Below are 55,916 nucleotides of genomic sequence, written 5' to 3'. Positions count from 1 at the left end.
CGCGATGAACGATTGGACGGCGCGTGACTAACCCGGGAAGTTGATCTTCAGCGCCGCCCCGGAACCAGGTAGAATGGCAGGATGGCGCGCGGCCTATACTCTAAATCAGTCGGTCAGCGAGACAGAAGCTCTCGAACGGTGCTTAAATGATCAACAAGCTCGGCAAGATTATCCTCTTTCGAGAGCCCGAAAAACGCTATCTTTTGCAAGATCCAATTTTTTACATTTTGAGAAAACAGGAGCCATACCCCACTTCTCTGTAAACCTTGCTTTATCCGCGTGCATAAGGGATTCGTGGCGACTGGTTGATGCAGCATAGGGAACAGGCAGGTGCCAGAAGAGTACAGATGTGTCAGCCAGGATTTGGAGCTTTTTCTTCCTGCACTGAAGAAAAAAGTCAAACCACTCAAAAGCGAAACCGTACCGGGTGTCAAAGTGCACTTCCTTAAAGACAGCTCTTCTGGCAAGCATTGTGGGAAGGCATTCATCAACTCCGACTGTAAAAGTTTCGCTAAGATCTAATAGAACCGGCGTTTTGACTACAACTTTCTCTGGTGAACACGAGGGGGAGAGAGAGTAGTTATTTCCGACGGCGCGTGTATAAATCGTCGCCCCGGACTCGAGGACATCAGCCGGAGTATCAACGTTTTGCCGATCTGAAGCGATTTTGGAGTGATCAGGGTAACTTGCCTCCAACCAGGCACCGGAGACGATATCTGCGTTTGCACGATTAATTAAGTTGAAAAGCCTAATTACGGAAGGGGTACACACATGGTCATCATCCAAAAACAATAGAAAATCACTTTTGCTGTTTTCAACAAGCCATCGACGTGACGCCGATGGGCCAAGGTTTTCACCGATATGCGTTACTTCCGCTCTGTGATCTCGTGAAATCTGATCGTACTCTGACTTAATCCAAGCCGGAGCGCTGGCCGGAGTGCTATCAGCTACCAGAATGCGCGGCTTGAAATCGTCGAGTAGCGCGAGGGAGTCCAGACACCTATGGAGGCACTCAGGGCGGGAATTAGTTGGGATCAGAATATCCAAAGATTTCCTACGTCGATTCAATATATTAAGCATTCCAGCCAATCTTATCCAAAAAGGTACCCCGCCGGTCACTGTGCATTCCTCATCACCGCTTGGCAATGTCATTCAAACTCGGGCATTCTTCGCGCCATCAGCAACATTCTGCATCTCAGGCGATTTTTTATCTGAACGACTTAGGCACAACCGTCCATCGACGGAATTTAGCAATCACTTAGGGCCCAGGCATGTTCAATTCTGACTTAGTTTTAGATCTGTCTTCTCATTCTCCGGACATCGGACGCCTGACAGTTTCGCAGCCGGAACTAGAGTTAGTCAGGATTCATCAATGCCCATAATTTTAGCGATCTCGATCATACAATTGCTGTTCTAGACACGTTCACAACGACAGCATAATCGTCTCGAAACTGACTTTAAGCGGCACTACCAGGGCTTGATGTACCTGCGGTTCCCGACCATGAACAGCCAGTTTTGTAAGGAGGATGTCACAGCGCATTGTATTAGTTGTGCTCCGCGGAAATCAGAACTGATCTCCTAATCAATTTCCCCTAACTACCAATCGGCCCTTGAAAAAATCCCGGGCAGTTCGCACCACCCGGGATCAATTTTTCAAAGCTGAACGCCGGTACTTATTCGCCCGATGCTTCCGCCACGTCCAGAGTCACGCCAGGGCCCATGGTCGAGCTCAGTGCGATTTTCTTCATGTAGGTGCCTTTGGCGCCCGACGGTTTCGCCTTGGCCACAGCCGAGACAAAGGCGCGGACGTTTTCGACCAGCTTGGCTTCGTCGAACGACGCTTTGCCAACACCGGCGTGTACAACACCGCCTTTTTCCGCCTTGAACTGAACTTCACCACCTTTGGCTGCTTCCACGGCCGCTTTCACGTCCATGGTAACGGTGCCAACCTTGGGGTTCGGCATCAGGTTGCGGGGGCCCAGAACCTTGCCCAGACGACCGACGATCGGCATCATGTCCGGGGTTGCAATGCAGCGATCGAATTCAATGGTGCCGCCCTGAATGGTTTCCATCAGGTCCTCTGCACCAATGATATCCGCGCCAGCTTCTTTCGCTTCGTCCGCCTTGGGGCCACGAGCGAAAACAGCAACGCGCATCGCTTTACCGGTGCCGTTCGGCAGACCGATAACGCCACGAACCATCTGGTCCGCGTGGCGCGTATCAACGCCCAGGTTCAGTGCGATTTCGATGGTCTCGTCGAATTTCGAGGTTGCATTGGCTTTGACCAGGGCAACTGCTTCTTCGACCGACAGGTTTTCCTTGCCAGCGACGGCTTCGCGCGCAGCGCGGGTGCGTTTACCAAGTTTTGCCATCTTACTTCACCTCGATGCCCATAGAGCGGGCCGAGCCCAGGATGATCTGCATTGCGCCTTCGACGTCGTTGGCGTTCAGATCTTTCATTTTGGCTTCGGCGATTTCGCGAACCTGCTTGCTGGTCACGGTGGCCACGGTCTCACGACCGGGATTTTCCGCGCCACGGGGACGGTTCCGCTTGCCAACCGGCTTCAGGCCAGCGGCTTTTTTCAGGTAATAAGACGCGGGCGGCGTCTTGATGTCCATGGTGAAGGACTTGTCCTGATAATAGGTGATCACGGTCGGGCAAGGCGCGCCTTGCTCCATGTCTGCAGTCTTGGCGTTGAACGCCTTGCAGAATTCCATGATGTTGATGCCGCGCTGACCCAGCGCCGGACCAACTGGCGGCGACGGGTTCGCCTGACCTGCAGGAACCTGCAGCTTCATTGTACCAGCAAGCTTCTTGGCCATTTGGTTTTCCTTTCAACGTAGGTGAAACGCGTTCCACCCGGTTTATGTTGCGTGGTCCGATCCGGGATCGCGATCCCTGCAATCTCCCACGAGAGAATCTCGCCCGAAGACGATAGTGCGGCATCTATAGCGGAACGGAAGGGTTGGCAAGTGGGCCGCACCCCAATTCGGAATCATAGAATCGGCCCCACGCGTACAAAGCAAGGCGTTGGCTTCGAGGGGCACTTCGCAAGCGATCCTTTCGGTCATTCCAGAAAGGCTCCGGACGCTCAGCATCCCACGATACGATAAGGCGTTAATAACTTATATTACATGGAAAAACACCGCCGCAAAACACGCAAGCTGGCTGGCAAACAACCCGAGCTTCAGCCATTCAACAGCTTTGATACCCGCGCGCGGCTTGGCTGTGCTATACTCTGTGAAAATAGTTATTTCTGGTGGAGGTTAATTATGATTTTTCGTTTAGCAGCAACACTTGTCATTGCAGTCTCTTTCGCCGCATCCACGCCTCAGACAGCCCAAGCAGACGCCGGTGACTTCCTCGGCGGAGCCGTTGTCGGCGGGGTGGTAGGTTACGCGATCGGAAAGGACCAGCAGAAGAAAAAGGCACGGACAACAACCCGAACGTACCGACCGGGCATTCCGTCGACCACACAAGGGGCGCAAACCCAAACGGCGCTCAACTATTTCGGCTATAACGCCGGGCGTGTCGATGGCCAGGTCGGTCGTGGCACCCGATCAGCGATCGAGCGCTATCAAGCTACAATGGGTTATCCCGTGAACGGGTATGACCTCCAGCCGTATCAGTACGACTTTCTGATGCAAGCCTACTACTGGGCGACAAGCGGCGGACAAGCCACAATGCAACTTTCGGGCCAGCCTCTCCTTATGGCGTATCGCCAAAAACTACATAGCGGATCTGCTGTGGCTGCAGCACCTCAGGCGCCCGCACAGACCACACCGGTTGCTACGCCTCAGGAGGTCGAGCCAGAGACGGCCACTGCCGAAACACAATCTGCCAGTCTGCCGAGCCTGTTTTCCGGCGGAACTGGAGGCCCATCGCTGGCCAATCGCTGCAGTGGTGTCATGCTGCAAACATCGACCAATGGTGGCTATACAACTCTGTCGAACATGCCCGACCCTGACTTCGCGCTCAGCGAGCAGTTCTGCCTTGCACGTAGCTACGCAATGGCGCGCGGCGAGGAACTGCTTCAGGATGTTCAGGGGTTGACGCCGGATCAGGTGGCGGCCCAGTGCGACTCGTACGGCGACATGTTGGCACCGCAAGTTGTCGCCTTGTCTCTCAACTCGAAATCTGACGCGGAGACCCAGATGCGCAAGCTTGCGCTGGATTCCGGACTTAGCCCCGAAGATCTTGCAGCAACAAGCAAAGTCTGCCTTGCGATTGGCTACCGTCAGGACAACATGGATACCGCTGTTGGTTCTGCGCTTATGCTGGTCGCTATGGGTGAACCCGCCTACGGAGAGCTGATTGGTCACCACCTGCGCGAAGGCTTCGGCGTGCAGGAGCGTCGTGATCTGGCGATGCAGTGGTATGATGCGAGCCTTTCGGCACTCGACGCCGGATCGCAAGCCGTATTCTTGCCGTCCCAGACCGATCGCCCACAACTGCTGCGCGCGGCTATGGTTCAGGCGCAGTAGATTCACACATAGAAAACCATTTTTAAAAGTACGCCGCGGAGCCTATAGCTTCGCGGCGTTGCTAAAGTCGCTCTGAGCATGGTGCATTCAGCAAAGCTCCGTTTGATCCACACCTCTTCTCACCAATGAGTTTTGTGCGAAGGCGATAACATCGGCGATGATATCGGACCGAAGACGTTGGAAAGAGACTGGCGAAATACTCCAGAGCAACCGTATTTGGCTCTGATTGGACCCAATCGCCAGTATTTTCATGCGAAACAAAAAGTTTTCAAAGACATACGTTGCTTAAGAAGCACCGGTGGGTATCTTAGGGCAACTTGGTTACAGAAGGGGCGGTCTGGGATGGCATCATCTCGACTAAACAAGGGGCTACTGGTCAGCGTTCTTATTGCTATGTTGCCCGGATGCGGCAGCAAAGCCCAAGATCAGGGTGCGGTGTCCGAGACAATTGCCCAAACCGAAGCGTCCAAAAACGCTTCGTCACTCAACACGGCAGGAATTGATCCCGCCACCTATGCCGGTCGCTTTCAAGTCAAATTGACCAAGAAAGTTCCCCTGCGCGACATTCCCGTGCCCTTCACCGTCTACGGCGGCCTAGAGGAATCCAGCCCGACCCGCCTGCGATTGCGGGCGTTCATGGACTTGCGCGGATTGCAGGAAAAGGCGCCTCAGATACTGACTGGCCCCTTGGAAGAAAGCTGTAAGCGCCAGATCTATCTCGAGATCCGAGATGTCACCGCAATCGGTGAAACCGTAAAGGTTGAGGGTTCAGCCCGTGCCCGGTTTACGCGGTGCAAGCGAAATGAAGAACCTGGCTTTCGGTATTTCGGGGCAACGGTGGATGCGACTGCTGTCGCCAAAGCCGAAGTTAAGGGCCAATGCCTTGTCTTCAGTATCGAAAGCGCTGACCTCAGACCGCGCGGGTTCATCGGAGCTGTTACCAACCTTTTCGGCCTGACCAACCGTATCAACGAAGCTGTTCTTGAAAAGGGTGGTGAGTTCTTGGCAGCCAATCCGGTTTGTCCGCCACTGCCTGAAGAGTTTTCTGTGCTTGATCCGATTTACGAGACCGGTGGAACGCGCGAAATTGCACAAGGAGGAATGGGCGCTGCTGTTGTCGGATCAGCCGATGTAAGCGCCGAGACGATAGTTAAAGTCCTTGCCGGGTTAAAGGAACTTGGCGTGTTGGAGTTTGCTGAATGAGACTTTGGTTTATTCTTCCAGCCCTGTTGGCAGCTTTTCTGGACGCCCGAGCACCCGGTGCGCAAGAAGTGGACTTTGTCATCGACGCAACACTACCCGTTCGCGATACCGAACTGCCATATACGCTTGATCTGAACCTCACCGCTGCTGCGCCCACTCGGATCGGGGTTGGTGCCCTTCTCGATCTGCGCGAAATTCAGAAAATTGTGCCTGAGCGGTTGGCTGACAATGCGATCGTCGACAATTGTGGTCTGCAAGTCCGACTTGACGACTTGAGCTTCAAAGCCGAGGACGATGCGATAGATCTGGATGGTGATGTAACGGTCACGATCTTCGAATGCAGCCGCACCAGCGAACGCGACTTTCAGCGCGGCGAAGAAAAAAGAGCTATCTTGGCCAAAATGTCCACCGAAGCAACTGTCGAACTGCGTGATAACTGCGCCTATTTCAAACTCATTGATCTTACACTCACGGCCCCCGAAGAACAGCGAGAGCAACTGCTGGAAGACGACACTTTGGACTCCGTAAAGGAGTTGATGTTGGCCGCCGTGGATCTTGTACTGAACGAAACCCCGTTATGCCCGGAACTGCCGGCAGAGCTTGCGTCACTTGATCCAGCGTATGAAAAAGGCGGCCCGCGTGAGATCGGAGAAGGCGGTCTTGGCGTTTTTCTGGACGGATCCGTTGATGTCAGCCCTTCGACAATCCTCGACATTCTGACAGTTCTTCAACAACAAGAACTTATTCCGGGCCGACCCTAGCAAAGACTACGCCTTGCCGTATGGACCGCTCCTTGGTGCTGGTTGAAAAAGTGGGGCATCAAAACAAAAAAACGCCGCGATGCTCGAAGCAACGCGGCGTTTATAACAAGCATAGAGTGCTTAGCCCTGTTTGGTCACCTGCGTAAAGTCCAGCTCGACCGGGGTTTCGCGACCAAAGATCGAAACCGAGACCTTCAGTTTCTGGTTGTCGTCGTCCACGCCCTCGACCATGCCGTCGAAATCCTCGAACGGGCCATCGTTGACCTTGACCTTCTCGCCGATTTCGAAGGTGATCATCAGCTTGGGTGCTTCTTCACCTTCCTGAACGCGGTTGAGGATCTGGTTCACCTCGGCGTCGCGCATCGGCATTGGACGACCCTGCGGGCCCAGGAAACCGGTGACGCGGTTGATCGAGTTGATCAGGTGATAGCCCTGATCCGACATTTCCATATGCACCAGCACGTAGCCGGGCATGAAGCGGCGTTCAGTCGTGACTTTCTTGCCGCGGCGCACTTCGATCACCTCTTCGGTGGGCACCAATACTTCGTCGATATCGTCCTCAAGGCCCTGCTCAACCACCGACGTGCGGATCTGTTCTGCGATCTTCTTTTCGAAATTCGAAAGAACGCTGACCGAGTACCACCGTTTCGCCATGAACCTGTCGTCCTTGTCTGTCTTCGGGGTATCGCGCTTGCCGGATACACCCGTCATTAAAATCCTGTCACGTTATCCGGAATAAAAAGCGGCGCGCGGCCCGAATCGCCACACGCCTATTCCGAATAGTCCTGTGTCAACTACTCTGACATTGCCCGCTGTGCAAGGGGGCAGCCGCGTTTCCGCGCTTAGCTGAACGCGCCCAGGATCAGCTGAAGGCCACCCCGGATGCCCAGATCGACCAAAGCAAAGAATACAGCTGTAAGGGCTGCCATGATGAAAACCATAACCGTGGTCAACAGCACCTCGCGCCGGGTCGGCCAAACGACCTTGGAAACTTCGGCGCGGACTTGCTGAATGAACTGAATCGGGTTGGTGGTGGCCATTTGGCGTGTTCTCTCTGCTAGCGGATGGCCCGGACATAGCCGGGCATTGCGGCAATTTCAAGAGCAGTTGGATCAACTCTGCCCTGAGCGATCAGGGTTTGGGTTTGTCGTCCCACTCATCGTTCAGAATCCGACGCGCATCGCCTTCGGGGTCTTCATACTGGTTCGACCGGACGGTGTAGACAAAGGCGACCAGACCAACGCCGCCCAGCAACAGGGAAATCGGGATCAGGTATGCAAGAACGTCCATCCGGTTTACCTCAGGCGCAGGGCGTTGAGCGACACGGTGATAGACGAGGTCGACATCGCCAGCGCCGCAATCAGTGGTGTTGCAAGTCCAATCACCGCCAACGGTACGGCAATCACGTTGTAGACGGTCGCGATGCGGAAGTTTTCGCGAATGCGTTTTGTCGCCTTGACCGCCGTGTCACAAGCGTCCGCGATGGGGGACAGGTCATTGCCCAACAGCACAATGTCTGACGCCACCCGCGCCGCGTCCAGCGCTGACGCCGGTGAAATCGATACATGCGCCGCTGCCAGAGCAGCCGTGTCATTCAGACCGTCGCCTACCATCAAGACATGGTGGCCCTGATCGCTGAGCTCCCGAATGCGCAGCGCCTTGTCCTGCGGCAAAGCCTCGGCAATCCAGTCGGTGATCCCCAGCTTTTCAGACAATGCGCGCACAGCCCCCTGCGAGTCGCCGGACATCAGAACCACATGCTTGCCTGAAGCACGCAACGCGTCGACCGCCTCGGCCGCACCCGGGCGCAACGCGTCCGAGAAGCGGAAAGCCAAAGGTGCATGATCGCCAATCGCCAGCCAGGCTGAGGTTTCATTGCCCTGCTCTGCCCCCATCCAAGCCGCCCGACCCAGACGTACGCGTTGACCACGGTATTCGCCTTCGGTGCCGTATCCCGGAACCTCAACGACACCCCGCACGTTGGCAGGTTTGATCCCGGCCTCACGCGCGGCTTTCGCCAAGGCCACGGACAAAGGGTGTGCCGATGCCTCGGCCAGCGCCAGGGCAACTTCGACCTTTGCGCGCGTGTGATCGCCAAGATTGACCAGTTCGGGTGCGCCCGAAGTCAGGGTACCCGTTTTATCGAACACCACCGTGTCGGCCTCGGACAGCCGCTCCAGCGCGGTTGAATGTTTGATCAACATGCCCTTGCGGAACAACCGGCCCGACGCGGCGGTTGTCACCGCTGGAACAGCCAGACCCAGGGCACAGGGGCAGGTGATGATCAAAACCGCTGCCGCGATGTTCAGCGCTGTGCGGATGTCGCCCGAATAAATGTACCAGCCCACAAAGCTGAGCGCTGAAAGGATATGCACGCCGGGCGCATAAAGCTTGGCCGCCTTGTCTGCCAACGAAGTATAGCGCGACCGCCCGGACTCAGCGATTGCCACCAGATCCGCCATGCGGTGTAGCGACGTATCCTCACCCACAGCTGTTGCACGGAGTGTCAGGGGACCGGTCAGGTTGACCTCGCCCGCGCTGACCAATTGGCCGGTTTCGGCAAACACAGGCACCGTTTCTCCGGTCAGCAGTGACCGGTCCAGTTCGGACTGGCCAGACATGATCTCACCATCCACGGGCATACGACCACCGGGGCGCACAAGGATCAAATCGCCCACCATCAGTTCAGCAACCGCGATCTCTTGCTCTACGCCATCTACCAAACGGATGGCACGCGGCACCTCAAGCGCCGTCAGCTCTTCGGCGGCAGATCGGGCTGCGGCGCGGGTGCGGTAATCCAGATAACGTCCCGCCAGCAGGAAGAAGGTCAGGGTCAGGGCCGCATCGAAATAGGCATGCTCGCCGCTCAGCGCTGTTTCCCACAGTGATGTAATCAGCGCCAACAGGATCGCCAGCACAATTGGCACATCCATATTCAGACGGCGGACGCGCAATGCGCTCCAGGCATTGGCAAAGAAAGGCTGAGCCGAGAAGGCAATGGCTGGCAGAGCAATCGCGGCAGAGATCCAGTGGAACATATCACGCGTGGCGTCCGTGGCACCCGACCAGACCGACACCGACAACAGCATCACGTTCATGGATGCAAACCCGGCCACCGCCAGGCGCATCAGCAAGTCGCGCCCTGCCTTGTCTGTCTGAGTGGCCGACAAGGCACCCGGATCAAGCTCATGCGCTTCAAAACCGGCTTTCTCGAGCACCGGGATCAGGTCGACAGCGCGTGTTTCCGGCGCAGCCTTGATCATCGCGCGTTTCAGGGTCAGGTTCACCCGCGCATCTTCAACACCGGGATGCGCGTTCAGTTCCCGTTCGACCGTCGCGATACAGGCCGAGCAGTGAATGCCTGGCAAAGACAGGGCAAGCTGCACGTCCTTCGGTATGGGCTGGGCGGGTTCCGCCGGGGCCGCAAGGCAGCCCGGGCAGGCTGCGGTACCGGAAGAAAGCTGCGCCGTCATCGCTTATCCCTTCACATAGAGCGGAACGCGCTGCGAGAACTCGGCGCCATCACTGTCCCGCGCCACCAGACGAATGTTCCAGTTGCCTTCGCCCAACGTGGCAGGCGCGGCATAGGTCGTTCCGTCAAAGATGAAATCCGGCGCGAAATCCTCGCGCACATGGGTCGCTCTGCCCACAACGGCGTTCAATTCACTTACCTGAACCGGCGCGCCGCTTTCGTCGGTGATGTGAAGGATCAGTAACCCACCTTTGGTTTCGGCCTGAACAGTCCAACCCAGCGTTTGTTGTACTTTCAGACGCTCGTTGAATTCCTGACTGGCCACGTATGAATTCTTGACCTCAAGCCCAGGGAAGGTCTTGACCGCGCTGTAGGCCAAGACAAGGTTCACGGCGATGATCACGCCAAAGGCACCGACAAACACCGCCAAAGCGTGTTTTCCAGTGAACTTCCGTTCCGACATGATCAGTTCCCCCGTCCGTTAAACGTGGTGTCCTTGTAGGCCCGTTCACCGCTGCTCAGGTCTTCGACCCAGATGCGCACCGGTGTCGAGTCCGCTCCCGCAGGGCCCGAGTCGCGGGACGAGATAATATACACACGGGTCAATTGTGCCGTATCCACCGGAACATTCACAGTGTGCAGGTTCGTGCCCTCGATTTCCAGTCGCATTGCCGGATCCCCGGTCAGAGACAGAGTGAACAGACGATCTTCGCCATGTTTGTTACGCAGCCGCACGTCGTAGGTGTTGCGGATCGTACCATCGGACAGGGTCACAAAAGTCGGGTTGCGTACCGGTGCAACAGTCAGATCGATTTCCGAACGGATGAACAGCGCAAAAAGCAAGGCAAAGCCCACCAGCGACCACATGGCCGTGTACATGATTGTGCGGGCGCGGAATACGTGTTTCCATACGTTTTTAGGCGGCTGGCCCGACCGCTCGCGCGTTTCATCGCTAAGGGCCATGTAGTCGATCAGCCCACGAGGCTTACCGATCTTGGCCATCATGTCGTCACAGGCATCAATACAGAGGGCGCAGGTAATGCATTCAAGCTGCTGACCATCGCGAATGTCGATCCCGACAGGGCAGACATTCACGCAGGCCATGCAGTCGATGCAATCCCCCAACTCGGAATCCGCTGTCCGCTTGCCTTTTCCCCGCGGTTCGCCCCGCCATTCGCGATAGCCGACTACCAATGTATCTTCGTCCATCATTGCCGCCTGAATGCGTGGCCAGGGGCAGGCGTAGATGCAGATCTGTTCGCGGGCGAAACCGCCAAAGAGGAACGTTGTGCCGGTCAGGATCAGCATCGTCGTATATGCCACCGGATGCGCATTGCCTGTGACCAGATCCATCAAAAGCGTCGGGGCGTCTGCGAAATAGAAAACCCAGGCCCCTCCTGTCGCCAAACCGATCAGAAACCAGACGGCCCATTTCGTGGCCCGCAGACGGGCCTTGCGGAAATCCAGCTTTTCCTGGCGGTGCAGGCGCAGGCGGGCGTTTCGATCCCCTTCGATCCATCGCTCAACAAGAATGAACAAGTCGGTCCAAACCGTTTGCGGGCAGGCGTACCCGCACCAGACACGCCCAAGGGCCGAGGTGAACAGGAACAGACCCAGACCGGCCATGATCAACAGACCTGCGACAAAGTAGAATTCGTGGGGCCAGATTTCGATCCAGAAGAAATAGAACCGTCGATTCGCCAGATCCAGCAATACCGCCTGATCCGGCAGACTGGGACCGCGATCCCACCGGATCCAGGGCGTCACATAATAGATGCCCAGTGTCACAATAAGAATGATCCATTTCAGGTTCCGAAACGGCCCTGAGACACGTCTGGGAAAGATCGGTTCTCTGGCTGCGTAAAGGCTGGGGGCGGGATCGGAATCGCTCACTGGCTGGCTCCACAAATGGGTCTTCTGAAGGCGTCTTGTTCCAGATCACGGTCAAGCGAACTTTGACATGGGTCAAAACGCGCATCGAACAAACATCTTTCGCAAGTCAGGCGATCTCTGGCGCGTCGGACCAGACATATTTTGCCCGGTTTTCACTCATTTTAGCAGAAATACGGCTTTTGTCGCGATACCAGCCCAGTTGCGCGTCTGCCGCCCGCCACATGCCGACCAATTGTCGCAGCATGAGACCTTAGTCATCTGAACGCAGCGACCCAGCCCACGCAGCACCAGTCTGTAAGACTGCACAATTGGAATTTGCGGAAAGTGAGCACCGGCTGTTCAGGAAACGCGCGAACAGATGGAACAGCCGGTGCCACAGCCTTCGGGCAGCGAACCGCCCGAAAGTGTTCTTTGTAACTTACTGACCACCGCCCAACTGGTGGACATAGGCGGATACTGCACGGATCTGCGCCTCGGTCAGGCGAGTATCCCAGTTCGGCATGACGCCAAAGCGGCTATTGGTCACTGTTTCGGTCAGAGCCTCTTCGCTGCCGCCATAAAGCCAGATGGCGTCGGTCAGGTTCGGCGCACCTTGGAAGATGTCACCTGTGCCTTCCTCACCATGGCAGGAAGCGCAATTGTCGTCGAAGACAACCTTGCCCGCCTGCGCCGCTGCATCGTCGGTCTGAGCGTTGCTCAGCGACATGACGTACTGCACCACCTGCGTGATTTCATCATGCTCAAGGATTTCTCCGAAGGCAGGCATCTCGGAATAGCGCGCATCGTCGCTTTCTTCGTTCCGGATACCATAGCTGACAGTGTAGACGATATCTTCCATCGTACCACCCCAGAGCCATGCGTCATCCAGCAGGTTCGGGAAACCAGGCGCGCCCTGTGCACCGGAACCGTGGCACTGTGCGCACCAGGTGCGGAATACGGCACCACCAGAGTTCACAGCATATTGCTGAAGTTCAGCGTCCTTCGCGATGTCTTCCAGCGGTGTTTCCACCAACTTGGCGTTCCAGGGCGCATTTGCCTCTTCGAACGCGACCATCTCCTGCTGTACCAGTGCCCGTGAAGACCACCCCATGACGCCAGCGGTTGCTGATTGCACCAGTGGCCATGCAGGATACATGATCGTGTAGATCACGCCCCAGACAATGGTCACATAGAATGTCCATAGCCACCAGCGCGGCATCGGGTTGTCGAACTCTTCGATCCCGTCCCAGCTGTGCCCGGTTGTATTCGGATCACCCGGCTGTTTTTCAGGTGTCTTGCTCATTGCCGCGCCTCCTTGGATGTGGCGGGTTTATCTTGATGCCGGAAGGGGATGTTGGCAGTGTCCTTGTATTCCTTGCTGGCACCGGGACGGAAAACCCAGATGACGATGCCAACGAAGAAGGCGAACAACAACAGCAGCATCCAGCTATCCGCGAACTGCCTGAGAATTGTGTATTCTTCCATCACTATCCTCCTTTAGCGGCTTGCGTCCGGGGTGAAGGTCGAAAAGTCGACCAGCGTGCCCAGCATCTGCAGATAAGCAACCAGCGCATCAGCTTCGGTCAGCTCGGGCTGGCCGTCAAAGTTGCGCACATTGACCTTGTCACCATAGCGCTCCAGCAAACCGTCATAGTCGCTGTCCGGATCGGCCTGAGCGCGGAAGTCAGCTTGCGCATTCTCCAGCATCTCTTCGGTATAAGGCGTACCGACCAGAGCATTTGCGGCCATCACATCACCGATGTATTTGCCGTCAATTTTGCGATGCTCAAGGAAACCGTATTTCGGCATCACCGATTCCGGCACCACGGATTGCGGATCCCGCAGGTGATCAACCTGCCATTGATCCGAATAGCGGCCACCGACACGCGCCAGATCCGGTCCTGTACGTTTTGATCCCCACTGGAACGGGTGATCGTACATCGATTCCGCCGCCAGCGAGTAGTGACCATAGCGTTCGACCTCGTCCCGCATCGGGCGGATCATCTGGCTGTGGCAGACATAGCAGCCTTCGCGGATATAGATATCACGCCCAGCCATCTCGAGAGGGGTGTAAGGGCGCATGCCCTCCACCTTTTCGATGGTGTTCTCAAGATAGAACAGTGGGGTGATCTGCACGAGGCCACCAATAGTCACGACCAGAAAGCTGAAGACCAGCAGGAGGGTCGCGTTGGTCTCGAGGATCTTGTGTTTGTCGAGAATTGCCATTGCTCCGTCCCTCCTTATTCAGCCGGGACCGCGACGGTCAGGCTGGCCTCTTTGGCCGGCGCTTTCCACACAGTCATCCAAAGGTTGTAGCACATGATCACAGCACCAGCGACGAACAGGACGCCACCCAGAGCACGCACCACATACATCGGGAACTTGGCAGCCACGGTATCGGCGAACGAGTTCACCAGGAAGCCGTTGGCATCCACTTCACGCCACATCAGGCCTTCCATGATGCCGGTCACCCACATCGACGCGGCATAGAGCACGATGCCGATGGTGGCGAGCCAGAAGTGCCAGCTGACCATCTGCAGCGAGTACAGACGCTCGCGCTTCCACAGAACAGGCACCAGGAAGTACAGCGCACCAAAGGTGATCATGCCATTCCAGCCCAGTGCACCCGAGTGCACGTGACCAATGGTCCAGTCGGTGTAGTGGGAAAGGCTGTTCACAGCGCGGATCGACATCATCGGACCTTCAAAGGTGGACATGCCGTAGAAGCCGACCGAGATCACCATCATCCGGATCACAGGGTCTGTGCGCAGTTTGTCCCATGCACCCGACAAGGTCATCAGGCCGTTGATCATGCCACCCCAGGACGGCATCCACAGGATGATCGAGAACACCATGCCAAGCGTCGACGCCCAGTCAGGCAGCGCGGTATAGTGCAGGTGGTGCGGACCGGCCCAGATATACAGGAAGATCAGCGCCCAGAAGTGGATGATCGACAGCTTGTACGAGAAGACCGGACGCTCGGCCTGTTTCGGGATGAAGTAATACATCATGCCCAGGAAGCCCGCAGTCAGGAAGAAGCCCACAGCGTTGTGGCCGTACCACCACTGGATCATGGCGTCTTGCACGCCCGACCAGACGATAACCGACTTCGAACCCCAGATGCTGACGGGGATGGTCATGTTGTTGACCAGGTGCAGCATCGCAACGGTGACTATGAACGCCAGATAGAACCAGTTGGCCACATAGATATGGGGTTCTTTCCGCTTGATGATCGTGCCCAGATAGACCGCCAGATAGGCAACCCAGACGATGGTTAGCCACAGATCGACATACCATTCAGGCTCGGCATATTCCTTAGACTGCGTTCCGCCCAAGACATAGCCGGTTGCGGCCAGCACGATGAACAGCTGATAACCCCAGAATACGAACCATGCGAGGTTACCGCCCCATAGGCGCGCAGCGCTGGTGCGCTGCACCACGTAGAACGAGGTTGCGATCAGCGCGTTACCGCCAAATGCAAAAATCACTGCCGATGTGTGCAAAGGCCGCAAACGTCCGAAATTCAAATACCCTTGAGCCCACTCGAAGTTGAGCACGGGAAAGGCCAGCTGGAAGGCGATGAAGGTGCCTGCCAGAAATCCAACCACGCCCCAGAAGGCCGTCGCGATCACGCCATAGCGGATCACGTCATCCATGTATTCCGCCGAACGGTCGACAAGAATATCTGGCTCATCGGTGTTTCGAAGCGTCCAGATGAACAAGCCGCCGGCGATGATCATCACCAGCAGCGCATGCACCTGATACGCCAAATCGCGTGCATAGTTGGTTCCGATCGCTGCGAATAGCGCGATCAGACCAAGCACGATCAGCTTGATGTAATTCGACATATTGCGTCCCTTTGCCGTGCTCCGCGCGTTATTGATTCTTTTACACGCGAAACCTATTTGACTGGCTGCCGTTCTGAAGCACGGCGGCTACTACTGCTTTGATCTGTATCAAGACAGTTCTGCGTTTTCTGTGACACGCATTGTAGAGGAAATAGGCCAACTGGTCACATGAGACCAAATGCCCGAAACAAGAGGTCAATATGGCGTACAAATCTCTTCTCACTGTCATGACCGAATCGCAGACAGCACCGGCTGCTCTCGCACAGATGGTCGCACTGGCGGAATCGCAGGATGCCCATGCCGAGGCGCTGTGTCTTGGCGTCGATCGCAGCCAAACCGGTTACTATTACGCCGGAGCCAACGCTCTGATCGTCCAAGAGACACTTGCGCGGGCCAACGCCGAAGCGCAGGAGTTGCTGACATTTGCCCAGGATTTTCTGGGCAAATCCGGCGTTCGCTGGTCCGCTGAACAAGGCGTGGCGCAGATAGCCGATATTGGCAGGCATGTCGCGCATCGGGCGCGCTTTTCAGACCTCGTTGTCTTGCCGCACCCTTACGGCAAGGATCGCGGGGCCGAAGCTGAACCCATTATCGAAGCCGCAATGTTTGAAGGACACTGCCCGGTTCTGGTGGTTCCAGAGGACACCCCGCCACTGAAAGAACCACTCAATGTGATGATCGCCTGGAATGAAAGCGTTGAAGCAATGTGTGCCATACGGCGCGCGCTGCCCTTCCTGAAACAGGCTGAACTGGTCCGAATCGTGGTTATCGATCCGCCACGCCACGGGCCAGACCGGTCAGATCCAGGCGGGATGCTGTCTCAGATGTTGGCCCGTCACGGGGTCAAATGCGAGATCGATGTGCTCAGCAAGACCATGACACGTGTGTCAGACATACTGAACCGTCATGCGTCAGACACAGAATCGGATATGATCGTGATGGGCGCCTACGGTCATTCGCGCTTCCGCGAGGCAATACTCGGCGGTGCGACCCGTAACATGCTGGAACAGTCATCCGTCCCCGTGTTCCTCGCGCACTGAACTGGGACTCGAAAAATCAAAAGCCGCCCAAGACGGCGGCTTTCGTTATGCTTTGCGGATAAGGCCGATCACAAACAACAGGATCACCGCCCCCAAGGTCGCGAATAGGATCGACGAAAAGATCCCTCCGCCCACCGAAAAGCCAAGTGCAGGAAAAATCATGCCTGCCAGGAACGCGCCTACGATTCCGACGATTATGTTGCCCAGCAGGCCGAATCCGCGGCCTTCCATGATCTTACCTGACAGCCATCCGGCGATTGCGCCGATAAGAATCATTGCCAAAACACTACTGAAAACCATGCCAAGCTCCTGAGTTGTTCAAAGCCGGGATCGAAAGATCGCGGTAACTGTGTCACGTCACAACGGACAGGGATCAGACCAGAAAGCCGCCATCCGAATCATCACCAGCCTCTTCCATGAGACGACCCAGATCAGGAATTGTTACGTGGCGCTTGCCTTCGAGCGTAATCACACCTTCCTTTTTCAGGGCCGAGATCTGACGGCTGACGGTTTCAAGCGTCAGACCAAGGTAATCCGCCATGGCCTCTCGGGTCAGGGGCAGGTCGAACACAATCGATCCCGTCAGGCCTTTCTGGCTGATCGACGCATCCCGACGCGCGATAATCGACAGCAGGCTGGCGATCTTCTCCCGCGCGGTCTTGCGTCCAAGCACCAGCATCCATTCACGGGCGGCGTCAAGCTCGTCCAATGTCATCTGCAACAGGCGATGCGCGATATGCGGTGTTGTTGCCATCAATTCTTCAAACGGCTTCTTACGGAAACAGCACATGACGACATCCGTGGTCGCCTGCACATCATAGGGCGCTGCCTCTCGCCCGGGGCGGCCGACAAAATCACTAGGCAGCAGCAAACCCACCATCTGGGTCCGGCCGTCTTCCATTGTTTGTGTCAATGACGCGATCCCGGCCACAACCGAGCCCACAAAATTCATCTGATCGCCGCACCAAATGATGGTCTGACCCGCCTCGAAACTGCGGTAATATTTAATGCTTTCAAGCTCTTCCAACTCATCGGCATCACAGCGGGCACAGACGGCTCGATGTCGGATCGGGCAGTCTTCGCAGTTGGAGTGATCAAACTGTGCTTTTACTGTCATGCGCGTTCCCACTTGATCTCCATCAAAGCAACCAAGCTGGCTGTCCCATAAGGGTATCGCCATGACAGTGAAACCACAATTGGCAAAGCTTGGACTTTTTGACGCGAAAGTACCGCGTTACACAAGCTACCCCACCGCCCCCCACTTTAGCAACGATGTGGGAGAGGACACGTTTGGCGACTGGATTTCGGGCATCAAACCCGGCAGCGCCATTTCCCTATACGTCCATGTTCCGTTCTGCCGCAGGCTGTGCTGGTTTTGTGCTTGCCGGACACAAGGAACCCAAACCGACAACCCGGTTATTGCCTATGTGGACGTTCTGAAAGCCGAGCTGGATCTGCTTGCAGCTCGCTTGCCCGAGGGTGTGGTGCTGTCGCGTCTGCACTGGGGTGGCGGCACGCCAACCTTGCTGAACGCGCAACTGATGCGCGAACTGGCTCAGCATATACTGGGTATTGTGCCGATGGGGCCTGATGCCGAATTCTCGGTCGAGATCGACCCGAACGAAATTGATGAGGCCCGTCTGGACGCGCTGGCCGACGCAGGTATGAACCGTGCCTCTATCGGAGTGCAGGATTTCGACGACGAAATCCAGAAAACCATCGGTCGCATTCAAAGCTACGACACTACGCGCGACGCCATCGATATGATCCGCGAGCGTGGCATCACCAGCCTGAATGCAGATATCCTATACGGTTTGCCACATCAGACCAAAGCGCGCATGACGGAAAGCGTGCAGAAATTGCTTTCGCTCAGCCCGGATCGCGTGGCGCTTTACGGCTATGCGCATGTACCCTGGATGGCCAAGCGCCAGCAGATGATCCCGTCGGACGCTCTGCCCACGCCTGAACAACGACTCGAGCTGTTCGAAACAGCCCGACGTTTGTTCCTGTGGGACAAATATGCCGAGATCGGCATCGATCACTTTGCCACGCAGGATGACGGCTTGACCCACGCGTTGCATGCTGGCCGTCTCAAGCGGAACTTTCAGGGCTATACCGACGATCAGGCCGACGTTCTGATCGGTGTCGGAGCCAGCTCAATCTCGCGCTTCCCGCAAGGCTACGCCCAGAACGCTCCGGCTACGTCGGCCCATACCAAAGCCATTCGCAACGGGCAGTTTTCAACCTCACGCGGACATCTGTTCAAAGGTCAGGACATTCTGCGTGCACGCCTGATTGAGGCGCTAATGTGCGATTTCAAGATCAACACGGCAGAAATTCTGCGGGATCACGATGTATCTGCCACTGAACTGGACGAGATGTATCGCGCTGCCAATACGTCTTTCGACGGGCTACTGCAGATCACCGAAGAAGGGCTTTTCGTGCCGCCCGAAGCGCGTGCGCTGATTCGAATGATCGCTCGTAGTTTTGATGCCTATGACCTCAGTAAAGCCGGGCACAGTTCGGCCATCTGATCTTTTTCTGCGGGCAGCATTTGGCCCGTGAAGCGCATAACACATCAGGGGCTTGACGCGCGCCTGCGGTTTTTCCCACACTCATACTGTAGGGTGAAGTTTCACTCTGCACCCTGAGGCGGGCAAATACAGACAATCCTTGTCGTCGCAAACGCGTCGGTCAGTCCCTTTCGTGCAGCCATTCTGCAACCTGAAAGAGGGACAACACTCATGCGCGTTTTCACCGTCCTCGGGCCCAGCCAATCGGGCAAGTCTACCCTGGTCGAGGCCATCAGCCGCCTCGACGGGCGCCCCACCACATTCGATGTTTCCGGAACCGTGCACTTGCACGGTTTTTCTTACTTGGACGAGCCATGGTGCGCGATCGACGTTGATGGGGGCGGCGATGCGCTGGCCTATGTCGGGCCTGCAATGGCCATTTCGGACGCGGCCGTCGTGGTTGTACCCCCCGATCCCAATGCCGCCGTTCTGTGCGCGCCTTACCTGCGACTGGCGGAAGAAGCAGGCATCCCCTGCTTTCTGTTCATCAACCGGATGGATAGCCCCAATGGCCGTATCCGTGACATCATCGCAGCCCTGCAAACATACTGCACCCATCACATCGCCCTGCGTCAGGTGCCGATCCGCGAAGGAGACACGATCATCGGTGCGGTCGATCTGATTTCGGAACGGGCCTGGAAGTATCAGGAAGGCCAACCCTCGGCCCTGATCGAACTGCCTCAATCCGTCGAAGACCGCGAACAGGAAGCCCGGACTGAGCTGCTGGAAACCCTGTCTGATTTCGACGACCATCTGTTGGAACAGCTGATCGAAGACAAACAGCCGCCAAGTGGCGAGGTTTATGATCTGGCCGCGCAAGTCCTGCAAAATCACCAGTTGATTCCTGCGTGTCTGGGGGCCGCGAGCCACGGCAACGGATTGACCCGTCTGATGAAAGCACTGCGGCACGAAGCACCTGAGTTTAATATCGCCGCCGGGCGGGACGAAGCCGAGGACAGTGCCCGTGCCATTGCCGGTTTTGCTGACGTCAAAAAGCACATCGGAAAGATCGTGGTTTTGCGAGGCCTCGGGGATGGCGTGAAAGCGCACGAGGTTTTGGGGGGCGAGACCGTCGGAAACCTGACAACGCTGGATGCCAAGACCCAAATCGCCACACTGGAAGCTGGGCAGATTGGCCTGGCGGTGAAATCCGATCACCTTAACCCTGGCTATATTTACGATAGCAATTCAGCGACGGAATTGCCGGAATGGGCGGCCTCACACCCGGTCGCGCATCGGCAGATCGTCTCACCTGCGCATGAGCGGGACGATGTGCGCCTGTCCAACGCCATGAGCCGTCTGGCCGAGATCGACCCCGGCCTGCACTTGCAGCAGGACGAGCTGAGCGGTCATTTGATCCTTGGATCACAGGGGCCGCAACATATGCGCCGGGTGACAGCCAAGCTGGCCCAGGACTTTGGAATCGAGATCGAAGCGGACCAGGTCGAAACCGCCTATCGCGAAACCATTCGAACACCTGTCGAGTATCGCCACCGTCATCGCAAACAATCCGGTGGGGCCGGGCAGTTCGCGGATGTGGTGATCTCGGTTGCGCCTCTTCCGCGCGGATCGGGGTTCCAGTTCGAAGAGGTGGTCAAGGGCGGTGCGGTGCCCAAGAACTACATCCCCTCCGTCGAACACGGTGCCAAGGACGCGCTGGAACAAGGCCCCGAAGGCTTTCCAGTGGTCGATGTGAAAGTCACCCTGAGCGACGGTAAACACCATAACGTGGACAGTTCGGATTACGCCTTCCGTACCGCAGGTAAGAATGCCGTACGCGAAGCGCTGCCTCAGGCCAAACCGGTGGTCCTGCAACCGATCCTGACCGCTGAAATTCACCTGCCATCCGATTTTGTGGGCGATCTCGTGCCAACAATCAGCTCGCTACAAGGGCAGGTTCTGGGATTTGAAGGCAATCCCAACGCATCAGGCTGGGAAATCTTCAATGCTCAGATTCCTGCCGTTTCCGAGGATGAACTGCATCGCACGCTCGCCAGTGCCACGCGAGGAACCGGATGGGTGAAGCTGAACTTTGACCACTATGAAGAGCTCCGTGGGCCAGTGCCGAAAGCCGCGACCAAAGAAAAGGCAAGCGCGTAAAGGGCTGAAGAAGGCGGGCTGGTCTCAGCCCGCCGCCGCAATCAGTTCGCGGGTATAGTCGGTCTGGGCATTTTCGAACAAATCCTCTGCCGTGCCCATTTCGACCACATCTCCGTTTCGCATGACGATCACATTGTGCGACATCGCCCGTACCACTTTCAGGTCATGGCTGATGAACAGGTATGCCAGTCCGTATTTCTTTTGCAAATCGCGCAGCAGATCGACGATCTGAACCTGAACCGTCATGTCCAACGCGCTGGTCGGTTCGTCCAACACCAGCAGCTTTGGTCGCAAAACCATCGCACGTGCAATAGCGATGCGCTGGCGCTGACCACCTGAAAACTCGTGCGGATATCGGTCCATTGCCGCGGGATCCAACCCCACTTCGGTCATCACCTCAGCAACCAGTTCACGCGGCGCGCGATGAGGGTCAATGTTGTGAATTGCCAGACCTTCCGCGATGATCTGCTGACAGGTCATGCGCGGGCTGAGACTGCCGAACGGGTCCTGAAACACAATCTGCATGTCTTTGCGCAAGCGGCGCAGCTCTTTCGTGGACCATCTTCGCACATCCTGATCACGGAAGGTGATGGCTCCTTCGGACGCGATGAGCCGCATGATCGCCAGTGCCAGCGTGGTCTTTCCCGAGCCGCTTTCGCCGACAATCCCCAGAGTCTCTCCCGCGCGTACGCTGAGCGTGGCGTCATTGACCGCCTGCACATAGCCAACTGTACGCTTCAGAAATCCGCGCTGGATCGGGAACCAGACCTTTAAGTGATCAGTGCGCGCAACCTCTTCCGCGTCTGAAGCAACTGGTTCGGGCTGGCCCGAAGGTTCCGCCGCCAAAAGTTTGCGGGTATAGGGATGCTGTGGGTTGTCAAAGATGTCCTGCGTCACGCCGGTTTCGACAATCTCACCATCCTTCATCACACAGACCCGGTCAGCGATCCGGCGCACGATGCCCAGGTCATGGGTGATGAACAGCATCCCCATGTTTTCGGATCTCTGCAATTCGGCCAGCAATTCGAGAATCTGCGCCTGAATGGTGACGTCCAGCGCAGTCGTCGGTTCATCGGCGATCAGAATGTCCGGCTTGTTGGCCAGCGCCATAGCGATCATCACCCGCTGCCGCTGTCCGCCCGACAGCTGGTGCGGATAGCTGTCCAACCTGTCCTCGGGGTCGCGGATACCAACCTTGTTCAGCAGCTCCAAAACCCGACCACGCGCCGCGTCACCGGCAACACCCTGATGCAGGGCCAGGGATTCAGCCATCTGTTTCTGAATGGTGTGCAACGGGTTCAGCGAGGTCATCGGCTCCTGAAAGATAAAGCTGATGTCGTTGCCCCTCACATCCATCAGGTGCTGTTCTGAGGCGCCGATCATCTCTTGTCCGTCGTAGGTCACAGACCCTTCGACCAGTGCGCTGTCACCCAGCAGTGAAACGGTCGACAAAGCCGTCACGGATTTCCCTGACCCGGACTCGCCCACCAACGCAACGGTTTCACCCCGATCCACGGTAAAGGACACGCCTTTGACAGCAGCGCTGACCTGACCGTCCTGCCGGAACGAGACCTTGAGGTTGTTCACATCCAGCAAGCTCATGAGAAGGTCTTTCTAGGATCAAACGCATCCCGCACGCCTTCGAAAATGAAGACCAGCAGCGACAGCATGATGGCAAAGGTGAAGAAGGCTGTGAAAGCCAGCCACGGGGCTTGCAGGTTTTGTTTGGCCTGCAAGGTCAGTTCCCCCAGCGACGGGGCCGAGGATGGCAAGCCAAAACCCAGATAGTCGAGCGAGGCGAGACCGCCGATTGTTCCTGTAACAATGAACGGCATGAAGGTCAGCGTGGCGACCATCGCGTTGGGCAGCATATGGCGAAACATGATCGTCATGTTACTCACGCCCAGCGCCCGCGCGGCGCGAACATATTCGAGGTTCCGGGCCCTTAGAAATTCGGCACGCACAACGCCCACCAACCCGGTCCAACTGAACAGGATCATCAATGCAACCAGCAGCCAGAAACCTCGGCCCAGAACCGCGAACATAATGATGATGACATAAAGCGATGGGGTCGCTGACCAGATCTCGATGATCCGCTGAAAAATCAAGTCAAGCCAACCGCCAAAGAACCCCTGCAGGGCCCCGGCGAAAATACCGATCAGACTGGCGGCACCTGTGACAATCAGAGTGAACAGGATCGACAGGCGAAAGCCGTAAATCACCCGGGCCAGTACATCGCGTTTGGTGTCATCGGTGCCCAGCAGGTTCTGACCGTTGGGCGGCAAGGGTGCGGCACCTGGTCGGTCTACCGAAGTGTTGAAGGAATATGGGATCAGCGGCCAAAGCGACCAGCCGCGCTCGAATCCTTCCGCCTGGAAAGTTCCGGCGTCAATCTTTTCGATGATGCCTTCGGGATCGTCGAAACACTCTTCCAGGCCGCCGCTGTCGATCAGGCATTGAACTTCAGGATCGCGATAGATCGCCTCGGTCTGGAAGTCCCCACCAAATTCGGTTTCAGCATAGAAGTTGAAGATCGGCGCATAAAACTCACCCCGGTACTTCACGAGGATGGGTTTGTCATTTGCTATGAACTCGGCGCACAGAGACAGGCCAAACAGTACCGAAAAGATGATGAGTGACCAGAAAGCGCGCCTGTTGCGGCAAAAGTTGTTCCAGCGACGCTGATTCAGAGGGGACAGTGCCATTTACCCCTCCCGCTTTTCGAAGTCGATGCGCGGATCGACCAGCACATACATAAGATCGCTGATGATGCCGACGACCAGCCCCATCAGGCCAAAGATGAACAGTGTGCCGAAGATCACCGGGTAATCGCGCGCCACGGCAGCCTCAAAACCCAGACGGCCCAAACCGTCGAGCGAGAAAATCGTCTCGATAATGATCGACCCACCAAAGAACACGCCGATGAAAACAGCCGGAAAACCGGCGATCACGATCAGCATCGCATTACGGAACACATGACCATAGAGAACCTTGCTTTCACTCAGGCCCTTGGCTCGAGCCGTCATGACATATTGTTTTTTGATTTCATCCAGAAACGAGTTCTTGGTCAGCAGTGTCAGCGTCGCAAAGGCCGAGATTGTCAGCGCAATTGTCGGCAACGCAATGTGCCAGAAGTAATCCGCGATCTTGCCGAAGAAACTCAGGCTGTCCCAGTTATCCGAAGTCAGACCGCGCAGCGGGAAGATTTGCCAATACGATCCACCAGCGAACAGCACCAGCAGCAAAATGGCAAACAAGAAGCCCGGGATCGCGTAAGCCACAATGATCATCCCGCTGGTCCAGGTATCGAACCGCGAGCCGTCCTTGACCGCTTTGCGAATGCCCAATGGGATCGAAACCAAATAGGCAATCAACGTTGACCACAAGCCCAGCGAAATCGAAACCGGCATCTTTTCAAGCACCAGATCAATCACGCTGATCGAACGGAAATAGCTTTGCCCGAAATCCAGTGTCAGATAGTTACCCATCATGATCACGAACCGCTCCAGCGGCGGTTTGTCAAAACCGAATTCCTTTTCAAGTTCAGCAATGAACTCGGGCGGCAAGCCCCGCGCGCCGACGTATTTGTCGTCGAAAACGCCGCCTCCCGGTTCAGAACCAGCGCCAGCATCACCCCCACCCGCAAATCCTGCAAAGACGTCACCCTGCCCTTCGATCTGCGCGATTATCTGTTCGACCGGTCCACCCGGCACGAATTGTACCAGCGTGAAGTTGACGATCATGATACCCAAAAGGGTTGGAATGATCAGCAACAAGCGTCTTAGAATATAGGCGCCCATGTTATCGCAGTGCACCTTTCGCCTTCAAATCGGCCTCTTTTTCCGGATTGATCCACCACAAATCCAGATGGCCCAGCGAATAGGGTGGCAGGTTTTCTGGGTATTCGTACATATCGTAATATGCCGTCCAATAGTCAGCGATGTATCCTACGGGAACTACGAAGAACTCATACCGCAGGGCGCGATCCAACGCCATCAGTGCTGTGTCCTGATCCGCCTGATTGTCGGTTTCAAAAGATGCTTCGATGATTGCGTCAACCAGGGGGCTAGCCAACCCGGCTGGATTAAAGAGGCTGAATGCAGCTTCTTCCGATCCATACATCTGGCTTAACCCGCCACCGGTGGACAGGAATGACCCGTAACGTGTGGAGTAGACCATATCGTAATCCCGCTCGCGGCTGCGCAGAGTGTACTGCGCCGGGTCAACCTTTTCAGCCGAAGCATCCACACCAATAGACTGCAAGTTCTGAACATAGGTTTCGATCATGGTGGCGGTCGATGTCGGCAGATTTGAAGGATACGGAATATTTAGCTTCAGTGTCTGTCCTTCGGCATTGCGTCGCACATTGCCATCGCCAACAGGCCAACCGGCCTCGTCCAGAATTTTCGCTGCTTTGCGAAGATTTCTCCGATCGTTCAGACGTGCAGGGTTTGACTCGTGCGTTAAAACAGCAGGCTCTGTCAGTAGGTCTTCGGGTACAACGTCACCCAACGCTTGCAAAAACGCCAGTTCATCGCCTTCGGGCAGATCTATTGCTGCAAGCGGGGTACCTTGAATAAAGGAATCGCGCGGCGAATTCAGACCGAACAACAGAGACTCGTTTGCCCATTCAAAATTGAAGGCCAGAGCAAGGGCTTTACGGACGTTCTTGTCTGCCAACTGCGGTTTTCCGAGATTGAAAACAAAACCCGAGGGGGTCGGTGGGCTGCCATCCGCGATCTCATCACGAACGACCGATCCTTCGCTCAGCTTCGGGAAATCATACCCCGTCGCCCAAAGCTTGGGGTCGTTCTCGATACGCAGCGTGTACTCACCAGCTTTAAAACCTTCGAACGCCGCCGTCTGATCAGCAAAATACTCGACGCGGATTGTGTCGAAATTATTCCGACCAACATTGAACGGCAAATCCTTGCCCCAATAATCATCGCGGCGCTTGTAAACGATCCGACGATTTATGTCGTAACTGTCAAGCTTATAAGGGCCTGATCCAACCGCTACTTCCAGGCGAGGCTCATCCAGGCGTCTAGACTCATCCGCTTCGAACCACGCTTTGGAAAATACGGGGGTCGCGCCGACCGTTTCGATCAGGCTGCGACGGGTTACTTCGGGGTTAAACGAGAACTTGACGGAATGTTCATCCAGCGCTTCAGCCCCAGTCACCATGCGACCTACGGCCTGCGCGTAAGAGGGCAAGCCCTGTTCGATGAACAGGCGGTGGCTATAGACGACATCTTCCGCCGTTACCGGAGTGCCATCCCAAAAGGTTGCTTCGGGCCGTAAGTGGAAGATGACGTAGTTGCGCCCTTCGTCATATTCCAGGCTTTCTGCCAATACTCCGTAATATTGCCCGACGCTGTCATCCGAACTTTCAAAAAGGCGATCGTATTGCAGCGTCGTCAATGCGCCAGCGCGCCCTTTTCGGGAATAGGGATTGAGAGAATCGAACGTGCCCGAGGCCGCCAAGGAAAGCTCGCCGCCTTTGGGCGCATCCGGATTCACGTAGTTCAGGTGCGTGTAATCAGCGGGATAATCCAGATTGCCGAAATACGAGTACCCGTGACTGCTGGTGACACCCTCATCCGAAGCCTGTACGAATTGCGGAGCGATCAAAGCAGTGCAAAGCCCCAATATGCCAGCCCAGGGCCGTAACTTCAGATCACGTGCAGCGGGCATCAGGGATATCATGTGGCTCGTCCTTTGGGTCATGGGCATCTTAAATGTCGTAACAGCTAGCTAAATTGCCAACACTGACAAATTCAAGTTTAGAACGCGTGAGCGCTTTGTGAAGTTTCCTTCAGACAAAAAAAGCCGCTGCGTATGGCAGCGGCTTTCGAATTCTTTGATCTGTCAGGCAATCAGTTGCCGATTGTCTGCAGGTAAGCGATCAGGTCTGCACGGTCCTGCGGCTTTTTCAGACCGGCAAAACTCATCGATGTGCCCGAGATATAGGCACTTGGGCGCTCAATGAACGCATCCAGCGCTTCAGGCGTCCAATTGCCGCCATGCGCCTGCATGCTGGCCGAATAACCGGTGAAACCGTTGGCCGAGGCGACCGGGCGATCAACAACGCCGTACAGGTAAGGGCCGGTTCCATTTGCGCCGTCTTCCAGCTTGTGGCACGCGGTGCACTTGCGGAATACTTTAGCGCCTTTCTCAACGTCAGCGGCGGCCAGCAGGTCTTCGAAGACCACTTCTTCGCCGTCGGCGCTTTCGCCCGAGCTTTCGGTTTCGATAATGTAGGCGGCCTCAGCCGAGCCATGGCCACCGGAAGAATAGAGGACGGTTGCCCCCCATTTGGCCAGAAGCAGCACCAGGAAAGTGCCGAACAGGCCTGCGGCGGCCTTGGTAACTGTCATCGTGTCGAACATTGATCGCGTGTCCATTTCAGCTGTCTGGGCTGCTGTCTAAGGCTTCCCCTTGCGAGAGGCAAGGTATAGACACCGCGACGAAACGACAAAATCGCGAACTTGTTGCATGGAATCGACCAAATGACCAATCGCATTGCTTTTCAGGGCGAACCCGGCGCCTACAGTCACGAAGCCTGCCGCAACGCTCGGCCCGATATGGAAGCCCTGCCCTGCCGCACATTCGAAGATGTGATCGAATCGGTTCGTTCCGGTGCCGCGGATCTGGCGATGCTTCCAGTCGAAAACACAACCTACGGCCGGGTTGCCGATATTCATCGTCTGTTGCCCCATAGCGGGTTGCATGTCATCGACGAGGCATTCGTGCGGGTGCATATCAACCTGTTGGCTGTCCCAGGCGCAAAACTGGAAGACGTCACCGAGGCCCATTCCCATCTGGTGCTGCTGCCGCAATGCGCCGGTTTTCTGAAACAGCATGGCATACGCGGACGCGTCAGCCCGGATAACGCGCGCGCCGCGCGCGAGGTGGCCGAGGTAGGCGACCCCCACTCTGCTGCGTTGGCCAGCGAACTGGCGGGTGAGATTTACAATCTGAATGTTCTGGCCCGCCATATCGAGGACAGTGACGACAACACGACCCGTTTCCTTGTGATGTCTCGCCAGTCCGATCTGTCACGTCGCGGCGAACACGGCATGATCACCAGCTTTGTGTTTCAGGTCCGCAATATCCCTGCGGCGCTGTATAAGGCGATGGGCGGCTTTGCCACCAACGGGATCAACATGACCAAGCTGGAAAGCTATATGGTCGACGGATCCTTCACCGCGACACAGTTCTACGCAGACATAGTCGGGCACCCTGACGACCGAAATGTTCAACTGGCCATGGATGAGTTAGAGCATTTCACAACCAATGTTGAAATCCTGGGCGTCTACCCGGCAGCGCAACCGCGCGGCTAGGGTTCTATTCCTTCGATCGGGCAAATTCAGACTGGCGCAGGTTGCTGCGCCACACCTGAAGGATCGTTTGTACATTAAACTCGACACCTACAGTTGAGTTTATTTCCATATCGTAGACCCTTCCGGCATGGATTTCAGAGTGATCCTGCGCTGCGCTTCCAATTGGACGATCACCGCGCAAACGCTCACGTGCGTTTAACTCCGCGACCGGACAGCGAACTGCAACAAAAAGCACGTCGAAAGGTCGAAGCAGCCTGTGCAGATCTTCGACCCAACCCGGGGTGTCCAAAATGTGTTCCACGATCAGATTGTTGCCCGCTGCAGCATATCCCGCCAGCGACTGATGAAATCCGTCAAAAACCGCAGATCTGTCAGCGCGCCAATCAAACTCTTTGTTGCGGTATCGAGTCAGCGGCAAAACCCCGGACTCGCGCAGATGATCAATGGAAATGTGCCAGAACGGCAGTTCGATCCTCTGCTGCAAGGCCCGCGCTATGGTCGATTTTCCGCTGCTCGATGCGCCGTGCAGAAAGATGATGTGCGACATCCGGGCCTCTTCCGCTTAATCAACACAAGAAACAGAGTAACAGTATTCTCTATGCCCCATGCAGATGACGCTGTTCCAACTCACGCGCAAATTCACTCAGCCGGGATTGCAGCTGATTGCGAAACCGGGACTGGCCCAACTTCACCGATTGCAGCAACAGGCGCGCAGGCAAAGTCTTGGCGGCCAGCGACATCTCAAGGCTCAGGCGCGTTCTACGTGGCGACAGGGCTAGAAAATCCACACTCGTCAGACCGGTCATGCCCTTGCTGCTGGCTTCAAAACGCATTTGCGAAGGCCGGTCGTAATCTGTCATCACCACTGACATCTCGCGCAATTTGCCGCGCAGCTTGAACTCTGTCTGCCATTCAGTTCCCGCAGCAAAGATCGCCTCCGAATCCGAGCGCCTTACGTCGATTCCCCGACGCATTACCATACGTTCGAACCGCTCGAAATCCGACACCATATCGAACACCGCGTTAATTGGGGCTTCGATATCCTCTCGCGCTAAAAACTGCATGATACCCTTTGAAGATTATGGCCGCTCCTATATTTCGTTAGTCCAACGTATCCGCAAGCCAGTTCTCAAGAAGAAAATGGGCGATTGCACCTTTTCGGGCGGGCAGCAGGTTTGGATGGTCCCCGGCAAATGCCTGCATCATCTCGGATTTACTTACCCACATGGCCTCTTCAATCTCGACGGGATCAATCACGATGTCACGCGACAACGCCTCTCCCGCGCAGCCAAACATCAACGAAGCCGGGAATGGCCAGGGCTGACTGGACAGATAGGAAACGTCCCCGACGGGCACGCCCGCCTCTTCCATCACCTCGCGGCGCACGGCGGCTTCAAGGGTTTCTCCGGGCTCGACAAAGCCCGCCAACAACGAAAACATACCCTCGGGCCAACCCGGAGACCGCCCCATCAGCACACTGTCCCCATGCGTGATCAGCATGATCACAACCGGGTCGGTGCGCGGGAAATGTTGCCCGCCGCATGACGGACAACTGCGTTGCCAACCGCCTTGCGATATCTCACTGGCAGCACCGCAGCGGGCACAAAATCGATGCGTTTCGTGCCAGCCGATAACGGCTTTGGCCGTCGCGGCCAGTTCGGCATCCCGCGCCGACAATCGCGTCATGATCCGGCGCAATTCGGCGAACACATACCCGTCCGGCAAATCCGGGTGCTGCTGTTCAGACTTGTCTACGAACTCGCCCAGTCCGGTCAGGTCCAGACCTTCTGCTGTCCAGGCCGAGATATCCACCGCAAAAAAAGGCGCATCTTCGGCGGTCATACCCAAAAAGACCGGGACCTCAGCTATCCCACCGGGCCCGCCGCTGACCAGCGGATGCGTCATCGGCAGTACAGCAAGCTGATCCAGCCCGTCGCCTGCAACCAGGATTTTCCCCCGCCACACCATCATGCACTGTGCGGTCGGGTTGCGCATCGCTTCGGCAAGTGATTCGGCATTCCCGCGCAAATGGGCGGCCCGATCCAGGCCCGAGCCGCCAAACGTCACCTGCTCTGCGTTTTTCATTGGATGTCCTTCTGGTCCTGCGCACAGGGCTGCCATGTCTGTGCCCGTGTTGCAATCGCAATTCCGGCTCTTGCAACACGTGAGACTGCCGCCGAAAAGCCGCATGGTAGCCTCGGAAAAATCATTTAAGTTACGCCCTGTACCATTTGATCAATTACCTTAGTCAAAAGCAGACTTTTTAAAGTGAAGCAAAACCCATCGACTCAGATACGCCCCGCAAAGGACTGCGGACGCGTACGCATTCTGGCCACGACCGACCTGCATATGCATCTGACAGGTTTTGACTATTACACAGACACACCGGACCCGACGCTTGGACTGACGCGTACCGCCAGCCTGATCCGTGCCGCTCGCCAGGAAGCCAGTGATGCGTTGGTTCTGTTGGTGGACAATGGGGACGCGATACAGGGAACTCCACTGGGCGAGTGGGCAGCCCGGAACGACACGCCGCATCCCTTGATGCAAGCCTTCACAAAGCTGGATTATGACGCCGTGGGTCTTGGCAACCATGATTTTGGGTTCGGGTTACCAACATTGGACAATATCCTCTCGCAAGCCCCGTGCCCGGTTCTGTGCAGCAACCTGCATCGTTTGGACGGTCAGCAAACGTGGCAGAGGTATACGATACTGGACCGCACCGTACCTGTGGGTGACCTAAACATACCCCTTCGTATCGGCCTGATTTCCGTTCTTCCGCCGCAGACAACGTGCTGGGAAGAGCATCACCTGAACGGAACGGTCATAGCCGAAGACATCCTAACCACCGCCCGCGAGCTGACAGAGCTTTTGCGCGCCAAAGGGTGTGATCTGATCGTGATGCTTGCCCATTCGGGGCTGGGCCAATCAGAGGCTGCAGAAGGTATGGAGAATGCCGTCATCCCTTTGGCCGCCATCGACGGAATCGACGCCATTGTTGCCGGGCACACGCATCTGACCCTTCCAAGTCGCGCCAATGCCAACACCTCGTATCTCAATCAAACAAAAGGGTTGGTGCACGGGACACCGGTTGTCATGGCCGGTTCTGCCGGTTCTTACCTTGGCGTAATAGACCTAGTTGTCGCTCCGCGGCCGGATGCCGGGTTCAGCATTGCAGAGTGTCGCGCAGAACTGCGCCCGTTTCTTGTGGCCGGCGCGGCAGTTGACGAAGATCAGGACATGGTGCGCCTGCTCGCCGATGCCCATCGTCAGACCCGTGACGCAGTAGCCAAACCTGTCGCGCAAGTGTCAGACGCCATGCATAGCTATTTCAGCTTCTGCCTGCCAGATCGCGGGCTGGCTCTGGCTGCCGCTGCTCAGGCCTCTGCAGTGCGCCCTTTCTTGCACGGTTCCGCGTTGGAAGAGTTACCGCTTCTGTCAGCCGTTGCACCGGCCAAAAGCGGCGGACGCGCTGGCCCCCGACATTATACAAATGTACCGGCGGGGCAAATATGCCTTCGCCATGTTGCCGACCTGTATCCGTATAGCAATGAGTTGCGGGCGATCCAGATCAATGGTGCAGAATTGCTGGATTGGCTTGAAATGTCGGCAAGCGTGTTCAACCAGCTTGCGCCCGATTTCGAAACGGATCTGATCAACCCCGAGCGGGCCGGATATAATTTCGACGTCATCTTTGGACTGTCCTATCAAATCGATCTGTCGCAACCTGCACGTTTCGACGTCGAAGGACGGGTGATCGACCCAGACAACAGGCGGGTTCGTGATCTGCAAATTGGTGGCCAATCCGTTCCTCCCACACAAAGGTTTGTACTGGCTTGCAACAATTATCGCACCAGCGGAGGGGGGCATTTTCCTGCGGCATCCGCAGCCCAGCATATCAATCTGCCGCCTCTCGATATCAAGGACCTGGTGCGGGATTATCTGTCTGATCGCCTTCCTCCCGATCCAATAACACGGCACCCCTATCCGTTTACATTGGCAGCCCAAGCGGGCACAAAAACCGTACTTCGAACAGGTCCGGGTGCCCTTAAACACATTGATGAATTGCTCAAGTTCGATCCCAAGGTGCTCAGCCCAGATAACACAGGATTCGAGCGTATCCATCTGACGTTCTGACGGGTTGTCTTTTTCCTCTGCCTTCCCTATATCCAGAGTCGAGAGGTTGGCGCGGGCGAGCGCCTCGCCAACCTGGTCAGGTCCGGAAGGAAGCAGCCACAACGAGCCCCGCTTGGGTCGATGTCCAACCTCTCACTTCATGAACGTTAGCCGCAGGAGGGCTTTATGATTGTAACAAAAACCCTTCGGGCAGCACGGTTCTGATCTCACAATACCAGCCGACTGCCTGAACACATGACCCGGGGATGCGCGATCGCCATCCGTTGGGATTGCTGTTTCTGACAACAGGCAGACCAATGCATTCTTCTCTTTCGGACCTGGGATGGTCCTCTCATTTTGCCGCGCAACACGCGGCTCATCCTTCGTGCACGCCTTTTCGCATCGCTTCTGTTCATCGGGACCGCCTGATCGGGCTGAACCCAGAGGGCGAATTTCAACTGCTGACCCCTGATCAATCGACCGGTAGCTATGCCGTCGGAGACTGGGTTCTCACTGACAACGACAAACGCGTTCACCATCTGCTCGACCGGCGCAGCCTACTGCAACGACGAGCTGCAGGTACAGGTGCTGCGACGCAACTGATCGCAGCCAATGTCGATGTGCTGTTCATCGTCAGTTCGTGCAACGCAGATTTCAACCCGCCCCGGCTAGAGCGTTATCTGGCGCTTGCGCATCAAGCAGGATGTTACCCAGTCATTGTCCTGACAAAGGCTGACAAATCTAATGACCCCAAGCGTTTCTCAGGACAGGTGCAGGCCCTGGACCCGTATCTGACAGTTCTGGCAATCAACGCACTGGACCCAGCGGAAATTGAAACGGTTCTGTCCTGGTGTCCTAAAGGCCAGACGGGCGCGCTGGTTGGGTCGTCAGGTGTTGGCAAGACGACACTGTCCAACGCCTTGACCGATCAAGATCTTGCCACGTCAGGTATTCGAGAGGACGACGCTCGCGGTCGGCACACAACTACGGCACGCGCATTACATCGGATGCGCAACGGCGGCTGGCTGATCGACACGCCTGGAATGCGCGCTTTGCGCTTGCTGGACGCTCAGGACGGTATCGACGAAGTTTTTTCAGACCTCACCGAACTTGGCCTGAACTGCCGCTTTTCAGATTGTCAGCACGACTCCGAGCCAGGCTGCGCGGTACAGCAGGCAATCAACCAAGGCGTGCTTGATCCTGCCCGCTTGGATCGTTGGCGAAAACTTCGGCGCGAAGATCAGCGCAACTCGGAAACTGTCGCCCAATCCCGGGCGCGGGACAAAGCGTTTGGTAAGATGGTGCGGGGTGTCATGCAGGAACAAAAACTGCGCAAAGGGCGATAGCTGGAAGGTGTACGTCAATTCGTGTGCCGCGCCTGGTCAAGCGATCAGGCGCGGCCATACTGCCGCATTGCGCCGGGCAAATGCTCCGATATGGCCAATCTCCGGCAATCCGAAATCATCAGACCTAAGCAGGTGCCGCTTAGCCTCGGTGCCATAAAGGTCGGCAAGCCGCCAGACCGCTTCTGGCGGGACCATCTGGTCGTCTTCGAAAGTGAACAAGTCCACGGGTGTACGAGAGCCGTCCCAACGCGTCTCCGGAAGGTATTGTCCGATTTCAGGCACATAACTCAAAGGTGCCGTGCACCATTTGCGCCATTGCCAGTAGACCGAGGCCGGCAAGTCCGCGCCAAACCCGATTGCCTTTCCCGGCAGATAGCCCAGCGCTTTTACCAGCAATGGCGCGTGCCCATACCAGAACACACCGGCCAATCCTCGATAAGGCCACGGGTGATCGCTCAGGGTCACAAGCCCCGAACACACGGAAATCATTCGATCGATCAGATCAATATCCGGCTGAACCGGCCCCAGCATCGCACCTACCGAATGACCAATTGTCCACTGCTGCGCATCAGGATAGCGCATGCGCATTTCCGTCCGCGCCGCTGGCATGTCGATCAAAGCCCAATCCGCCATTGTCGCACGCGCATCCTTCATACGGCCGGTCAGAGAATGCCCGAAATCCCGATAGTCATAAGTCAGGCACGCCATGCCTCGCTCTGCAGCCAGCCAACGTGCGAAGTGGCGATAATAGTCGCGCGGCACACCTGTTGCGCTGTTCAGAACAACCACGGTCTCGGGTTCTGTGATCGGTCGGTACAGCCGCGCTGATAAGGTCGTCGACCCGGACGGAAAGAGGAAATCTTCGGTCAAAACCGCCTGCTCTGTGTCCAACATGATCCCTGACCTTGCGCTGAAAATTGACTTGCTTACCTTCAATGGTGAAAACTCTACGCGGGAACTTTCCACCCATCCAGCATGACCAAACGTCGGGCGAAAAGATCAGCTTGACTCGGCACCGGGTCAGACGCTAGCGGTTGTGTGATGGTTCCTGTCCCCCACAAGGGGTCGGGATGAAAAGGGAACACGGTGCGGTTCAGCCTGGTCATTCGGGCGCAAACCAAATCCGCGACTGCCCCCGCAACTGTAAGCGGTGAGCAATGCCAAAACACCACTGGCCCCTGGGGCTGGGAAGGTCGGCAAAGCCAAGACCCGCAAGTCAGGAGACCTGCCATCGGAATTGAAACCGAAACTCGGGCGGGGTGTCCGGGCAGGTCCTGACTGCACTTTGCCGTCCCACCTGACCCGATCTTCCTGTCCAACACGCGCGGAGGGCGCAGGATGATCTGGAAGACAAAGACACATGAATACAGCGCAACAGTATGTCAGCGGACAGGCAAAACCTGCCCTGCCTTGGCGCGACTTGCGCGCTCGGTTTCCGAGGCTATGACTCAGGCCACAGCGGCCACAGGCGACGAATTCGAGTTTGATGGCGGCAGTGAATTGGCGCATTGCGCGGAAGGGTGCCACGCAACCGTTCGAGCTCAATCAGACAGAATTCGCATCTTTTGCGGCACACAGTCTGAAGTTCAGCCCGAGGACCTGAACGCGTACGCCGATCTGATCTTTGGGAATACGTTCACCACCTTGCCATCCGGCCTCATTGCAGACCCACCCTGCGCGATGATCGAGGTTGTAACGCTGCGGCCCCGCAAACCCGTGCACGCGCCTGAACATCTTTCGGCCTAAGACTACACGACCTGAGTCTGAAATTCCCGTGCCGCCCAGGCCAGTTGGGCATCTGTTTCCACTGCACAGGGACGCAACACCCGCAAACGCTCAAGGGCCTTGTCTGCCCGCTCGCCGCATTCGACCATCAGCCTCAGGACAACCATCCCCGACCTGCCGCAGCCGCCCCGACAATGCACCAGCACCCGGCCTCCTCCAGCCAGGGCGTGCCGGGCGGCGGCGCTGACGCCGGGCCATGCCTCTTCAACTGCTGCAGTAGGTGCACCAAAGTCTTCGATCGGCAGATGCACCCACCGGCTCGCGCGGCTTTGGATATCGCTGCCGAAATCCTGCGCCCCATGCTGAAGCAGCTCGACATCCGTTGTCATTGAAACAACAAGCCCCGGCTTCCATGCCGCAATCGTTTCAAGATCACCCCCGTAATCACCACCGCGTCCGGGCATCGACGTCAGGGCAAGCGTTCCCCCTGCGACTTGCAAAGCATAGATAACCAGCTGCGACATGAACCTGTGTCCTCCACCCAGAACTCGTTACAAATATGAGTCTTTAAATCTGTTGGAACAGCTTAGTGCGAAACCGGCCGGTTTCTAAATCAAAAATCATCGCGCCATGCTGTGGACGTAAACGACAGCGGCCACTACGCTGTGCCGAAGCCCCGAATCCGACCGAGAAAACATGACCGACACTCCCAGCCCCGCCTATCAGGTTCTCGCCCGCAAATATCGCCCGGAAACCTTTGCCGATCTGGTGGGCCAGGATGCCATGGTGCGCACCCTGAAAAACGCATTCGAAGCGGACCGGATTGCGCAGGCTTTCATCATGACCGGCATTCGCGGCACCGGTAAAACCACCACCGCGCGGATCATCGCCAAGGGCATGAACTGCATCGGTCCCGACGGCGCTGGCAGCCCAACGACCGAACCTTGCGGCCAATGCGAACATTGCGTGGCGATCATGGAAGGCCGCCATGTCGATGTGATGGAGATGGACGCCGCCAGCCGAACCGGTGTGAACGACATCCGCGAGATCATCGACAGTGTCCGCTATCGCGCCGCCAGCGCACGTTACAAGATCTACATTATCGACGAGGTTCACATGCTCTCGACCAGCGCCTTCAACGCGCTGCTCAAGACGCTTGAGGAACCGCCTGAGCATGTGAAATTCATCTTCGCAACCACCGAAATCCGCAAAGTGCCTGTCACGGTTCTGTCCCGCTGTCAGCGCTTTGATTTGCGCCGGATTGAACCAGAGGACATGATCGGCCTTCTGCAAAAGATCGCGGCTGCCGAAAACGCTCAGATCGCCGAAGATGCTCTGGCGCTGATCACCCGCGCAGCAGAAGGATCGGCAAGGGATGCAACCTCGCTGCTGGATCAGGCAATTTCGCACGGGGCAGGTGAAACCACGGCCGAACAGGTCCGCGCAATGCTGGGACTTGCGGACCGTGGCCGCGTTCTGGACCTGATGGACATGATCCTGCGTGGCGATGCCGCTGGCGCGCTGACGGAACTGAGCGGACAATACGCAGAAGGCGCAGACCCTTTAGCCGTCTTGCGCGATCTGGCCGAAATCACGCATTGGGTGTCCGTCGTAAAGATCACGCCCGACGCCGCCGAAGACCCGACTGTTTCGCCGGATGAACGGAGCCGTGGCCAGCACATGGCAGAGGCCCTGCCGATGCGTGTCCTGACCCGAATGTGGCAGATGCTGCTGAAGGCGCTTGAAGAAGTCTCTGCCGCGCCCAATGCCATGATGGCCGCTGAGATGGCTGTTATCCGCCTGACCCATGTGGCCGATCTGCCCAGCCCTGAAGAATTGATCAAACGGTTGCAGGACGCCCCGCCACCTCCGGCTGGTGGACCTGGTGGCGGCGCTTCGGTGTCCCGGCAGGGCGCAGTGCCTGTGCAGGCCAGCGCGGCCCCGGCACCTGCATACGCATCGCCCCCACGCGGCCCAAGCGGCGCGCCCGTTGCCGCATTGGCACAGGATGTCCAGACGGCCCTGGCCCGGTATCCGACCTTTGAACATGTGGTCGAACTGATCCGCACCAACCGCGACGTAAAGCTTCTGGTCGAAGTGGAAAACGGCGTGCGGCTGGTGTCTTATCAACCTGGCCGGATCGAATTCACCCCCGCCGCGCAGGCACCGACCGACCTGGCGCCCCGGTTGGGTTCTGCCCTGCAACGCTGGACCGGAAACCGGTGGGCTGTGTCGATAGTCTCGAACGGGGATGCACCGACGATTGCGGAAATTCGGGACGAGGCCGAGCTGGCCCTGAAAGCCGAAGCTGAACAACACCCTCTGGTTCAGGCTGTGCTTGCTCAATTTCCCAAGGCAAAGATCACAAAAATCGAGACGCCAGAGCAACGCGCTGCCCAAGTCGAAACCGAAGCGCTTCCCGAAGTCGAAGATGAATGGGACCCGTTCGAGGAAGACTGACCCGAAAGCGCTCGATCCCGTGTCGCAAACGAAGCAGATTGACACTTCAAACGATTACACCCTTCCATGATGTTAGGGAGGGATTGCATGCGAACGTCACCACTGCACCCACGTTTCGGATTGGTCGTTCACGACCTGGATCTGCGCGACGTCACCAAACAGCGTTATTTTCCGGAAATTCGGCAAGCGTTCGAAACCCATTCTGCGCTCTTGTTTCCTGCGCAATCGATATCTGACGCGGATCACATGCGTCTTGCCGAACTTTTTGGGCCATTGGAAAACCGGGAAGCCATGGCAGCGGGTCGCGATATTGAGTTTCAGCTTCCCGAGCTGACAAACAAGACCAAGGATGGACTGCGTGCGAAAGACGATTTGCGCCTGTTGGACTTGCAGGCCAACATGTTGTGGCACACGGACAGCACGTTCCTGCCGACGCCGGCGCTGATCAACATGCTAACTGCGAAAGTCGTACCTCCATCCGGCGGTGAAACAGAACTCGCGTCGACGCGTGCCGCTTGGGCGGATATGCCAGATCATCTGAAATCCGCCCTCAAGGATGCCATCATCTGGCATCGGTTGTCACATTCCCGATCAAAGATTTCAGCCGACCTCGCTGCGCTGCCGAAAATGACGCGATGGCCGGATCGCCCATGGCGCGCAATCTGGGCAAATCCAGTGACCGGAGAAGAAGCCTTGTTCATCGCCTCGCACGCCTTTGCCATCGAAGGAATGGGGCATGAAGAAAGCCAAACCCTGCTGGACGAAGCCATCGCGTTCTGCACACAGCCCGAATATGTCTATTCGCACCAATGGTCAGTCGGAGAGGTTCTGATCTGGGATGAACGCGCAACGATGCATCGCGGCCGTCCCTGGGACTACAACCATCCAAGAACGCTGAAATCTATTTGTAGCTCTGTAACCGAGTCTGATGGTTTAAACGCAGTTCGTGTGGTTTGAAAAACCATCCCTCCCGCGCCCGCTTCGAGTCATCGGTCATGCCAAAGGGCTCTCCGACCGGCGGGACAACTCTTGTGCCACGCGGCTGCGGCCCGTATCTAGAACCCAAACAGAGACACAGGAGAATACCAATGCTGAAAGGACTCGGCGGGCTTGGCGGTCTGGGCGACATGGCCAAGATGATGAAATCCGCGCAGGATCTGCAAACGAAAATGACCGAAATGCAGGAAGAGCTGAACAACATGATGGTTGTCGGTGAATCCGGGGCTGGCTTGGTCAAGGCAACTGCAACGGCCAAGGGCGACCTGAAAGGTCTGGACATCGACCCGTCCATTTTTAACGGCGACGACAAGGAAGTGGTCGAAGACCTGATCCTGGCCGCGATCAAGGATGCCCAATCCAAAGCGACTGAGCGTTCTCAGGAGGAAATGGCAAAACTGACCGAAGGCATGGGCTTGCCCGCAGACATCAAGCTGCCGTTCTGATAGACACTCCTGACGACCCAGAGGCCGGGCCCGCTTGCCCGGCCCATTTGCAGGAGCGTGCGGATTGAGTTCCAACAACGACATAGACAATCTGATCGAACTGATGGCCAAGCTGCCCGGCCTCGGCCCCCGTTCGGCCCGTCGCGCCGTTCTGCATCTGATCCGCAAACGTGCCCTTCTGCTGACGCCCTTATCTGATGCCATGCAGCAGGTCGCCATTACCGCTCGTGAATGCCTGAATTGCGGTAACGTGGGCACCACCGACATCTGCGATATCTGCGACAATGAGGCCCGCGCGACCGGAGAGCTGTGCGTGGTCGAGGATGTTGCCGACCTTTGGGCGATGGAACGCGCGGCTGTTTTCAAAGGTCGCTACCACGTTCTTGGCGGCACATTGTCTGCGCTGGACGGGGTTGGCCCGGATGAATTGCGCATTCCCCGTCTCAGGGATCGGGTGACTTCCGAGGGTATCACCGAAATCATTCTGGCGCTGAATGCGACCGTCGACGGCCAGACCACCGCCCATTACATTGCAGACCAACTGGAGGGTCAGGTACGCCTGACCTCACTGGCGCAGGGTGTGCCGATTGGCGGTGAGTTGGATTATCTGGATGACGGGACGATTACGGCGGCACTCAGGGCGCGGAAGGAACTGTAGCTCAATTTCCCAGTTCTCTTTTTCGCGCTGCCTTTGCGCTAGTCGGCGCCAGCGCAGCGCACGGCGCTCGCTCAAATATCGCGGTACCTACCTTGACAGCGGTATAGTTATTGGATGAGTTGCTTTCTGTTAATTTCACGGATTATCAAACACGATGAAACACTTAGCGTTGTTTGCAATTGTTGGTGCTTTCGCCTCGCCCATTGCCGCTGAAACTCTCTACTTATACGAAGACACCCACGATCTACCGCCGCCATACAAACAATGGCGGAGCGCAATTCCGGAAGACAAAAGAAATGATGAACAAACAGACAGGCACGTCTATGTTCGCGGCGAAGGCAAGTACGGCGATTTTTTCGGCGTTCTATACGTTGATTGCATTAACCCTAAATACTCCTAATGGTTAGCTGTCGGAGGGTCGCTGAATTCAGAAGACGTTCCGAACCAGGCAATTGTTAACCTGAGAATTGAGATATGTTCCAGCGGCGAGGAGACCTGACACGGCCCCTTGGAAATTAATAGATTGTCTAACTTCTACGATAATTTACAATGACATAAATAGATTGTCTGATTTGTGGATGTGCTATGACCCGCCTTCTTGCCCTTACCTTCGCTGCCTTCACCACCACCTCTGCTCTCGCACAAGACCTCATCGACAAGGGCTTTGTCGAAGGCTGGAACATCATGATGGACCCCGCACTTGGCAACGGGTGCCTGATCCAGACGGTGTATCAGGATCTCTCGGTGGTGCGCCTTGGCTATGACGCGCTTGGCAATCGCGGGTATTTCGCCGTTTACAACAAGGCTTGGGGCGACATCAAACAAGGCGAGAGCTATCCGATCCGGTTTGAGCTGGACGGCAAAAGCTATGACGCGACTGCGATTGGGTTCAACGAACGAGACGTACCGGGCGCGACGGTGTTTTTCACCGATCGAAGCTTTGTGAACGCCATCGCACAGAACAAAACGATGACCGTTTACAACCCCGCAGGTGAAGTGGTGATGGCCATCGACCTCAAAGGGACCGCCAAAGCGCTGGAATATGCCCGCGATTGCCAGAACAAGAAGCTTTAACGAATCGGATCGAACAGCGCGTCCTTGGCGGTACAGTCGCGGATCACGTCGCCGCCACAGGGCACTGGACCAAGGTCGCGCGACAGGCACAGGCGGATCTCTTCGATGTAGCCCTGCTTGCATGTGACGGTGATCTTGTCCCGTTCCAAACCGGGATTGGCCTTCAGGAACGCTTCTTCGACCACTGTAGCGGGTAATGTGACGGATGTGTCCAGCTTGCGAAACACCTGCGGGCGCTTGACCGCGTCATAGGCGCGCCGGGACAGGGCGAAATAGTCGGTTGCAGACAGCCCGGAACAGGTGCCGTGTTTTTTCCACTGATGCCAGGCCAGACCCGCACTGCCCTGAATATCTTCCATTTCGCGCGTCATACGACGGGTCGGAGGCGCTTCGGGCGTTCTGCAATAGGACGGCCATCCCTGATGGAATTGTGGCCAAAGGCCATGCAGAATCCAGCCATGATCATGACGCGCATCGCACTGATCGGACCCACGCGCATCACCTTCGCGGGCGCACCAGTTGGGCGACCAGCTAAGCGACAGAACATAGTAATCGAATTCTCCGGCCTTTTCGCCTTCGGCCAGCGCAGCAAACGCGCTGAAAACCCACAATACGACCCAGCGCATTCGCCTCTTCCCTTCTTGCCTTTGCGCGACTATATACGGCGCAAGTTCCCCGACAACGGAAACCTGCCTCAAGACCAAGGGGCCGCCGAATTCCGGCGACGGGACAGATGTATGTATAGGAGACGGGCTGATGGCAAAACCGCTTATGGCCAAGGCAACCGCCGTATGGCTGGTGGACAACACCACGATCAGCTTCAAGCAGATCGCGGATTTCGTAGGGATGCACGAATTGGAAGTGCAAGGCATCGCTGACGGCGATGTCGCTGCTGGCGTGAAGGGTTTTGACCCGATTGCCAACAACCAGCTGACCCAGGACGAGATCAACGCGGCGCAGAACAACCCGCTTCACAAGCTGAGGCTCAAGTTCAACCCGGCCGCTTCGGGCGAAGAAAAACGTCGTGGTCCGCGTTACACACCGCTGTCCAAGCGTCAGGACCGTCCGAACTCGATCCTGTGGCTGGTCAAGTTCCACCCGGAACTCAGCGATGGTCAGATTGCCAAGCTGGTGGGCACCACCAAACCCACCATCCAGTCCATCCGCGAGCGCACCCACTGGAACATCGCCAACATGCAACCGATCGACCCGGTCGCTCTGGGCCTGTGTAAACAGTCCGAGCTGGACGCCATCGTGCAGAAGGCAGCCGCCAAGAAAGCAGCTGAAGGCGGTGTGATGAGCGATGATGAACGTCGCAAACTGGTGTCGACCGAACAGTCGCTGGAAATGGACGCTGCGCCAAAAATCCCAACCGCGATTGAAGGGCTCGAAACGTTCTCACTGTCCGACGAACCTGAGGAAGAGAAAGAAGAAGCGATCATCGATGCTGACAGCTTCTTCAATCTGCCCAAAGATGGGGCGGATGACGAAGACGAAGATGATCTTCGCCCATAACGCATAATCAGCCCCGGACAAAACGGCTGGGGCTTTTTAACGGACTTGCCATGCTGAACGTTCTATCTGCTGTTTTTGGCCCACACCGTGCCGTCTCTGTTTATGCCTTTCTCAAAACCTGGGGTCTTGGTTTGGCTGGCGGCGTTGTCATGATCGTTATCATTACGTTCCTGTTTCTGCTGGGTGACGAAGGGGAACACGCGCACGAAGCCTTCCTGACTGTGCCGGTTTTGTCTGCCACGGCGGTAAACGGAGATCTTAAGAACGGCGTCATCGCCTCGGTTCGTCTGCCGGATGGATCTGCCACGTCGATCACTTCGACCGAATCCCAAATTTCACAAACCGTGGGCACAACCGCTTGCATCGAGAAACGCGTGTATGTCGAAAGTGGCGAAGCCCGGTATCGGTTCAAACTGCCACGCTTGTGCGAAGACAGCTGATTGGTTGAATCCATCTAACAAAGCCGCCCGGTGCTGACACCGGGCGGCTTTTGCGTTCATACCATCTGAAAGATGATGCCTGCGATAATCGCACCGCCCACTCCGAGGCCAAGGTAGGTGGCAAACACGCGGGGTTTGACCAGCGACCAGACGGCGGCCATCGCCGGGATGGAACTGACGGCACCAGCAACCATGAACGACATGGCGGCGCCTGCCGTCATTCCCTGCTCCATCAACCCCGCCAGCAGTGGCGGTGCCACGTAGGAGTTCAGATAAGCCGGCATCCCCACCAAGGCGGCAACAACGATGGGCAGCACACCATCTCCGCCAACCACGCCAGCGATCAGGTCGGCGGGCACATAGTTGACCAACAAGGCTTCAAGCACATACGCCAGAGCCAGCCATTTCAGCAGGAACAATCCGTTGTGTACGAACTCTGAACGGAACCGAACGCGTCGCTCGGGTTCTTGCCAGAATTTCCAGACCGGCTTGTCATCCATTTTCGGACCACAGCCGCAGCATCCGGCAGGTTTGTATTCGCGCAGAGGTTGGGCAAACGCGCCTTGGCGCATGAACAGTCGCACCATGAACCCGCCAAACAGGCCAAGGGCAACCGCTGCCACGGCTTTACCGATGGCAAAGGGCCATCCCAGCGCACCGGCGGTAATCAAGAGTGTCGGCGGGTCGATCAAGGGCGAGCTGAGCCAGAAAGCCATGACCGCCGACAACGGCGCGCCAAGCGCCAGAAGACCTGCAATAAAGGGAATGACTTCGCAAGAACAGAACGGTGCAAGACCACCGAATAGCGCAGCCAGAAAGATCATCCGGGTCTCGCGCCCCTCAAAGGCGCGGGCCACCATCACTTCTGCTCCGGTCGCCTTGAGGTATGACAGCAGCAGCACGGCAAACAGGATGTATTGCCCGGTATGCGCCAAAGCCTTGACTGCGAAAGTCACCACCTCACGCAAGTTACCGGGGTCCAGGATTGCCACAGCCGCAAGAATTGCAACGATCAATGTCCAAGGCGTCTTGATCAGCTCCAGCACGCCCTTGGCGGTCACCTTGGGATTTTGTGTTAATTCAGCCATCGTTCGCAGCCTCTCCAACCGCGTCGGCGCAACATTCGCTGAGAATGAACTGCGCCAGGTTTTTCAATTCGTTGTAACAGGCCCGGTTGATCGTGGTGCGCCCGATCTTTTCCTGCTCAACAACACCACCAGCCGCAAGAAACCGCAGGTGATGCGCCAAGGTCGACGGGGCGATACCCGTCCGGTTTTGAATCTCGCCAACGGTCAAACCGGCGTCGCCAGCCCGTACCAGGGTCTTGAGGACTTTCAGCCGGGCTTCAGATCCCATGGCAGAAAATCCGGCAGCAGCAGCTTCCCACATGAGTCGCCTCCATTAAACTAGATTTATAGTTATTTAGGTTAAACCGATTTACCGGTCAACCCACCAGGTGAAATTTCGTGACCGCAATGTAAGTCCAGATTGCCCCCACCTTAAGTCCACCCTATAAGCAGGCATGGGGATATCAGTCGATACATTCTTTCTTGAACTCAACGGTCAAGGCACGCTGCAGGCTCAGATCCAGCAGATGATCGCCGAAGGCATCCTGTCTGGTCGCTTTCACGTTGGGGAAAAGTTGCCATCGTCGCGCAAACTGGCCGCACATCTGGGTGTCAGCCGGATCACGGTGACGTTGGCCTATACCGAATTGCTGGCGAATGATTACCTGACTGCCAAGGGACGATCTGGATACTACGTTTCGCATAATGCGCCCGTCCCGCCCAAATACTCGCCCGTCCAGCGCGGCACAGAATCCGTAGACTGGGACAAGGCGCTAGCGCGTCGCTTTCTGGACAGCTACGTTCTGCCGAAACCCAGCGACTGGCGCGAATACCGCTATCCGTTCATCTACGGTCAGGCAGACCGGACTTTGTTTGATCACGCCAACTGGCGCTTGTGCGCTGTGCGAGCTTTGGGACACAAGGACTTCGATTCGCTGACCGGTGATTACGTGGATCAGGATGACCCACTTCTGGTCGAGTTCATCGCCCGCCACACCCTACCCAGACGCGGCATTGCCGCCCGCCCCGAAGAAATTCTGATCACGCTGGGCGCGCAGAACGCGCTCTGGCTGGCATCGCGCATCTTGCTGACCCACAATCGTTCCGCCGTGATAGAAGACCCCTGTTATTACGCGCTACGGAGCTTGCTGAATCATTGGGACTGCGCGGTGACGCCCCTGAGTGTCGATCAAAACGGACTTCCACCCGAGACGATCCCCGACGACGCTGACGTCATCTTTACAACGCCCAGCCATCAAAGCCCGACGACCGCAACGATGTCGATCGAACGCCGAAACCAGTTGCTGGATCGAGCACGCGAACTGGACGCGATGGTCGTCGAGGATGACTACGAATTTGAAATGGCTTTTCGGGGTGCGCCTTCACCGGCGCTCAAATCCATGGATCGGGATGGTCGCGTGATCTACGTCGGCAGTTTTTCCAAGTCGCTGTTCCCCGGATTGCGGCTTGGATACATGGTCGGCTCCGAGCCCTTTATCCGCGAGGCACGTGCGCTTCGTTCATTGGTTCTGCGCCACCCACCTGGGCACATTCAGCGCACGGCCGCATACTTTCTGTCATTGGGCCACTACGACGCGCAGATCCGGCGCATGTCGAAGGCTTTGCAAGAGCGGCGCGCTGCAATGAACTCAGCCATCGAAGAAAGCGGGCTGATCGTGGCCGGGCGCGGTGTGATTGGTGGTTCATCAATGTGGATGTCGGCGCCGGAACATGTCGACACGACCCAACTGGCGTTGAGGCTGCAGAATCAGGGTGTTCATATTGAACCGGGCGCACCGTTTTTCTCTGGACCAGACAGACCCCGGAACTTTTACCGCCTCGGCTACTCCTCAATCTCGACCGACCGCATTGCACCAGGTGTGAATCTGATCGCGGACGCCATTCGGACCGCCTAGGCGATATCTGGACCTAATTCGGGTTTCATTTTGGCCCTAACGCCAAGCGCACCCATACGCCAAAACCGTATCAAAACCCCGGGCACTTTGCCCGGTTTCACCCACTTGTTTGGAGAGCACCCACATGAAGATGACGACCGAAGAAGCCTTTGTTAAGGTTCTGCAGATGCACGGGATCGAACATGCGTTCGGTATCATTGGCTCGGCGATGATGCCGATCTCGGACCTCTTCCCGAAAGCTGGAATCATGTTCTGGGACTGCGCCCATGAAGGCAGCGCCGGCATGATGGCCGATGGCTACACCCGCGCCACCGGCAAGATGTCGATGATGATCGCGCAGAACGGCCCTGGTATCACCAACTTCGTGACCGCCGTCAAAACCGCCTACTGGAACCATACACCGTTGCTGTTGGTGACTCCGCAGGCGGCCAACAAGACCATCGGTCAGGGTGGTTTTCAGGAAGTCGAGCAGATGAAGCTGTTCGAAGACATGGTTGCCTATCAGGAAGAGGTCCGCGACCCGTCCCGCGTCTGCGAGGTTCTGAACCGCGTGATCATGCAGGCCAAACGCGCCAGCGCCCCGGCTCAGCTGAACATCCCGCGCGATATGTGGACTCAGGTGATCGACGTCGACCTGCCCGCCATCGTTGAATTCGAGCGCCCCTCGGGCGGCGAGGCCGCCGTTACCCAAGCCGCTGAATTGCTGTCGAACGCCAAGAACCCGGTCATCCTGAACGGTGCCGGTGTGGTTCTGTCCGAAGGCGGCATCGACGCCTCCAAGGCGCTGGCCGAGCGTCTGGACGCACCCGTCTGCGTTGGCTACCAGCACAACGACGCCTTCCCCGGCTCGCACCCGCTGTTTGCAGGTCCCCTGGGCTATAACGGTTCGAAAGCCGGAATGGAGCTGATCAGCGAAGCTGACGTGGTCCTGTGCCTCGGCACCCGTCTGAACCCGTTCTCGACCCTGCCGGGCTATGGCATCAACTACTGGCCTGCGGATGCGAAAATCATTCAGGTCGACATCAACCCCGACCGTATCGGCCTGACCAAGACAGTCAGCGTCGGCATCGTTGGCGACGCCGCCAAGGTGGCCAACGGCATCCTGAACCAGCTGAGCGGCACCGCAGGTGACGAAGGCCGTCAGGAGCGTAAAGACCGTATCGCGCAGAAGAAATCCGCCTGGGCTCAGGAACTGACCTCGATGACCCACGAGGATGACGATCCGGGCACCAGCTGGAACCAGCGCGCCCGCGACGCCAAGCCCGACTGGATGAGCCCGCGCATGGCATGGCGTGCCATTCAGGCTGCGCTGCCGAAAGAGGCGATCATCTCGTCCGATATCGGCAACAACTGCGCCATCGGCAACGCCTATCCGGCCTTTGAAGAGGGCCGCAAATACCTTGCCCCCGGCCTGTTCGGCCCCTGTGGTTACGGTCTGCCTGCCATCGTTGGTGCAAAAATCGGCCAGCCCGAAGTTCCGGTTGTCGGCTTTGCCGGTGATGGTGCCTTTGGTATCGCAGTGAACGAACTGACTGCGATCGGCCGCTCGGAATGGCCTGCCGTGACCCAGATCGTCTTCCGCAACTACCAGTGGGGTGCTGAAAAGCGGAACTCGACCCTGTGGTTCGACGATAACTTCGTCGGCACCGAGCTGGACACCCAGGTGTCTTATGCCGGTATCGCACAAGCCTGCGGTCTGAAAGGTGTTGTTGCCCGCACGCAGGACGAACTGACCGCAGCCCTGAACCAGGCGATCGAAGATCAGAAGAACGGCATCACCACCCTGATCGAGGCCCTGATCAACCAGGAACTGGGTGAACCCTTCCGCCGTGATGCGATGAAGAAGCCCGTCGCAGTCGCAGGCGTTTCGGCTGACGATATGCGCGAGCAAGCCGTATAATTACAGGACGAGGCCGGAGCGAATGACCCTGACACCTATTGAGCTATTGCGGCAGAACGCTCCGGCCACCCGCCCTGTGATTTCACTATGCGAAGGCAGTGATCCCCGCGTTGTTGCGGGGGCGCTGGCCGCCCATCAGGCCGATCTGGCCGATGTTATTCTGGTCGGACCACAAGCCGAAGTCGAAGCTGCCCTGAAGGATCACGGTGCTGCTCCTTCACAGGGCGTTGCGGTGCATGACCCCGTGACCTCGGAACTGACCGAGGAGTTTGCCCAGACATTCTTTGAGTTGCGTCAACACAAGGGTGTTGATCAGGCCAAGGCCCGCGCGGCCGTTGAAACGACACCGGTCTATGCCGCCATGCTGGTGCGCAGCGGGCGCGCCACCGGAACGGTCGGCGGCGCGGTGCACACAACCGGCGATATTGTTCGCGCGGCCATTCAGGTCATCGGAATGGCCCCAGATGCCGGGATGGTGTCGTCCTTTTTCCTGATGTACCCGCCTGAGAACGCGCAATCCGGCGCACGGGCGATGCTGTATTCAGACTGCGGTTTGGTCATCAATCCGACTGCCTCTGAGTTGAGCAAAATCGCCATCGCCTCGGCTGCCTCGGCCAAAAGTCTTCTGCAGATCGACCCCAAGATCGCGATGCTGAGCTTTTCGACCAAAGGCAGCGCCAAGCACCCGGACGTGGACAAGGTGATCGAGGCCACGGAATCTTTGCGCCAGACCGCACCTGATCTGTCAGTCGACGGAGAACTGCAGTTTGACGCGGCTTTTGTTCCCTCGGTCGGCGAACGCAAATCTCCCAGATCATCCGTTGCCGGTCAGGCCAACGTGATGATCTTCCCAAATCTTGATGCGGGCAACATCGGCTACAAGATCACCCAGAGGCTGGGCGGATACTCCGCAATTGGCCCGGTGCTTCAAGGGCTGGCACAGCCGGCCAATGACCTGTCGCGCGGCTGCAGCGCCGAAGATGTAACCCAAATGATCGCCGTGACTGCACTGCAAGCCGGCAGTACATAATTCACTTATTCACACCGTTTTTCGGAACAGTGTTCTCATATCGGGAAGAAACTGACACATTCCTCCCGAAACAACCGACAGGACCCGCCAATGACCCATCAGCAGCCGATCCTTGATACGTCTCCGAAAGTCTCGGACGAGGTTCGCAATACCACGTGCTATATGTGCGCCTGCCGCTGTGGCATCAACGTGCATATGAAAGATGGCAAGGTTGCCTATATCGAAGGCAACCGCGATCACCCGGTCAACAAAGGTGTCCTTTGCGCCAAAGGATCCGCCGGGATCATGCAGGTCAACGCTCCGTCACGCCTGCGCGCGCCGCTGAAACGCGTTGGCCCGCGCGGCTCGGGGGAGTTTGAGGAAATCAGCTGGGATGAAGCGCTGGAGCTTGCCGTCAGCTGGCTGAAGCCGATCCGTGAAGACAACCCAGAAAAGCTGGCCTTTTTCACTGGGCGCGACCAAAGTCAAAGCTTCACCAGCTTCTGGGCGCAAAACTTCGGTACCTGTAACTATGCTGCGCATGGCGGCTTTTGTTCCGTCAATATGGCAGCGGGCGGCATCTATACGATGGGCGGCGCGTTCTGGGAGTTCGGCCAGCCCGATTGGGACCACACCAAGCTGTTCATGCTGTTCGGCGTGGCCGAAGACCACGACTCCAACCCGATCAAGATGGGCATCGGCAAGATCAAGGCGCGTGGCGCGCGTGTGATCGGCGTCAACCCGATCCGCTCGGGCTATAACGCCGTGGCCGATGACTGGGTCGGCATTACGCCGGGCACTGATGGGCTGTTCATCCTGTCGATGATCCACGTGCTGATGAAGGCGGGCAAGATCGATCTCGACTACCTCAGCCGCTACACCAACGCACCGGTTCTGATCGACGCCTCCGAAGGTCCGACCAAGGGCTTGTTCTTGCGGGACGAAGACGGCAAACCACTGGTCATAGATCGCGCCACCGGTGAATTGACTGCCTTCGACAAGCCCGGTGTTCGCCCGGACTTGTCGGCCACTTACGAAAAAGGCGGCGTCACCCACCGCCCGGTCTTCCACCTGATGGCCGAACGGTACCTGAGCGACGAATACGCGCCCGAAAACATTGCCGAACAGTGCGGCATCCCCGCCCAGCGCATTCGTGCCATCGCGGGTGAGCTGGCGCGCGTGGCCTTTGACGAAGCATTCGAGCTGGACCGTGAATGGACCGATTTCCGCGGAGAAAAACACAGCAAAATGATCGGCCGCCCCGTGGCGATGCATTCGATGCGCGGTGTCTCGGCCCATGCCAACGGCTTCCAGACCTGCCGCGCGCTGCACGTTCTGCAAATCCTGCTGGGCACAGTCGAGGTTCCGGGCGGCTTCCGCTTCAAGCCGCCCTACCCCAAACCGGTCGAGGCCCACCCAACCCCGCACTGCAAGGTGACCCCAAATTCACCGCTGGACGGCCCGCATCTGGGCTTTGTACAGGGCCCCGAACATCTTGCGCTGAAAGAAGACGGCAGCCCCGCACGAATCGACAAGGCGTTTACCTGGGAAAACCCGATGTCCAGCCATGGGCTGATGCATATGGTGATCTCTAACGCCCATGCAGGCGATCCCTACAAGATCGATACGCTTTTCATGTACATGGCCAACATGTCCTGGAACTCGACCATGAACACCAAGGGTGTCATGGAGATGCTGACGGATAAGGATGAGAACGGCGATTACGTGATCCCGCGCATCATCTATTCAGATGCCTATTCCTCGGAAATGGTCGCCTATGCCGACCTGATCCTACCGGATACCACCTATCTGGAACGTCACGATTGCATCTCGCTGCTCGACCGCCCGATCTGCGAAGCAGACGCCGCCGCGGACGCGATCCGCTGGCCAGTGATTGAGCCCGATCGTGAAGTGCGCGGATTTCAGTCCGTGCTGATCGATCTGGCGAACCGAATGGGACTGCCGGGCTTCACCAACGAGGACGGCAGCGCCAAATGGGTCGACTATGCCGATTACATCGTTAACCACGAACGCAAGCCGGGCATCGGCCCCCTTGCCGGATTCCGGGGCGAGAATGGCGACAAGAAGGGCCGGGGCGAAGTCAATCCCGACCAGTTGAACCGCTATATTGAAAACGGCGGCTTCTACGTGGCCCATATCCCCGAAGGTGCGGATTACTACAAACCGTGGAACACCGCTTACCAAGACTGGGCGGTTGGCATGGGCATCTACGACAGCCCGCAACCCTACTTGTTCCAACTCTATTCCGAGCCGATGCGTAAGTTTCAGCTGGCCGCCGAAGGCCATGGCGAACGCCAACCGCCCGAACATCTGCGCGCGCGCATCAAAGAAACAATGGACCCGATGCCGATCTGGTACGAAACCGACCAGACCGGCAATGAAGGCTTCACTGTGAACGCCCTGACACAGCGCCCTATGGCGATGTATCACAGCTGGGGCACCCAGAACGCGTGGCTGCGTCAACTGCACGGGCGCAACCCGCTTTACGTGCCGACAAAACTGATGCGTGAACATGGATTGCAAGATGGTGACTGGGCCAAGGTGACCTCGCCCCACGGTGAAATCACGGTGCCTGTCATGGAAATGGCTGCGCTGAACGACAACACCGTATGGACATGGAACGCCATCGGTAAACGCAAAGGTGCCTGGGCCCTTCAAGAAGATGTACCCGAGGCCACAAAAGGCTTTCTTCTTAACCACCTGATACACGAGCTTCTGCCCGCCAAAGGCGACGGCCTGCGATGGGCAAACTCTGATCCGATCACGGGCCAGGCCGCGTGGTTCGACCTTAAGGTCAAGATCGAGAAAGCCGCGCCTCCTTCGGATGCGGAAAGTCAGCCCGAGTTCCCTGCGATCAAGTCCCCGGTTGGGACTGGGCCACAGGACCTGGCATGGAAGGTGGGCAAATGACCCGGATCCGCACTTCATCTGGCCAAAAATATCTCGGGGGTGAATTGAGCCAAAGGCTCAATAGGGGGCTGGCCCCCTCCCCGGCATTGCAAGCAGAGGTTCAATGACATGACCCAGCTACCTCAATCCACCGAGCGCAAGATGGGTCTGGTCATCGACCTGGACACCTGCGTAGGCTGCCACGCCTGCGTGATCTCGTGCAAAGGCTGGAACACTGAAAACTACGGCGCGCCCCTTTCAGATCAGGACGCTTACGGCGGTAACCCGTCGGGCACGTTCCTGAACCGAGTGCATTCTTACGAAGTGCAGCCTGCCGAAGGTCATGCTCAGCTGATCCACTTCCCCAAATCCTGCCTGCATTGTGAAGACGCGCCTTGCGTCACCGTCTGCCCGACCGGCGCCAGCTATAAACGTGTGGAAGATGGCATCGTTCTGGTTAACGAAAGCGACTGCATCGGTTGCGGCCTCTGTGCTTGGTCGTGCCCCTATGGCGCGCGCGAACTGGATCAGGCCGAAGGCGTCATGAAAAAATGTACGCTCTGCGTTGACCGAATCTATAACGAAAACCTGCCAGAGGTGGATCGTGTCCCCTCGTGTGTACGCACCTGCCCCGCAGGTGCCCGGCACTTTGGCGATCTGGGCGATCCTGACAGCGATGTCAGCAAGCTGGTTGCAGATCGGGGCGGTGTGGATCTGATGCCCGAAATGGGCACCAAACCCGTTAACAAATACCTGCCGCCGCGCCCCAAGGACACGGTGGAGGACCAGATCGACATTTTGGCCCCCCTTCTGGCACCTGTTGCTGAAGAACCAAAGGGCTTCCTCAGCTGGCTCGACAAGACGTTGGAGAAACTCTGATGCATCCCGCACCCTCAGTCATTATTTTCACCACTTTGTCCGGGCTGGGTTTTGGCCTGTTGGTCTTTCTTGGCCTTGGGTTTCCGGCTGTCTCGGGCTGGATGGCCTTTGCCTTCTTTGCCATCGCCTACGCGTTAGCAGTCGGCGGGCTGATGGCGTCCACGTTCCACCTGGGGCACCCGGAGCGCGCCTGGAAAGCCTTTATCCAATGGAAGACCAGCTGGCTCAGCCGCGAAGGCTGGTGCGCTGTTCTGGCGCTGATCATCATGGGGCTCTACGCGATTGGCCTGGTGTTTCTTGATCAGAATTGGAGCCTGCTGGGCTGGATAGGCGCGCTGTTCTCGCTGGCAACCGTGTTCACCACATCAATGATCTACACGCAGCTCAAAACCATCCCGCGCTGGAACATGAACCTGACCCCGGCGATGTTCCTTAGCTTCAGCTTGGCGGGTGGTGCATTGCTGGCCGGTCAAACAAGCGTTGCTATTCCGCTGCTGTTGATCGCGGCGCTTGTCCAGATGCTGTATTGGCGTAAAGGGGATCAGGCGTTTGCCTCCTCTGGAACCGATCTGGGCACCGCAACCGGGCTTGGCGTGCGCGGGTCTGTCCGCGCCTTTGAACCACCGCATACCGGCACCAACTATCTGCTGCGGGAATTTGTTCACGTGGTCGGTCGCAAACACGCAGAGAAACTGCGTGTCATCTCGTTTGTTCTGGCCTTTGTGCTGCCGGTGTTACTGCTGGTTTTACCATTCAATCACCTCTTCGCATTGCTGGCCGTGGCATCGCATCTGGCGGGCGTGGCAACGTCGCGCTGGTTGTTTTTTGCACAGGCTGAACATGTCGTTGGGCTTTACTACGGTAAACGCTGAGGGGGCTCTGCCCCCGCCGCGGCAAGCCGCGACTCCCCCGAGATATTTTTAGCCAGATGAAGTCTGGATCCGAAATGAAAAGGGCGGCGCTCAGGATTTGAGGCCGCCCTTTGTTGTATTCTGAAATACGTGTCAGATCAGGCCGGCATGGGCCATTGCAGCCTCAATTCCGGCCTTAGTGCTGTCCTCAAGCTCGGTCAACGGTGAACGGACCTCGGTGCTGCAGAGGCCCAGTTTGCTGAGCGCGTATTTGGCGCCGACAAGACCCGGTTCAATGAAGATGGCTTCGTGCAGCGGCATCAACTTGTCCTGATAGTCCAGCGCTTTTGAATAGTCTCCAGCCAGCGTGGCCTGTTGAAACTCGGCGCAGAGCTTGGGAGCGACGTTTGCAGTGACCGAGATACAGCCAACACCGCCATGGGCATTGAAACCAAGCGCGGTCGCATCTTCACCGGACAGCTGGCAGAAATCTGCGCCACAGGTCGCGCGTTGCTGGCTGACGCGGGCCAGATCACCCGTTGCATCTTTGACACCAACAATGCGCGGCAGCTTTGACAGCTCACCCATAGTGGCCGGTGTCATGTCGACAACGGACCGTCCAGGGATGTTGTAGATGATGATCGGAATATCTGCAGCTTCGTGCAGGGCCTGAAAATGCGCAATCAGGCCGTTTTGGGTCGGCTTGTTGTAATAGGGGGTAACGACCAGCGCTGCGTCCGCGCCGACCTTTTGGGCGAACTGCACGAACCGAATGGCTTCGACCGTATTGTTCGAACCGGCACCGGCGATGACCGGCACGCGGCCTGCGGCAGTTTTCACGACCTCTTCGATCACCGTTTCATGCTCGTCATGGCTGAGCGTGGGGCTTTCGCCTGTGGTACCCACCGGCACCAGCCCGGTCGAGCCTTCTGCAATCTGCCAATCCACAAGATGTTTGAGCGTCTTCAAGTCCAACTCGCCGTTGTTGAACGGGGTGACGAGGGCTGGCATTGAGCCTTTGAACATGACACGCTCCTTTAAGGTGCATTTTGCGGTTTTTGCGCCTCGGTCCCTCACGTTTCCAGCTTTGTGAGTTGATCCCGGCGACGCAGGGTTTATCTTCACAGGCTCTATCCTCGGTTGGTTGGGAAATGCAAGGGATGACACGCTTTCTGGCATTGTTGATTGCCGCGATTCTGTACTCAGTAACGGCACCGCAGCTTGCGCGGGCGGATGCCGCAGGTGATTTGCGTGCCGGGCTTTATGAAATGCGTAAGGGCGACTGGAACGCCGCACTGCGCGTATCTGGCCAACGCGGATCTGTATCGCGCGATATCATCGTTTGGCACTGGCTGCGCGAAGGGTTCGGCAGCTCGGGCGATGTACTGGTGTTTCTCGAACGCCGCCCCGACTGGCCCGGTCTGGCATGGTTGCGCCGCAAAAGCGAGCCGGCCTTTACCGGAGCCGATCCTGACAGGGTTCTGAAATTCTATGCCGAAATGTCCCCTCAGACTGCTGAAGGGGCGTTGAATTATGCAATCGCTCTGAAAGCAAAGGGACGTATCGGAGACGCCGAAGCGGATATCGTCACCGCGTGGCGGACCATGCCGATGGGTTCAGGGTTGCAGAAGACGTATCTGGAAAACTTCGCAAAGCTGTTGAAACCGCATCACGCGGCACGGCTGGACCGGATGCTATGGGATGGTCATCTGGTCAGCGCCGGACAGATGTTGTCTCTGGTCAGTGCAGACCAGCGCAAGCTGGCCGAGGCACGGATCGCGTTACAGAAACGCCAGCCCGGCGTGGACGGCAAAGTGGCGGCAGTTCCGAAATCCTTGGCGGATGCGCCCGGGCTTGCCTTTGACCGTTTTGTCTGGCGGGACAAGAAGGAACTGGATGACAGCGCCATTG

Annotated in this window: 55 protein-coding genes, 1 other RNA gene and 1 riboswitch (1 of these 57 cut by a window edge); of the genes, 26 read left to right on the top strand and 30 right to left on the bottom strand. The window is 57.2% G+C overall.

Features of this window, described 5'->3' with window-relative positions:
• Positions 1-168: 168 nt before the first annotated feature.
• From AC2FLD_RS14780 to rplK, 3 genes are all read right to left on the bottom strand, one after another.
• Positions 169-1,152 (bottom strand): glycosyltransferase family 2 protein, encoded by a 984-nt coding sequence (locus tag AC2FLD_RS14780; protein WP_496669990.1) that lies wholly within the window; start codon positions 1,150-1,152, stop codon positions 169-171.
• A gap of 521 nt (positions 1,153-1,673) precedes the next feature.
• Positions 1,674-2,372 (bottom strand): 50S ribosomal protein L1, encoded by a 699-nt coding sequence (gene rplA, locus AC2FLD_RS14775; protein WP_050605017.1) that lies wholly within the window; start codon positions 2,370-2,372, stop codon positions 1,674-1,676.
• Position 2,373: 1 nt separating this feature from the next.
• Positions 2,374-2,823, bottom strand: a complete 450-nt coding sequence (gene rplK / locus AC2FLD_RS14770; protein ID WP_037314971.1) for a 50S ribosomal protein L11 — start codon at positions 2,821-2,823, stop codon at positions 2,374-2,376.
• Positions 2,824-3,273: 450 nt separating this feature from the next.
• On the opposite strand from rplK, the gene AC2FLD_RS14765 reads away from it, so the two are divergent.
• The 3 genes from AC2FLD_RS14765 to AC2FLD_RS14755 all read left to right on the top strand — a co-directional run bounded on the left by AC2FLD_RS14765 (position 3,274) and on the right by AC2FLD_RS14755 (position 6,449).
• A complete protein-coding gene (locus AC2FLD_RS14765) occupies positions 3,274-4,485 on the top strand; it encodes a peptidoglycan-binding domain-containing protein (RefSeq protein ID WP_496669991.1) in 1,212 nt (403 codons plus the stop codon).
• Positions 4,486-4,827: 342 nt separating this feature from the next.
• Positions 4,828-5,688 (top strand): hypothetical protein, encoded by an 861-nt coding sequence (locus tag AC2FLD_RS14760; RefSeq protein ID WP_496669992.1) that lies wholly within the window; start codon positions 4,828-4,830, stop codon positions 5,686-5,688.
• Complete coding sequence (locus AC2FLD_RS14755; RefSeq protein WP_496669993.1) at positions 5,685-6,449, top strand: hypothetical protein; 765 nt, start codon at positions 5,685-5,687, stop codon at positions 6,447-6,449. The genes AC2FLD_RS14760 and AC2FLD_RS14755 overlap by 4 nt, the downstream gene beginning before the upstream one ends.
• Positions 6,450-6,569: 120 nt before the next feature.
• Here AC2FLD_RS14755 and nusG read toward each other — a convergent pair whose 3' ends face one another.
• The 11 genes from nusG to ccoN form a co-directional block, all read right to left on the bottom strand.
• Entirely contained in the window at positions 6,570-7,103 is a 534-nt protein-coding gene (gene nusG / locus AC2FLD_RS14750; protein WP_050605041.1) for a transcription termination/antitermination protein NusG, read from the bottom strand.
• Between the two features lie 188 nt (positions 7,104-7,291).
• On the bottom strand, positions 7,292-7,489 hold the full coding sequence (secE, locus tag AC2FLD_RS14745) for a preprotein translocase subunit SecE (RefSeq protein ID WP_050605011.1): 198 nt from the start codon (positions 7,487-7,489) through the stop codon (positions 7,292-7,294).
• A 91-nt stretch (positions 7,490-7,580) separates the two neighbouring features.
• The gene (ccoS, locus tag AC2FLD_RS14740) at positions 7,581-7,739 is read right to left on the bottom strand and encodes a cbb3-type cytochrome oxidase assembly protein CcoS (protein ID WP_496669994.1); all 159 of its coding nucleotides are present in this window, start codon (positions 7,737-7,739) and stop codon (positions 7,581-7,583) included.
• A gap of 5 nt (positions 7,740-7,744) precedes the next feature.
• The gene (locus AC2FLD_RS14735; protein WP_496669995.1) at positions 7,745-9,922 is read right to left on the bottom strand and encodes a heavy metal translocating P-type ATPase; all 2,178 of its coding nucleotides are present in this window, start codon (positions 9,920-9,922) and stop codon (positions 7,745-7,747) included.
• Between the two features lie 3 nt (positions 9,923-9,925).
• The gene (locus AC2FLD_RS14730; protein WP_496669996.1) at positions 9,926-10,384 is read right to left on the bottom strand and encodes a FixH family protein; all 459 of its coding nucleotides are present in this window, start codon (positions 10,382-10,384) and stop codon (positions 9,926-9,928) included.
• Positions 10,385-10,386: 2 nt separating this feature from the next.
• Positions 10,387-11,814: a cytochrome c oxidase accessory protein CcoG gene (gene ccoG / locus AC2FLD_RS14725; protein ID WP_496669997.1), complete on the bottom strand. Its 1,428-nt coding sequence runs from the start codon at positions 11,812-11,814 to the stop codon at positions 10,387-10,389.
• Positions 11,815-11,920: 106 nt separating this feature from the next.
• Positions 11,921-12,058, bottom strand: a complete 138-nt coding sequence (locus tag AC2FLD_RS14720; protein ID WP_496669998.1) for a hypothetical protein — start codon at positions 12,056-12,058, stop codon at positions 11,921-11,923.
• Positions 12,059-12,232: 174 nt separating this feature from the next.
• Entirely contained in the window at positions 12,233-13,096 is an 864-nt protein-coding gene (gene ccoP / locus AC2FLD_RS14715) for a cytochrome-c oxidase, cbb3-type subunit III (RefSeq protein ID WP_496669999.1), read from the bottom strand.
• On the bottom strand, positions 13,093-13,278 hold the full coding sequence (locus tag AC2FLD_RS14710; protein ID WP_050605006.1) for a CcoQ/FixQ family Cbb3-type cytochrome c oxidase assembly chaperone: 186 nt from the start codon (positions 13,276-13,278) through the stop codon (positions 13,093-13,095). Before AC2FLD_RS14710 ends, ccoP begins: the two co-directional genes overlap by 4 nt.
• Before the next feature lie 12 nt (positions 13,279-13,290).
• Positions 13,291-14,019 (bottom strand): cytochrome-c oxidase, cbb3-type subunit II, encoded by a 729-nt coding sequence (ccoO, locus tag AC2FLD_RS14705; RefSeq protein ID WP_496670000.1) that lies wholly within the window; start codon positions 14,017-14,019, stop codon positions 13,291-13,293.
• Positions 14,020-14,033: 14 nt separating this feature from the next.
• Complete coding sequence (ccoN, locus tag AC2FLD_RS14700) at positions 14,034-15,641, bottom strand: cytochrome-c oxidase, cbb3-type subunit I (RefSeq protein WP_496670001.1); 1,608 nt, start codon at positions 15,639-15,641, stop codon at positions 14,034-14,036.
• A 200-nt stretch (positions 15,642-15,841) separates the two neighbouring features.
• Here ccoN and AC2FLD_RS14695 point away from each other — a divergent pair, with 200 nt between their 5' ends.
• Entirely contained in the window at positions 15,842-16,681 is an 840-nt protein-coding gene (locus AC2FLD_RS14695; protein ID WP_050605003.1) for a universal stress protein, read from the top strand.
• 45 nt (positions 16,682-16,726) lie between these two features.
• Here the strand turns inward: AC2FLD_RS14695 and AC2FLD_RS14690 are convergent, their stop codons facing one another.
• Together AC2FLD_RS14690 and fnrL are read right to left on the bottom strand one after the other, a co-directional pair.
• Entirely contained in the window at positions 16,727-16,981 is a 255-nt protein-coding gene (locus AC2FLD_RS14690; RefSeq protein WP_496670002.1) for a GlsB/YeaQ/YmgE family stress response membrane protein, read from the bottom strand.
• Positions 16,982-17,054: 73 nt separating this feature from the next.
• The gene (gene fnrL, locus AC2FLD_RS14685; protein ID WP_050605040.1) at positions 17,055-17,798 is read right to left on the bottom strand and encodes a transcriptional regulator FnrL; all 744 of its coding nucleotides are present in this window, start codon (positions 17,796-17,798) and stop codon (positions 17,055-17,057) included.
• A 61-nt stretch (positions 17,799-17,859) separates the two neighbouring features.
• On the opposite strand from fnrL, the gene hemN reads away from it, so the two are divergent.
• Positions 17,860-19,215: an oxygen-independent coproporphyrinogen III oxidase gene (gene hemN / locus AC2FLD_RS14680; RefSeq protein ID WP_496670003.1), complete on the top strand. Its 1,356-nt coding sequence runs from the start codon at positions 17,860-17,862 to the stop codon at positions 19,213-19,215.
• 210 nt (positions 19,216-19,425) lie between these two features.
• Positions 19,426-21,354, top strand: coding sequence for an elongation factor G (locus tag AC2FLD_RS14675; RefSeq protein WP_496670004.1), 1,929 nt, complete (start codon positions 19,426-19,428; stop codon positions 21,352-21,354).
• Between the two features lie 24 nt (positions 21,355-21,378).
• Here AC2FLD_RS14675 and AC2FLD_RS14670 read toward each other — a convergent pair whose 3' ends face one another.
• The 5 genes from AC2FLD_RS14670 to AC2FLD_RS14650 all read right to left on the bottom strand — a co-directional run bounded on the left by AC2FLD_RS14670 (position 21,379) and on the right by AC2FLD_RS14650 (position 27,743).
• On the bottom strand, positions 21,379-22,956 hold the full coding sequence (locus AC2FLD_RS14670) for an ABC transporter ATP-binding protein (RefSeq protein WP_496670005.1): 1,578 nt from the start codon (positions 22,954-22,956) through the stop codon (positions 21,379-21,381).
• Positions 22,953-24,059 (bottom strand): ABC transporter permease, encoded by a 1,107-nt coding sequence (locus AC2FLD_RS14665; RefSeq protein WP_050604998.1) that lies wholly within the window; start codon positions 24,057-24,059, stop codon positions 22,953-22,955. Before AC2FLD_RS14665 ends, AC2FLD_RS14670 begins: the two co-directional genes overlap by 4 nt.
• Positions 24,060-25,154 carry a microcin C ABC transporter permease YejB gene (locus AC2FLD_RS14660; RefSeq protein ID WP_050604997.1) on the bottom strand — a complete coding sequence of 365 codons (1,095 nt, stop codon included), beginning with the start codon at positions 25,152-25,154 and terminating at the stop codon, positions 24,060-24,062.
• Position 25,155: 1 nt separating this feature from the next.
• The gene (locus AC2FLD_RS14655) at positions 25,156-27,060 is read right to left on the bottom strand and encodes an extracellular solute-binding protein (RefSeq protein WP_496670006.1); all 1,905 of its coding nucleotides are present in this window, start codon (positions 27,058-27,060) and stop codon (positions 25,156-25,158) included.
• Between the two features lie 170 nt (positions 27,061-27,230).
• Positions 27,231-27,743, bottom strand: a complete 513-nt coding sequence (locus tag AC2FLD_RS14650) for a c-type cytochrome (RefSeq protein ID WP_050605039.1) — start codon at positions 27,741-27,743, stop codon at positions 27,231-27,233.
• 120 nt (positions 27,744-27,863) lie between these two features.
• On the opposite strand from AC2FLD_RS14650, the gene AC2FLD_RS14645 reads away from it, so the two are divergent.
• Positions 27,864-28,697, top strand: a complete 834-nt coding sequence (locus AC2FLD_RS14645) for a prephenate dehydratase (protein WP_050604995.1) — start codon at positions 27,864-27,866, stop codon at positions 28,695-28,697.
• A gap of 4 nt (positions 28,698-28,701) precedes the next feature.
• Here the strand turns inward: AC2FLD_RS14645 and AC2FLD_RS14640 are convergent, their stop codons facing one another.
• From AC2FLD_RS14640 to nudC, 3 genes are read right to left on the bottom strand one after another with little or no spacing between them, the layout of a single operon-like run.
• Entirely contained in the window at positions 28,702-29,244 is a 543-nt protein-coding gene (locus tag AC2FLD_RS14640; RefSeq protein WP_496670007.1) for a chloramphenicol phosphotransferase CPT family protein, read from the bottom strand.
• 49 nt (positions 29,245-29,293) lie between these two features.
• Positions 29,294-29,761, bottom strand: a complete 468-nt coding sequence (locus AC2FLD_RS14635) for an SRPBCC family protein (RefSeq protein WP_496670008.1) — start codon at positions 29,759-29,761, stop codon at positions 29,294-29,296.
• Between the two features lie 37 nt (positions 29,762-29,798).
• A complete protein-coding gene (nudC, locus tag AC2FLD_RS14630) occupies positions 29,799-30,782 on the bottom strand; it encodes an NAD(+) diphosphatase (RefSeq protein WP_496670009.1) in 984 nt (327 codons plus the stop codon).
• A 183-nt stretch (positions 30,783-30,965) separates the two neighbouring features.
• Between nudC and AC2FLD_RS14625 the strand changes: the two genes are divergently transcribed.
• From AC2FLD_RS14625 to rsgA, 3 genes are all read left to right on the top strand, one after another.
• Positions 30,966-32,834 carry a bifunctional 2',3'-cyclic-nucleotide 2'-phosphodiesterase/3'-nucleotidase gene (locus tag AC2FLD_RS14625; RefSeq protein WP_496670010.1) on the top strand — a complete coding sequence of 623 codons (1,869 nt, stop codon included), beginning with the start codon at positions 30,966-30,968 and terminating at the stop codon, positions 32,832-32,834.
• A gap of 39 nt (positions 32,835-32,873) precedes the next feature.
• Positions 32,874-32,972, top strand: an RNA gene (gene ffs / locus AC2FLD_RS14620) — signal recognition particle sRNA small type.
• Between the two features lie 158 nt (positions 32,973-33,130).
• Positions 33,131-34,159, top strand: a complete 1,029-nt coding sequence (rsgA, locus tag AC2FLD_RS14615; protein ID WP_496670011.1) for a ribosome small subunit-dependent GTPase A — start codon at positions 33,131-33,133, stop codon at positions 34,157-34,159.
• A 36-nt stretch (positions 34,160-34,195) separates the two neighbouring features.
• On the opposite strand, the gene AC2FLD_RS14610 is transcribed toward rsgA, so the two are convergent.
• On the bottom strand, positions 34,196-35,053 hold the full coding sequence (locus AC2FLD_RS14610) for an alpha/beta hydrolase family protein (RefSeq protein WP_496670012.1): 858 nt from the start codon (positions 35,051-35,053) through the stop codon (positions 34,196-34,198).
• Between the two features lie 131 nt (positions 35,054-35,184).
• Positions 35,185-35,406, top strand: a riboswitch (cobalamin riboswitch).
• Between the two features lie 91 nt (positions 35,407-35,497).
• On the opposite strand from AC2FLD_RS14610, the gene AC2FLD_RS14605 reads away from it, so the two are divergent.
• Positions 35,498-35,905, top strand: coding sequence for a hypothetical protein (locus AC2FLD_RS14605; RefSeq protein WP_496670013.1), 408 nt, complete (start codon positions 35,498-35,500; stop codon positions 35,903-35,905).
• A 2-nt stretch (positions 35,906-35,907) separates the two neighbouring features.
• On the opposite strand, the gene AC2FLD_RS14600 is transcribed toward AC2FLD_RS14605, so the two are convergent.
• Positions 35,908-36,408 carry a protein-tyrosine phosphatase family protein gene (locus tag AC2FLD_RS14600; RefSeq protein ID WP_496670014.1) on the bottom strand — a complete coding sequence of 167 codons (501 nt, stop codon included), beginning with the start codon at positions 36,406-36,408 and terminating at the stop codon, positions 35,908-35,910.
• 172 nt (positions 36,409-36,580) lie between these two features.
• Here AC2FLD_RS14600 and AC2FLD_RS14595 point away from each other — a divergent pair, with 172 nt between their 5' ends.
• The 6 genes from AC2FLD_RS14595 (at position 36,581) to AC2FLD_RS14570 (ending at position 41,518) form a co-directional block, all read left to right on the top strand.
• Positions 36,581-38,344, top strand: coding sequence for a DNA polymerase III subunit gamma/tau (locus AC2FLD_RS14595; protein ID WP_496670015.1), 1,764 nt, complete (start codon positions 36,581-36,583; stop codon positions 38,342-38,344).
• A gap of 87 nt (positions 38,345-38,431) precedes the next feature.
• The gene (locus AC2FLD_RS14590; protein WP_496670016.1) at positions 38,432-39,301 is read left to right on the top strand and encodes a TauD/TfdA dioxygenase family protein; all 870 of its coding nucleotides are present in this window, start codon (positions 38,432-38,434) and stop codon (positions 39,299-39,301) included.
• A gap of 131 nt (positions 39,302-39,432) precedes the next feature.
• Complete coding sequence (locus tag AC2FLD_RS14585) at positions 39,433-39,786, top strand: YbaB/EbfC family nucleoid-associated protein (RefSeq protein WP_050604985.1); 354 nt, start codon at positions 39,433-39,435, stop codon at positions 39,784-39,786.
• A 64-nt stretch (positions 39,787-39,850) separates the two neighbouring features.
• Positions 39,851-40,444: a recombination mediator RecR gene (gene recR / locus AC2FLD_RS14580; protein WP_050604984.1), complete on the top strand. Its 594-nt coding sequence runs from the start codon at positions 39,851-39,853 to the stop codon at positions 40,442-40,444.
• A 154-nt stretch (positions 40,445-40,598) separates the two neighbouring features.
• On the top strand, positions 40,599-40,844 hold the full coding sequence (locus AC2FLD_RS14575) for a hypothetical protein (protein WP_496670017.1): 246 nt from the start codon (positions 40,599-40,601) through the stop codon (positions 40,842-40,844).
• Positions 40,845-41,029: 185 nt separating this feature from the next.
• The gene (locus AC2FLD_RS14570; RefSeq protein ID WP_496670018.1) at positions 41,030-41,518 is read left to right on the top strand and encodes a hypothetical protein; all 489 of its coding nucleotides are present in this window, start codon (positions 41,030-41,032) and stop codon (positions 41,516-41,518) included.
• On the opposite strand, the gene AC2FLD_RS14565 is transcribed toward AC2FLD_RS14570, so the two are convergent.
• Positions 41,515-42,144, bottom strand: coding sequence for a ribonuclease T2 family protein (locus AC2FLD_RS14565; RefSeq protein ID WP_496670019.1), 630 nt, complete (start codon positions 42,142-42,144; stop codon positions 41,515-41,517). The genes AC2FLD_RS14570 and AC2FLD_RS14565 overlap by 4 nt on opposite strands.
• A 130-nt stretch (positions 42,145-42,274) precedes the next feature.
• Between AC2FLD_RS14565 and AC2FLD_RS14560 the strand changes: the two genes are divergently transcribed.
• Together AC2FLD_RS14560 and AC2FLD_RS14555 are read left to right on the top strand one after the other, a co-directional pair.
• Entirely contained in the window at positions 42,275-43,033 is a 759-nt protein-coding gene (locus tag AC2FLD_RS14560; RefSeq protein ID WP_496670020.1) for a DUF1013 domain-containing protein, read from the top strand.
• Positions 43,034-43,083: 50 nt separating this feature from the next.
• Positions 43,084-43,473, top strand: a complete 390-nt coding sequence (locus AC2FLD_RS14555; protein WP_496670021.1) for a hypothetical protein — start codon at positions 43,084-43,086, stop codon at positions 43,471-43,473.
• A gap of 56 nt (positions 43,474-43,529) precedes the next feature.
• Here AC2FLD_RS14555 and AC2FLD_RS14550 read toward each other — a convergent pair whose 3' ends face one another.
• Positions 43,530-44,561, bottom strand: coding sequence for a permease (locus AC2FLD_RS14550; RefSeq protein WP_496670022.1), 1,032 nt, complete (start codon positions 44,559-44,561; stop codon positions 43,530-43,532).
• On the bottom strand, positions 44,554-44,862 hold the full coding sequence (locus AC2FLD_RS14545; protein WP_496670023.1) for an ArsR/SmtB family transcription factor: 309 nt from the start codon (positions 44,860-44,862) through the stop codon (positions 44,554-44,556). Before AC2FLD_RS14545 ends, AC2FLD_RS14550 begins: the two co-directional genes overlap by 8 nt.
• A 133-nt stretch (positions 44,863-44,995) precedes the next feature.
• Here AC2FLD_RS14545 and pdxR point away from each other — a divergent pair, with 133 nt between their 5' ends.
• The 6 genes from pdxR (at position 44,996) to AC2FLD_RS14515 (ending at position 54,026) form a co-directional block, all read left to right on the top strand.
• Positions 44,996-46,456 carry a MocR-like pyridoxine biosynthesis transcription factor PdxR gene (gene pdxR, locus AC2FLD_RS14540; protein ID WP_496670024.1) on the top strand — a complete coding sequence of 487 codons (1,461 nt, stop codon included), beginning with the start codon at positions 44,996-44,998 and terminating at the stop codon, positions 46,454-46,456.
• Between the two features lie 124 nt (positions 46,457-46,580).
• A complete protein-coding gene (gene xsc, locus AC2FLD_RS14535; RefSeq protein ID WP_496670025.1) occupies positions 46,581-48,356 on the top strand; it encodes a sulfoacetaldehyde acetyltransferase in 1,776 nt (591 codons plus the stop codon).
• A gap of 22 nt (positions 48,357-48,378) precedes the next feature.
• Positions 48,379-49,386 carry a phosphate acetyltransferase gene (gene pta / locus AC2FLD_RS14530; protein ID WP_496670026.1) on the top strand — a complete coding sequence of 336 codons (1,008 nt, stop codon included), beginning with the start codon at positions 48,379-48,381 and terminating at the stop codon, positions 49,384-49,386.
• A 90-nt stretch (positions 49,387-49,476) separates the two neighbouring features.
• A complete protein-coding gene (locus tag AC2FLD_RS14525) occupies positions 49,477-52,296 on the top strand; it encodes a molybdopterin oxidoreductase family protein (protein ID WP_496670027.1) in 2,820 nt (939 codons plus the stop codon).
• A 108-nt stretch (positions 52,297-52,404) separates the two neighbouring features.
• On the top strand, positions 52,405-53,154 hold the full coding sequence (locus AC2FLD_RS14520; RefSeq protein ID WP_496670028.1) for a 4Fe-4S dicluster domain-containing protein: 750 nt from the start codon (positions 52,405-52,407) through the stop codon (positions 53,152-53,154).
• Complete coding sequence (locus AC2FLD_RS14515) at positions 53,154-54,026, top strand: dimethyl sulfoxide reductase anchor subunit family protein (protein ID WP_496670029.1); 873 nt, start codon at positions 53,154-53,156, stop codon at positions 54,024-54,026. Before AC2FLD_RS14520 ends, AC2FLD_RS14515 begins: the two co-directional genes overlap by 1 nt.
• Before the next feature lie 132 nt (positions 54,027-54,158).
• Here the strand turns inward: AC2FLD_RS14515 and dapA are convergent, their stop codons facing one another.
• On the bottom strand, positions 54,159-55,031 hold the full coding sequence (dapA, locus tag AC2FLD_RS14510; RefSeq protein WP_496670030.1) for a 4-hydroxy-tetrahydrodipicolinate synthase: 873 nt from the start codon (positions 55,029-55,031) through the stop codon (positions 54,159-54,161).
• A 134-nt stretch (positions 55,032-55,165) separates the two neighbouring features.
• Between dapA and AC2FLD_RS14505 the strand changes: the two genes are divergently transcribed.
• Positions 55,166-55,916: the 5' portion of a lytic transglycosylase domain-containing protein gene (locus tag AC2FLD_RS14505; RefSeq protein WP_496670031.1), read on the top strand. The gene runs 1,223 nt beyond the window's last position; the window shows 751 of its 1,974 coding nt (coding positions 1-751); the start codon lies at positions 55,166-55,168; its stop codon lies off the right edge, out of view.

It is taken from the genome of Ruegeria sp. CDSA021, from assembly GCF_059612325.1.
The sequence above is the reverse complement of the archived record's forward strand: the minus strand, read 5'-3'. Positions and strand labels throughout refer to the sequence as shown.

What these genes read in the sequence shown, in the direction of transcription:
- AC2FLD_RS14760 (WP_496669992.1), top strand. Translation starts at nt 4,828, where the DNA reads ATGGCATCATCTCGACTAAACAAGGGGCTACTGGTCAGCGTTCTTATT.
- ccoO (WP_496670000.1), bottom strand. Translation starts at nt 14,019, where the DNA reads ATGGCAATTCTCGACAAACACAAGATCCTCGAGACCAACGCGACCCTC.
- AC2FLD_RS14650 (WP_050605039.1), bottom strand. Translation starts at nt 27,743, where the DNA reads ATGTTCGACACGATGACAGTTACCAAGGCCGCCGCAGGCCTGTTCGGC.
- AC2FLD_RS14595 (WP_496670015.1), top strand. Translation starts at nt 36,581, where the DNA reads ATGACCGACACTCCCAGCCCCGCCTATCAGGTTCTCGCCCGCAAATAT.
- xsc (WP_496670025.1), top strand. Translation starts at nt 46,581, where the DNA reads ATGAAGATGACGACCGAAGAAGCCTTTGTTAAGGTTCTGCAGATGCAC.
- ccoP (WP_496669999.1), bottom strand. Translation starts at nt 13,096, where the DNA reads ATGAGCAAGACACCTGAAAAACAGCCGGGTGATCCGAATACAACCGGG.
- AC2FLD_RS14735 (WP_496669995.1), bottom strand. Translation starts at nt 9,922, where the DNA reads ATGACGGCGCAGCTTTCTTCCGGTACCGCAGCCTGCCCGGGCTGCCTT.
- AC2FLD_RS14520 (WP_496670028.1), top strand. Translation starts at nt 52,405, where the DNA reads ATGACCCAGCTACCTCAATCCACCGAGCGCAAGATGGGTCTGGTCATC.
- rplA (WP_050605017.1), bottom strand. Translation starts at nt 2,372, where the DNA reads ATGGCAAAACTTGGTAAACGCACCCGCGCTGCGCGCGAAGCCGTCGCT.
- fnrL (WP_050605040.1), bottom strand. Translation starts at nt 17,798, where the DNA reads ATGACAGTAAAAGCACAGTTTGATCACTCCAACTGCGAAGACTGCCCG.
- AC2FLD_RS14665 (WP_050604998.1), bottom strand. Translation starts at nt 24,059, where the DNA reads ATGGCACTGTCCCCTCTGAATCAGCGTCGCTGGAACAACTTTTGCCGC.
- AC2FLD_RS14515 (WP_496670029.1), top strand. Translation starts at nt 53,154, where the DNA reads ATGCATCCCGCACCCTCAGTCATTATTTTCACCACTTTGTCCGGGCTG.
- AC2FLD_RS14575 (WP_496670017.1), top strand. Translation starts at nt 40,599, where the DNA reads ATGAAACACTTAGCGTTGTTTGCAATTGTTGGTGCTTTCGCCTCGCCC.
- AC2FLD_RS14780 (WP_496669990.1), bottom strand. Translation starts at nt 1,152, where the DNA reads ATGACATTGCCAAGCGGTGATGAGGAATGCACAGTGACCGGCGGGGTA.
- AC2FLD_RS14765 (WP_496669991.1), top strand. Translation starts at nt 3,274, where the DNA reads ATGATTTTTCGTTTAGCAGCAACACTTGTCATTGCAGTCTCTTTCGCC.
- nudC (WP_496670009.1), bottom strand. Translation starts at nt 30,782, where the DNA reads ATGAAAAACGCAGAGCAGGTGACGTTTGGCGGCTCGGGCCTGGATCGG.
- AC2FLD_RS14605 (WP_496670013.1), top strand. Translation starts at nt 35,498, where the DNA reads ATGATCTGGAAGACAAAGACACATGAATACAGCGCAACAGTATGTCAG.
- AC2FLD_RS14660 (WP_050604997.1), bottom strand. Translation starts at nt 25,154, where the DNA reads ATGGGCGCCTATATTCTAAGACGCTTGTTGCTGATCATTCCAACCCTT.
- AC2FLD_RS14600 (WP_496670014.1), bottom strand. Translation starts at nt 36,408, where the DNA reads ATGTCGCAGCTGGTTATCTATGCTTTGCAAGTCGCAGGGGGAACGCTT.
- rsgA (WP_496670011.1), top strand. Translation starts at nt 33,131, where the DNA reads ATGCATTCTTCTCTTTCGGACCTGGGATGGTCCTCTCATTTTGCCGCG.
- AC2FLD_RS14645 (WP_050604995.1), top strand. Translation starts at nt 27,864, where the DNA reads ATGACCAATCGCATTGCTTTTCAGGGCGAACCCGGCGCCTACAGTCAC.
- secE (WP_050605011.1), bottom strand. Translation starts at nt 7,489, where the DNA reads ATGGCCACCACCAACCCGATTCAGTTCATTCAGCAAGTCCGCGCCGAA.
- AC2FLD_RS14640 (WP_496670007.1), bottom strand. Translation starts at nt 29,244, where the DNA reads ATGTCGCACATCATCTTTCTGCACGGCGCATCGAGCAGCGGAAAATCG.
- AC2FLD_RS14585 (WP_050604985.1), top strand. Translation starts at nt 39,433, where the DNA reads ATGCTGAAAGGACTCGGCGGGCTTGGCGGTCTGGGCGACATGGCCAAG.
- AC2FLD_RS14525 (WP_496670027.1), top strand. Translation starts at nt 49,477, where the DNA reads ATGACCCATCAGCAGCCGATCCTTGATACGTCTCCGAAAGTCTCGGAC.
- AC2FLD_RS14565 (WP_496670019.1), bottom strand. Translation starts at nt 42,144, where the DNA reads ATGCGCTGGGTCGTATTGTGGGTTTTCAGCGCGTTTGCTGCGCTGGCC.
- AC2FLD_RS14675 (WP_496670004.1), top strand. Translation starts at nt 19,426, where the DNA reads ATGCGCGTTTTCACCGTCCTCGGGCCCAGCCAATCGGGCAAGTCTACC.
- AC2FLD_RS14690 (WP_496670002.1), bottom strand. Translation starts at nt 16,981, where the DNA reads ATGGTTTTCAGTAGTGTTTTGGCAATGATTCTTATCGGCGCAATCGCC.
- AC2FLD_RS14550 (WP_496670022.1), bottom strand. Translation starts at nt 44,561, where the DNA reads ATGGCTGAATTAACACAAAATCCCAAGGTGACCGCCAAGGGCGTGCTG.
- AC2FLD_RS14560 (WP_496670020.1), top strand. Translation starts at nt 42,275, where the DNA reads ATGGCAAAACCGCTTATGGCCAAGGCAACCGCCGTATGGCTGGTGGAC.
- AC2FLD_RS14590 (WP_496670016.1), top strand. Translation starts at nt 38,432, where the DNA reads ATGCGAACGTCACCACTGCACCCACGTTTCGGATTGGTCGTTCACGAC.
- AC2FLD_RS14730 (WP_496669996.1), bottom strand. Translation starts at nt 10,384, where the DNA reads ATGTCGGAACGGAAGTTCACTGGAAAACACGCTTTGGCGGTGTTTGTC.
- AC2FLD_RS14710 (WP_050605006.1), bottom strand. Translation starts at nt 13,278, where the DNA reads ATGGAAGAATACACAATTCTCAGGCAGTTCGCGGATAGCTGGATGCTG.
- dapA (WP_496670030.1), bottom strand. Translation starts at nt 55,031, where the DNA reads ATGTTCAAAGGCTCAATGCCAGCCCTCGTCACCCCGTTCAACAACGGC.
- pta (WP_496670026.1), top strand. Translation starts at nt 48,379, where the DNA reads ATGACCCTGACACCTATTGAGCTATTGCGGCAGAACGCTCCGGCCACC.
- AC2FLD_RS14635 (WP_496670008.1), bottom strand. Translation starts at nt 29,761, where the DNA reads ATGCAGTTTTTAGCGCGAGAGGATATCGAAGCCCCAATTAACGCGGTG.
- nusG (WP_050605041.1), bottom strand. Translation starts at nt 7,103, where the DNA reads ATGGCGAAACGGTGGTACTCGGTCAGCGTTCTTTCGAATTTCGAAAAG.
- AC2FLD_RS14720 (WP_496669998.1), bottom strand. Translation starts at nt 12,058, where the DNA reads ATGCTGCGACAATTGGTCGGCATGTGGCGGGCGGCAGACGCGCAACTG.
- pdxR (WP_496670024.1), top strand. Translation starts at nt 44,996, where the DNA reads ATGGGGATATCAGTCGATACATTCTTTCTTGAACTCAACGGTCAAGGC.
- rplK (WP_037314971.1), bottom strand. Translation starts at nt 2,823, where the DNA reads ATGGCCAAGAAGCTTGCTGGTACAATGAAGCTGCAGGTTCCTGCAGGT.
- hemN (WP_496670003.1), top strand. Translation starts at nt 17,860, where the DNA reads ATGACAGTGAAACCACAATTGGCAAAGCTTGGACTTTTTGACGCGAAA.
- AC2FLD_RS14545 (WP_496670023.1), bottom strand. Translation starts at nt 44,862, where the DNA reads ATGTGGGAAGCTGCTGCTGCCGGATTTTCTGCCATGGGATCTGAAGCC.
- AC2FLD_RS14610 (WP_496670012.1), bottom strand. Translation starts at nt 35,053, where the DNA reads ATGTTGGACACAGAGCAGGCGGTTTTGACCGAAGATTTCCTCTTTCCG.
- AC2FLD_RS14755 (WP_496669993.1), top strand. Translation starts at nt 5,685, where the DNA reads ATGAGACTTTGGTTTATTCTTCCAGCCCTGTTGGCAGCTTTTCTGGAC.
- AC2FLD_RS14670 (WP_496670005.1), bottom strand. Translation starts at nt 22,956, where the DNA reads ATGAGCTTGCTGGATGTGAACAACCTCAAGGTCTCGTTCCGGCAGGAC.
- AC2FLD_RS14655 (WP_496670006.1), bottom strand. Translation starts at nt 27,060, where the DNA reads ATGATATCCCTGATGCCCGCTGCACGTGATCTGAAGTTACGGCCCTGG.
- AC2FLD_RS14570 (WP_496670018.1), top strand. Translation starts at nt 41,030, where the DNA reads ATGACCCGCCTTCTTGCCCTTACCTTCGCTGCCTTCACCACCACCTCT.
- AC2FLD_RS14695 (WP_050605003.1), top strand. Translation starts at nt 15,842, where the DNA reads ATGGCGTACAAATCTCTTCTCACTGTCATGACCGAATCGCAGACAGCA.
- ccoN (WP_496670001.1), bottom strand. Translation starts at nt 15,641, where the DNA reads ATGTCGAATTACATCAAGCTGATCGTGCTTGGTCTGATCGCGCTATTC.
- AC2FLD_RS14555 (WP_496670021.1), top strand. Translation starts at nt 43,084, where the DNA reads ATGCTGAACGTTCTATCTGCTGTTTTTGGCCCACACCGTGCCGTCTCT.
- ccoS (WP_496669994.1), bottom strand. Translation starts at nt 7,739, where the DNA reads ATGGACGTTCTTGCATACCTGATCCCGATTTCCCTGTTGCTGGGCGGC.